The 57,342-nt window shown below is 73.0% G+C and carries 49 protein-coding genes (2 of these 49 only partly in view); 30 read left to right on the forward strand and 19 right to left on the reverse strand.

The features are described 5' to 3' along the window. On the reverse strand, positions 1-547 hold the 5' portion of the coding sequence (locus tag AVL59_RS13925) for an Rv2578c family radical SAM protein (RefSeq protein WP_067303540.1). It extends 518 nt beyond the left edge of the window; the window shows 547 of its 1,065 coding nt (coding positions 1-547); it begins with the start codon at positions 545-547; its stop codon lies off the left edge, out of view. A gap of 133 nt (positions 548-680) precedes the next feature. Between AVL59_RS13925 and AVL59_RS13930 the strand changes: the two genes are divergently transcribed. The 12 genes from AVL59_RS13930 (at position 681) to AVL59_RS13985 (ending at position 17,754) form a co-directional block, all read left to right on the forward strand. Beyond that, a complete protein-coding gene (locus tag AVL59_RS13930; RefSeq protein ID WP_067303543.1) occupies positions 681-1,124 on the forward strand; it encodes an SRPBCC family protein in 444 nt (147 codons plus the stop codon). Between the two features lie 153 nt (positions 1,125-1,277). Next, on the forward strand, positions 1,278-3,674 hold the full coding sequence (locus AVL59_RS13935; RefSeq protein WP_067303545.1) for an MFS transporter: 2,397 nt from the start codon (positions 1,278-1,280) through the stop codon (positions 3,672-3,674). A gap of 154 nt (positions 3,675-3,828) precedes the next feature. Then, positions 3,829-6,297, forward strand: coding sequence for an ATP-binding SpoIIE family protein phosphatase (locus AVL59_RS13940; protein WP_067303548.1), 2,469 nt, complete (start codon positions 3,829-3,831; stop codon positions 6,295-6,297). Between the two features lie 139 nt (positions 6,298-6,436). Then, on the forward strand, positions 6,437-7,156 hold the full coding sequence (locus AVL59_RS13945; RefSeq protein ID WP_067303551.1) for a class I SAM-dependent methyltransferase: 720 nt from the start codon (positions 6,437-6,439) through the stop codon (positions 7,154-7,156). A gap of 96 nt (positions 7,157-7,252) precedes the next feature. Next, entirely contained in the window at positions 7,253-8,086 is an 834-nt protein-coding gene (locus AVL59_RS13950; protein WP_067303554.1) for a M55 family metallopeptidase, read from the forward strand. Next, positions 8,079-9,383 carry a M20/M25/M40 family metallo-hydrolase gene (locus tag AVL59_RS13955; RefSeq protein ID WP_067303557.1) on the forward strand — a complete coding sequence of 435 codons (1,305 nt, stop codon included), beginning with the start codon at positions 8,079-8,081 and terminating at the stop codon, positions 9,381-9,383. Before AVL59_RS13950 ends, AVL59_RS13955 begins: the two co-directional genes overlap by 8 nt. Positions 9,384-9,399: 16 nt before the next feature. Next, positions 9,400-11,355 carry a prolyl oligopeptidase family serine peptidase gene (locus tag AVL59_RS13960; protein ID WP_067303560.1) on the forward strand — a complete coding sequence of 652 codons (1,956 nt, stop codon included), beginning with the start codon at positions 9,400-9,402 and terminating at the stop codon, positions 11,353-11,355. Beyond that, positions 11,352-12,275: a S66 peptidase family protein gene (locus AVL59_RS13965; RefSeq protein WP_067303563.1), complete on the forward strand. Its 924-nt coding sequence runs from the start codon at positions 11,352-11,354 to the stop codon at positions 12,273-12,275. Before AVL59_RS13960 ends, AVL59_RS13965 begins: the two co-directional genes overlap by 4 nt. Positions 12,276-12,405: 130 nt before the next feature. Continuing rightward, positions 12,406-14,181: a CocE/NonD family hydrolase gene (locus AVL59_RS13970; protein WP_067303566.1), complete on the forward strand. Its 1,776-nt coding sequence runs from the start codon at positions 12,406-12,408 to the stop codon at positions 14,179-14,181. Positions 14,182-14,216: 35 nt separating this feature from the next. Then, the gene (locus AVL59_RS13975) at positions 14,217-14,768 is read left to right on the forward strand and encodes a GNAT family N-acetyltransferase (protein ID WP_067303569.1); all 552 of its coding nucleotides are present in this window, start codon (positions 14,217-14,219) and stop codon (positions 14,766-14,768) included. Between the two features lie 51 nt (positions 14,769-14,819). After that, positions 14,820-15,719 carry an arginase family protein gene (locus tag AVL59_RS13980; RefSeq protein WP_067303572.1) on the forward strand — a complete coding sequence of 300 codons (900 nt, stop codon included), beginning with the start codon at positions 14,820-14,822 and terminating at the stop codon, positions 15,717-15,719. A 40-nt stretch (positions 15,720-15,759) separates the two neighbouring features. Then, entirely contained in the window at positions 15,760-17,754 is a 1,995-nt protein-coding gene (locus tag AVL59_RS13985; RefSeq protein ID WP_067303575.1) for a DUF5107 domain-containing protein, read from the forward strand. 9 nt (positions 17,755-17,763) lie between these two features. Here the strand turns inward: AVL59_RS13985 and AVL59_RS13990 are convergent, their stop codons facing one another. Next, the gene (locus AVL59_RS13990; RefSeq protein ID WP_067303578.1) at positions 17,764-18,111 is read right to left on the reverse strand and encodes a VOC family protein; all 348 of its coding nucleotides are present in this window, start codon (positions 18,109-18,111) and stop codon (positions 17,764-17,766) included. 92 nt (positions 18,112-18,203) lie between these two features. On the opposite strand from AVL59_RS13990, the gene AVL59_RS13995 reads away from it, so the two are divergent. The 4 genes from AVL59_RS13995 to AVL59_RS14010 all read left to right on the forward strand — a co-directional run bounded on the left by AVL59_RS13995 (position 18,204) and on the right by AVL59_RS14010 (position 22,804). After that, a complete protein-coding gene (locus AVL59_RS13995) occupies positions 18,204-18,644 on the forward strand; it encodes a phage holin family protein (RefSeq protein WP_067303581.1) in 441 nt (146 codons plus the stop codon). A 121-nt stretch (positions 18,645-18,765) separates the two neighbouring features. Then, positions 18,766-20,124 carry an NAD(P)/FAD-dependent oxidoreductase gene (locus tag AVL59_RS14000; RefSeq protein ID WP_208870372.1) on the forward strand — a complete coding sequence of 453 codons (1,359 nt, stop codon included), beginning with the start codon at positions 18,766-18,768 and terminating at the stop codon, positions 20,122-20,124. Between the two features lie 53 nt (positions 20,125-20,177). Further along, complete coding sequence (locus AVL59_RS14005) at positions 20,178-22,025, forward strand: transketolase (RefSeq protein ID WP_067303586.1); 1,848 nt, start codon at positions 20,178-20,180, stop codon at positions 22,023-22,025. A 107-nt stretch (positions 22,026-22,132) separates the two neighbouring features. Continuing rightward, entirely contained in the window at positions 22,133-22,804 is a 672-nt protein-coding gene (locus tag AVL59_RS14010; RefSeq protein WP_067303588.1) for a GvpL/GvpF family gas vesicle protein, read from the forward strand. A 49-nt stretch (positions 22,805-22,853) separates the two neighbouring features. Here AVL59_RS14010 and AVL59_RS14015 read toward each other — a convergent pair whose 3' ends face one another. Together AVL59_RS14015 and AVL59_RS14020 are read right to left on the reverse strand one after the other, a co-directional pair. Then, positions 22,854-23,675 carry a class I SAM-dependent methyltransferase gene (locus AVL59_RS14015; RefSeq protein ID WP_067303592.1) on the reverse strand — a complete coding sequence of 274 codons (822 nt, stop codon included), beginning with the start codon at positions 23,673-23,675 and terminating at the stop codon, positions 22,854-22,856. Positions 23,676-23,797: 122 nt separating this feature from the next. Beyond that, on the reverse strand, positions 23,798-25,321 hold the full coding sequence (locus tag AVL59_RS14020; RefSeq protein ID WP_067303595.1) for a bifunctional phosphatase PAP2/diacylglycerol kinase family protein: 1,524 nt from the start codon (positions 25,319-25,321) through the stop codon (positions 23,798-23,800). 81 nt (positions 25,322-25,402) lie between these two features. On the opposite strand from AVL59_RS14020, the gene AVL59_RS14025 reads away from it, so the two are divergent. The 3 genes from AVL59_RS14025 (at position 25,403) to AVL59_RS14035 (ending at position 28,222) form a co-directional block, all read left to right on the forward strand. Further along, positions 25,403-26,134 (forward strand): histidine phosphatase family protein, encoded by a 732-nt coding sequence (locus tag AVL59_RS14025; RefSeq protein WP_079146690.1) that lies wholly within the window; start codon positions 25,403-25,405, stop codon positions 26,132-26,134. Positions 26,135-26,187: 53 nt separating this feature from the next. After that, entirely contained in the window at positions 26,188-27,807 is a 1,620-nt protein-coding gene (locus AVL59_RS14030; protein ID WP_067303598.1) for an ABC-F family ATP-binding cassette domain-containing protein, read from the forward strand. Between the two features lie 157 nt (positions 27,808-27,964). After that, positions 27,965-28,222 (forward strand): DUF6158 family protein, encoded by a 258-nt coding sequence (locus AVL59_RS14035; protein ID WP_067303599.1) that lies wholly within the window; start codon positions 27,965-27,967, stop codon positions 28,220-28,222. A gap of 229 nt (positions 28,223-28,451) precedes the next feature. Here the strand turns inward: AVL59_RS14035 and AVL59_RS14040 are convergent, their stop codons facing one another. Then, on the reverse strand, positions 28,452-28,829 hold the full coding sequence (locus AVL59_RS14040) for a DUF2795 domain-containing protein (RefSeq protein ID WP_067317250.1): 378 nt from the start codon (positions 28,827-28,829) through the stop codon (positions 28,452-28,454). A gap of 355 nt (positions 28,830-29,184) precedes the next feature. Between AVL59_RS14040 and AVL59_RS14045 the strand changes: the two genes are divergently transcribed. The 3 genes from AVL59_RS14045 (at position 29,185) to AVL59_RS14055 (ending at position 32,665) form a co-directional block, all read left to right on the forward strand. Continuing rightward, positions 29,185-30,087, forward strand: coding sequence for a hypothetical protein (locus AVL59_RS14045; protein ID WP_067303603.1), 903 nt, complete (start codon positions 29,185-29,187; stop codon positions 30,085-30,087). A gap of 218 nt (positions 30,088-30,305) precedes the next feature. Continuing rightward, positions 30,306-31,562 (forward strand): aminotransferase class I/II-fold pyridoxal phosphate-dependent enzyme, encoded by a 1,257-nt coding sequence (locus AVL59_RS14050; RefSeq protein WP_067303605.1) that lies wholly within the window; start codon positions 30,306-30,308, stop codon positions 31,560-31,562. Beyond that, positions 31,559-32,665: an MBL fold metallo-hydrolase gene (locus AVL59_RS14055; RefSeq protein WP_067303608.1), complete on the forward strand. Its 1,107-nt coding sequence runs from the start codon at positions 31,559-31,561 to the stop codon at positions 32,663-32,665. Before AVL59_RS14050 ends, AVL59_RS14055 begins: the two co-directional genes overlap by 4 nt. 96 nt (positions 32,666-32,761) lie before the next feature. On the opposite strand, the gene AVL59_RS14060 is transcribed toward AVL59_RS14055, so the two are convergent. Both AVL59_RS14060 and AVL59_RS14065 read right to left on the reverse strand, forming a co-directional pair. Then, positions 32,762-33,397, reverse strand: coding sequence for a DedA family protein (locus AVL59_RS14060; protein ID WP_067303611.1), 636 nt, complete (start codon positions 33,395-33,397; stop codon positions 32,762-32,764). Beyond that, positions 33,394-34,167: an MBL fold metallo-hydrolase gene (locus tag AVL59_RS14065; RefSeq protein ID WP_067303613.1), complete on the reverse strand. Its 774-nt coding sequence runs from the start codon at positions 34,165-34,167 to the stop codon at positions 33,394-33,396. The genes AVL59_RS14060 and AVL59_RS14065 overlap by 4 nt, the downstream gene beginning before the upstream one ends. Before the next feature lie 85 nt (positions 34,168-34,252). Here AVL59_RS14065 and AVL59_RS14070 point away from each other — a divergent pair, with 85 nt between their 5' ends. From AVL59_RS14070 to dnaK, 4 genes are all read left to right on the forward strand, one after another. Beyond that, positions 34,253-34,684: a hypothetical protein gene (locus AVL59_RS14070; RefSeq protein ID WP_067317252.1), complete on the forward strand. Its 432-nt coding sequence runs from the start codon at positions 34,253-34,255 to the stop codon at positions 34,682-34,684. Positions 34,685-34,779: 95 nt separating this feature from the next. After that, a complete protein-coding gene (locus tag AVL59_RS14075; protein ID WP_067303616.1) occupies positions 34,780-36,867 on the forward strand; it encodes a phage holin family protein in 2,088 nt (695 codons plus the stop codon). Between the two features lie 134 nt (positions 36,868-37,001). Then, positions 37,002-37,427: an OsmC family protein gene (locus tag AVL59_RS14080; RefSeq protein WP_067303619.1), complete on the forward strand. Its 426-nt coding sequence runs from the start codon at positions 37,002-37,004 to the stop codon at positions 37,425-37,427. Positions 37,428-37,578: 151 nt separating this feature from the next. Beyond that, complete coding sequence (gene dnaK / locus AVL59_RS14085) at positions 37,579-39,444, forward strand: molecular chaperone DnaK (RefSeq protein WP_067303622.1); 1,866 nt, start codon at positions 37,579-37,581, stop codon at positions 39,442-39,444. 8 nt (positions 39,445-39,452) lie between these two features. On the opposite strand, the gene narI is transcribed toward dnaK, so the two are convergent. The 7 genes from narI to AVL59_RS14120 all read right to left on the reverse strand — a co-directional run bounded on the left by narI (position 39,453) and on the right by AVL59_RS14120 (position 48,714). After that, positions 39,453-40,175, reverse strand: coding sequence for a respiratory nitrate reductase subunit gamma (gene narI, locus AVL59_RS14090; RefSeq protein ID WP_067317254.1), 723 nt, complete (start codon positions 40,173-40,175; stop codon positions 39,453-39,455). Continuing rightward, a complete protein-coding gene (narJ, locus tag AVL59_RS14095) occupies positions 40,172-40,666 on the reverse strand; it encodes a nitrate reductase molybdenum cofactor assembly chaperone (RefSeq protein ID WP_067303624.1) in 495 nt (164 codons plus the stop codon). Before narJ ends, narI begins: the two co-directional genes overlap by 4 nt. After that, positions 40,666-42,270 (reverse strand): nitrate reductase subunit beta, encoded by a 1,605-nt coding sequence (narH, locus tag AVL59_RS14100; protein ID WP_067303627.1) that lies wholly within the window; start codon positions 42,268-42,270, stop codon positions 40,666-40,668. Before narH ends, narJ begins: the two co-directional genes overlap by 1 nt. Beyond that, complete coding sequence (locus AVL59_RS14105; protein WP_067303630.1) at positions 42,270-45,965, reverse strand: nitrate reductase subunit alpha; 3,696 nt, start codon at positions 45,963-45,965, stop codon at positions 42,270-42,272. The genes narH and AVL59_RS14105 overlap by 1 nt, the downstream gene beginning before the upstream one ends. 78 nt (positions 45,966-46,043) lie before the next feature. After that, entirely contained in the window at positions 46,044-46,859 is an 816-nt protein-coding gene (locus tag AVL59_RS14110; RefSeq protein WP_067303633.1) for an SAM-dependent methyltransferase, read from the reverse strand. Between the two features lie 32 nt (positions 46,860-46,891). Continuing rightward, positions 46,892-47,755, reverse strand: coding sequence for a helix-turn-helix domain-containing protein (locus AVL59_RS14115; protein ID WP_079146691.1), 864 nt, complete (start codon positions 47,753-47,755; stop codon positions 46,892-46,894). A gap of 98 nt (positions 47,756-47,853) precedes the next feature. Continuing rightward, on the reverse strand, positions 47,854-48,714 hold the full coding sequence (locus AVL59_RS14120; RefSeq protein WP_067303639.1) for a helix-turn-helix domain-containing protein: 861 nt from the start codon (positions 48,712-48,714) through the stop codon (positions 47,854-47,856). A gap of 68 nt (positions 48,715-48,782) precedes the next feature. On the opposite strand from AVL59_RS14120, the gene AVL59_RS14125 reads away from it, so the two are divergent. The 3 genes from AVL59_RS14125 to AVL59_RS14135 are packed head-to-tail and all read left to right on the forward strand — an operon-like array spanning position 48,783 to position 50,977. After that, the gene (locus AVL59_RS14125; RefSeq protein WP_067303641.1) at positions 48,783-49,871 is read left to right on the forward strand and encodes an ADP-ribosylglycohydrolase family protein; all 1,089 of its coding nucleotides are present in this window, start codon (positions 48,783-48,785) and stop codon (positions 49,869-49,871) included. Between the two features lie 48 nt (positions 49,872-49,919). Continuing rightward, positions 49,920-50,225: a 4a-hydroxytetrahydrobiopterin dehydratase gene (locus tag AVL59_RS14130; RefSeq protein ID WP_067303643.1), complete on the forward strand. Its 306-nt coding sequence runs from the start codon at positions 49,920-49,922 to the stop codon at positions 50,223-50,225. A gap of 5 nt (positions 50,226-50,230) precedes the next feature. After that, a complete protein-coding gene (locus tag AVL59_RS14135) occupies positions 50,231-50,977 on the forward strand; it encodes a class I SAM-dependent methyltransferase (RefSeq protein ID WP_067303646.1) in 747 nt (248 codons plus the stop codon). A 20-nt stretch (positions 50,978-50,997) separates the two neighbouring features. Here the strand turns inward: AVL59_RS14135 and AVL59_RS14140 are convergent, their stop codons facing one another. The 3 genes from AVL59_RS14140 to AVL59_RS14150 all read right to left on the reverse strand — a co-directional run bounded on the left by AVL59_RS14140 (position 50,998) and on the right by AVL59_RS14150 (position 54,326). Continuing rightward, entirely contained in the window at positions 50,998-51,699 is a 702-nt protein-coding gene (locus AVL59_RS14140; RefSeq protein ID WP_067317255.1) for a response regulator, read from the reverse strand. Positions 51,700-51,836: 137 nt separating this feature from the next. Beyond that, positions 51,837-52,490 carry a CBS domain-containing protein gene (locus AVL59_RS14145; protein ID WP_067303649.1) on the reverse strand — a complete coding sequence of 218 codons (654 nt, stop codon included), beginning with the start codon at positions 52,488-52,490 and terminating at the stop codon, positions 51,837-51,839. Between the two features lie 126 nt (positions 52,491-52,616). Then, positions 52,617-54,326, reverse strand: coding sequence for a SulP family inorganic anion transporter (locus AVL59_RS14150; protein WP_067303652.1), 1,710 nt, complete (start codon positions 54,324-54,326; stop codon positions 52,617-52,619). A 192-nt stretch (positions 54,327-54,518) separates the two neighbouring features. Between AVL59_RS14150 and AVL59_RS14155 the strand changes: the two genes are divergently transcribed. After that, positions 54,519-55,424, forward strand: a complete 906-nt coding sequence (locus tag AVL59_RS14155) for a universal stress protein (protein ID WP_067303654.1) — start codon at positions 54,519-54,521, stop codon at positions 55,422-55,424. A gap of 69 nt (positions 55,425-55,493) precedes the next feature. On the opposite strand, the gene AVL59_RS14160 is transcribed toward AVL59_RS14155, so the two are convergent. Both AVL59_RS14160 and AVL59_RS14165 read right to left on the reverse strand, forming a co-directional pair. Next, positions 55,494-56,666 carry a putative PEP-binding protein gene (locus AVL59_RS14160; RefSeq protein ID WP_372450382.1) on the reverse strand — a complete coding sequence of 391 codons (1,173 nt, stop codon included), beginning with the start codon at positions 56,664-56,666 and terminating at the stop codon, positions 55,494-55,496. 214 nt (positions 56,667-56,880) lie between these two features. Next, on the reverse strand, positions 56,881-57,342 hold the 3' portion of the coding sequence (locus AVL59_RS14165; protein ID WP_067317257.1) for an FAD/NAD(P)-binding protein. The gene runs 1,422 nt beyond the window's last position; the window shows 462 of its 1,884 coding nt (coding positions 1,423-1,884); its start codon lies off the right edge, out of view; it ends in the stop codon at positions 56,881-56,883.

Consider the following 57,342-nt stretch of genomic DNA (forward strand, 5'->3'; position numbering starts at 1 on the left):
TCACCCTGGCCGCCCGGACCAGCAGGTCCAGGTCGCGCAGGATCAGCGTGCCCTTGGTCAGGATCGAGAACGGGTTCGCGTGCTCGGTGAGGGCCGAGATGATGCCCGGCATCAGCCGGTAGCGGCCCTCGGCGCGCTGGTAGCAGTCGACGTTGGTGCCCATCGCCACGTGGTCGCCCTGCCAGCGGCGGGAGGCCAGCTGACGGCGCAGCACCTCGGGCGCGTTCACCTTGACCACGATCTGGGTGTCGAAGCCGATCCCGGTGTCGAGGTCCAGATAGCCGTGCGTCTTGCGGGCGAAGCAGTACACGCATGCGTGCGTGCAGCCCCGGTAGGGATTCACCGTCCACTCGAACGGCATGCGCGAGGCGCCCGGCACCCGGTTCAGGACCGAGCGGGCCCGCACCTCGTGGAAGGTGATCCCGCGGAACTCGGGCGTGTCGAAGGTGCGGGTGGTGACGGCGTCCGCGCCGAACAGCGCGGCGTCGGCGGCCCGGCCGTGCCCGTCGGGTCCGCCGGATTCCACGGTGAGGTTCTCCCAGCGCATGACGCCTCCTCGGTAGCGCTCGGCACAGAATAGAACATCTGTTCCCATGATCGTGCGACCCCGATTTGGGTGGCCGGGTGCCGGGGTGGTTGGCTTGCCCCAACCCCGAGAAACCAGGTCCTGGAGGAACGCAATGGCGCAGGTCGAGGCCACTACGGAGCGGGTCGTCGCGGCGGACGCGGAGAAGGTGTTCGACGCCCTCGCCGACTACACCGGCACCCGGCAGCGGCTGCTGCCCGAACACTTCAGCGAGTACGAGGTGCGCGAGGGCGGCGACGGCGAGGGCACCCTCGTCCACTGGAAGCTCCAGGCCACCAGCAAGCGCGTGCGCGACTGCCTCCTGGAGGTCAGCGAGCCCACCGACGGCGAGCTGGTCGAGAAGGACCGCAACTCCTCGATGGTCACCACCTGGCGCGTCACCCCCGCCGGCGAGGGCAGCTCCCGGGTCGTCGTCACCACCACCTGGAAGGGCGCGGGCGGCATCGGCGGCTTCTTCGAGAAGACCTTCGCGCCCAAGGGCCTCGGCCGGATCTACGACGCGATCCTCGCCAACCTCGCCGCCGAAGTGGAGAAGTAACGCCGGACACGGGCCGGTGACGGGGCGTTGTGCCCCTCACCGGTTCGAGTGGATCTCCGTCCCCTCCGGGAATGTGCCGTAACTCGCCGCAGGTGTTCGCAGTTGTCGCCTGGCGCGGGAAATGTGCGACAGGAGCGGCGAGGGGAGCGGTACGTGGGCGGGTCGACTGTGGTGCGGCACGAGCCGGTCGTGGCGCCGGATCCGCCTCGAACCGCCGCCGAAGCGTCACCGGCCGCCCCGGCCGCCGGACTCGGCCCGCGCCGGGTGCGGCTGGTCTTCCTCGGGCTGATGCTCGCGCTGCTGCTCGCCGCGCTGGACCAGATGATCGTCGCCACCGCTCTGCCGAAGATCGTCGGCGAGCTGCACGGCCTCGACAGGATGTCCTGGGCGATCACCGCCTATCTGCTCACCTCCACCATCGGCCTGCCCCTGTACGGCAAGGTCGGCGACCTCTTCGGCCGCAAGGGCGTCTTCCAGTTCGCGATCGGGGCCTTCGTCGTCGGCTCCGCGCTCGCCGGGCGGGCGCACAGCATGGACCAGCTGATCGCCTTCCGGGCCGTGCAGGGCGTCGGTGCGGGCGGGCTCATGATCGGCGTGCAGGCGATCATCGCCGACATCGTGCCGCCCCGGCAGCGCGGCCGCTACATGGGCCTGATCGGCGCCGCCTTCGGCCTCGCCTCCGTCGCCGGGCCGCTGCTCGGCGGGTACTTCACCGACCACCTCTCCTGGCGCTGGTGCTTCTACATCAACGTCCCCTTCGGCCTGGTCACCCTCGCCGTCGTCACCGTCGTCCTCAAGCTGCCCCGGCCCAGGGCCCGCGGCCGCCTCGACGTGCCCGGCGGGCTGCTGCTCGCCGCGGCCTCCACCTGCCTGGTGCTGCTGACCAGCTGGGGCGGCACCGAGTACGCCTGGGACTCCCGGGAGATCCTCGGCCTCGGCGCGGGCGCCCTCGTCGCCACCGTGCTCTTCCTGGTCGCCGAGCGCTTCGCGGCCGAACCCCTCATCCCGCTCAGGCTGTTCCGGGACTCCGTCTTCAACGTCACCGCCCTGGTCGGCCTGGTGATCGGCGTCGCCCTGTTCGGCGCCGCCAGCTACCTGCCGACGTTCCTGCAGATGGTCGACGGGGCCAGCGCCACCGAGTCCGGGCTGCTGATGCTGCCCATGATGGCGGGCATCGTCGGCGCCTCGGTCATCGGCGGGCAGCTGATCAGCCACACCGGCCGCTACAAGGTCTTCCCGGTCCTCGGCGCCGCCCTCGCCGCCGTCGGCATGTGGCTGCTGTCCCGGCTGGCGGCCGACACGCCCCGGCTGCACTACAGCATCTGGATGGCGGTCCTCGGCGCGGGCATCGGCCTGGTGATGCCCGTCCTGGTGCTCGCCGTGCAGAACTCCGTGCGCCCCGCCGACCTCGGCACCGCCACCAGTGCCAACAACTACTTCCGGCAGATCGGCGGCAGCGTCGGCGCCGCTGTCTTCGGCACCCTCTTCGCCGACCGGCTCACCGACGCCCTGCACAGGGAACCGCCCCCGGACACGGGCGCCCGGCTGCCCGATCCGCAATCCCTGACCCCGCAGCTCGTCCACGCGCTGCCGGCGGCCCTGCGCGAGGCCTACGTCCGGGCCTACGCCGACGCGATGCCCAGGATCTTCCTCTACCTCGTCCCGGTGCTCGCCCTCGGCCTGCTCATCGCCTTCCTTCTCAAGGAGAGACCGCTGGTGTCCGACCAAGCCGCCGAGACGGCCCCCGCCACCGTCAAGGTCCCCATCCCGCAGGCCCGTTCCCCGCACACCGCCGGAATCCCGGTGTGCGGCACGGTGCGGCATCATGACGGGACCGTGGTGCCCCGCGCGGCGCTCACCCTCGTCGACGCGGCCGGAGCGCAGATCGGGCGGGGCGCGAGCGGCGAGGACGGACGGTACGCGCTCTCCACGCCGGGCTCCGGGTCGTATGTGCTGATCGCCGCCGCGGGCGGCCACCAGCCGCAGGCCGTCACGGTGACCGTCGGCGAACGCCCCGTCGAACTCGATGTGGTCCTCGGCGGCGCCGGACGCCTCGCCGGCAGCGTGCTCACCGCCGACGGCAGCGCCGTCCGGGACGCCACCGTCACCCTCACCAACGTGCACGGCGAAGTCGTCGCCACCACCCGCAGCGGCCGCGAGGGGGGCTACCTCATCACCGAGCTCGTCGCCGGCGAGTACACCCTCGCCGCCGGCGCCCCCGCCTTCCGCCCCGCCGCACTCCCGGTCACCGTGCAGGCCGCCCGTGAGACCCGGCAGGACATCGAACTGGCGGGCGGCGCCGTCCTGAAGGGCACCGTCCGGGTCGGCTCCGGGCGCCCCGTCGAGGACGCGCGCGTCACGCTCCTCGACGCCGCGGGCAACGTCGTCGACACCCTCACCACCGGACCGGACGGAGCGTTCCGTTTCGTGGACCTCTCCTCCGGCGAGTACACCGTCATCGCCGCCGGTTACCCGCCGGTCGCCACTGTGCTCCAGGTCGCGGGCGGCGGCCGGACGGAACGCGACCTCCAACTCGGCCACGAGGACTGAGGGGGGCGCCCGCAGGGCGCTGAGCTGCACGCCGGTGCGATCCGGTGAAACCAATTCCAGGATTGCCACACATCGCTACCGGCCGCCGCCGTACGGTAGTTACGGGGCGGCACAGATCGTTTACGAACAGCCGTGGGGAGAGAGGGCCTGGGCCATGGACCATGGCAGCGAGCGGGACACACCTCCCGGACGCGGCGCCGGTGACTCCGCGGCGGGCCGGATCCCGCTGGCCGTGGTGGTCGTCGACCGTGACGGCCTCGTGTCCCACTGGAGCAGCGGCGCACGCCGGCTGTTCGGCGTGGACAGGGAAGACGCGGTCGGGTACCCCGTCGCCGACCTGCTGCCGGTCTCCGGCGCGCTCTCCGAAGACCCCGACGACGAGGCCCTGTCCGACGGCTACAACACCTACGACGGGCTCGGCCCCGACCTGGAGGCATCCCTCGGCGGCCGCACCGGCTACGCGACGGCGGGCCGTGCCCGTCTCTTCCCGCACCAGGACGAGCAGTCCGGTGCCGAGCCGGCCGACGGGACCCGGATCGACGTGCTGTGGTGGGCGTACCCGCTGGTCGGCCCCGGCCCCTCGCGGCTGCTGGTGCTCGCCGCCGACGCCACCCGGCTGCGCGACGAGCGCGGCTACGACGACGAGGCCGCCGAACGCATCTCGCCCGGCTTCGCCCGCCACACCGAACTGCCCGCCCCCGGCGAACTCGCCCGCCGGCTGCCCGAGATCCTGCCCAACATGGGCCCGGGACTCAGCGGCCGCATCGTCTCCCAGGTCCTCGAACTCGGCTATCCCGTCCTGGAGTTCAGCCAGTTCGACCGGGTGCCGGTCACCCCGTACTGGGGCGTGCCGCGCCGCCCGGGACGCGGCCGCACCGAAGCCGTCGTACCGCAGCAGCGCACCGCTCCCGTGATCTCCGCCGGCGCCGAGCACGACCTCGAGTACGCCGCCGTCCGCGAGCGCCTGGAGTTCCTCAACGAGGTCAGCTCCGGCATCGGCTCCTCGCTCGACCTCGGCGAGACCATCCGCGAGGTCACCACCGCCGCCGTGCCCCGCTTCGCGGACTTCGCCGGCACCCATCTGCGCTCGGCCGTCCTGGCGGGCGAAGGGTTCCCGGACGGCCCGCCGGACGCCAGCACCCTGATGCACCGCGTCTGGGTCGAGCACAACGACGAACCGGGCCGCTGGGACGACACCGTGCCGGTCGGCGAGACCTTCGCCTTCCCCGAGCACACCCCGTTCTACAAGTGCATGGTCACGGGCGAACCGGTCCTCATCCCGAGGGTCACCGAGGAGCTGTCCGACCGTATCTCCGGCGAGTTCGAGAAGCGCGACCTCAGGCCGCTCATCGGCGGCCGCTCCCTGCTGATCGTCCCGCTCAAGGCACGCAACGTCGTCCTCGGGTTCATGGTGCTGATGCGCCGCCCCGACCGCCCGGCCTTCGACGACATGGACCGCACCACCGGCGCCGAACTCGCCGCCCGTGCCGGGCTCGTGCTCGACAACGCCCGCATGTACACCTACCAGGAGAACGTCGCCGACACCCTGCAGGACAGCATGCTGCCGCAGGTGACCCCGCGGATGGCCGGCTGTGACGTGGCGACCCGCTATCTGCCCGGCACCCGGCTCGGCCGGATCGGCGGCGACTGGTTCGACACCATCAAGCTGCCCGGCTCCCGCACCGCCCTCGTGGTCGGCGACGTCATGGGCCACGGCCTCAACTCGGCCGCCATGATGGGCCAGTTGCGTACGGCCGTGCAGACCATGGCCGCCATGGAGACCCCGCCGGCCCAACTGCTGCGCAACCTGGACGACCTGGCCCGTCGGCTCGGCGAGAACTACCTCGCCACCTGCCTGTACTCCGTCTACGATCCGATCCGCGGCGAACTCCACCTCGCCAACGCCGGACACATCCCGCCCGTCCTGGTGCGCGCCGCGGACGGCCGCAGCGAACTGCTCGACCTGCCGACGGGCGCACCCATAGGCGTCGGCGGTGTCCCGTTCGAGTCCACGGTCGTCCGCGTCGAACCCGGCGACCGGCTGGTGCTGTGCACCGACGGACTGGTCGAGGTGCGCGGCTCGGACATCGGCGAGGGCCTCGCCGCGCTCTGCGAGTCCGCCGCCCACCCCGCGGCCTCCATGGACGCCGCCTGCGACACCATCATCCGCGCGCTCAACACCCGCGGCGGCCGCAAGGACGACGTCGCCCTGCTCATGGCCCGGCTCAACGGCATCCCCGACGACCACGTCGCCGAGTGGCGGCTCGGCACCGACCCGCGCGAGGTGGCACGGTCCCGCCGACTGGTCCGCGACCGGCTCCTGGACTGGAACCTGCCGCACGCCGTGGAGACGGCGCAGCTGCTGGTCAGCGAGGTCGTCACCAACGCCGTCCGGCACGGCGGCGGTGACCGGATCGGACTGCGACTGGTGCGCACCGACGCACTGCTGTGCGAGGTCACCGACGAGGAGCCGGGCCTGCCCGCCATGCTCGGCGCCGGGCCCGCCGACGAGACGGGCCGCGGCCTGCGCGTGGTCAGTCGCCTGGCCCGGGAGTGGGGCGCCAGTGCCACCGGGCACCACCAGACCGTGTGGTTCGAACAGGCGCTCACCGGACGGCGATGAACAGGGGCGCGCGACTCGCCTGCGCCCCCCTGGCGAGTGGCCGGGGTCCGTACATCCAGTGAAGGTGACCTCTGGCCCCTTGCCCCGCGCACGGCCGTCGCGATATCCCGATCACGGAACCGACCGTGGGGAGAGCACGATGAACGTCTCGGACAACTACCGCAACGCGTGGGAGAGTTACTGGCGCGAAACCTCCGACGAGACGGGCGAGGCGATCTGGGACTCCGCTCCCTCCCTCACCGCCGAGCCGCACAGTCAGCTGTTCCTGCCGTACGCGGACCGCGACCGCACCATCGTCGACCTCGGCTGCGGCAACGGCACCCAGACCCGCTACCTCGCCACCCGGTTCACCCGCGCCGTCGGCGTCGACCTCTCGCACGCCGCCGTCGAGCACGCCCGCCGCGCCGTCCACGGCGACCCCATCGAGTTCCAGCAGCTCGACCTCACCGACACCGGCGCCGTACGCGCCCTGCACGAGCGGCTCGGCGACAGCCACGTCTATATGCGGGCCGTCATCCACCAGAGCGAACCGGACGCACGCGCCGCGGTGGCCGACGCGGTCGCCGAGATCATCGGCACCGAGGGCCGCGCCTTCGTCGTCGAACTCACCTCCGGCTCGCGAGACGTCCTCAAGCGCGCGGCCGCCGACCCCGCCGGACCGCCGCCCAAGCTGCGCCGCGTCTTCCACCACGGACTCAAGCCGGCCGACGCGGAGGACGAGGAGATCCCGCGCCTGCTCGGCGAGGCCGGTCTGGAGGTGCTCGCGGACGGCGAGACCACCCTGCCGCAGACCGAGTACCTCGCGGACGGCACCCGCATCGACCTTCCGGCGCGCTGGTTCGTGCTGGCCGGGAAGTGAACCGGGCCCGGGGCGGGCGGAGCGCCGGCAGGCATGGACGAAGCGGCACCGCCGGGTCGTAGCCTGTCCGGGCCGGGGCGCGTAACGTGACGCACCATGAAGATCCTCATCAGTGCGGACATGGAGGGCGCGACCGGCGTCACCTGGCCGGGCGATGTGCTGCCGGGGACGCCGCAGTGGGAGCGCTGCCGGTCGATGTTCACCTCGGACGTCAACGCGGCCGCGGAGGGCTTCTTCGACGGCGGCGCCGACCAGGTGCTGGTCAACGAGGCCCACTGGACCATGCGCAACCTGCTGCTGGAGCGGCTCGACGAGCGGGTGGAGATGCTCACCGGGCGGCACAAGGCGCTGTCCATGGTGGAGGGCGTCCAGTACGGCGACGCGGACGGCATCGCGTTCGTCGGCTACCACGCGGGCGCCGGCATGGAGGGCGTCCTCGCGCACACCTACCTCGCCAACCAGATCACCGGGGTGTGGGTGAACGACGTCCGCGCCAGCGAGGGTCTGCTCAACGCGCACGTCGTCGCCGAGTACGGCGTACCCGTCGTGCTCGTCACCGGCGACGACGTGGCCTGCGAGGACGCCCTCGGGTACGCGCCCGGGGCACTGAAGGTCGCGGTCAAGGACCATGTGTCGCGGTACGCGGCGGTGTGCCGCACCCCGGCCCGGACCGCGGCCGACATCCGCTCCGCCGCCAAGGAGGCCGCCCGGCTCGCGGTCCGGCACGAGCCCGTGCACGGCGGCCCGTTCACCGTCGCCGTCGAGGTCGACGCCGAGCACCTGGCGATGGCCGCGACCGTCGTCCCGGGCGTCGCCCGCATCGGCGAGCGGAAGGTGGCGTACACCAGCGACACCATGTACGACGGGATCCGTACCTTCAAGGCGGTCACCACGATCGTCTCGGCCGCGGTGGAGGAGCAGTATGGCTGACGAGCAGGCCCTGGACGAGGTGGTCGAGTTCACCTCCGATCTGATCCGGATCGACACCACCAATCGGGGCGGCGGCGACTGCCGAGAGCGGCCCGCCGCCGAGTACGCGGCCGAACGGCTGGCCGGGGCGGACCTTGAGCCGCTGCTGCTGGAGCGGACGCCGGGGCGGACCAATGTCGTCGCCCGGATCGAGGGCACCGACCCGTCCGCCCCCGCGCTGCTGGTGCACGGTCACCTCGACGTGGTGCCGGCCGAGGCCGCCGACTGGAGCGTGCACCCGTTCTCGGGCGAGGTCCGGGACGGTGTGGTGTGGGGGCGGGGCGCCGTCGACATGAAGAACATGGACGCGATGATCCTGGCGGTCGTCAGGGCCTGGGCCCGGCAGGGCGTGCGGCCCCGCCGCGACCTGGTCATCGCGTTCACCGCCGACGAGGAGGCCAGCGCCGAGGACGGCTCCGGGTTTCTCGCCGACCGCCATCCGGAGCTCTTCGAGGGCTGCACGGAGGGCATCGGCGAGGCCGGTGCGTTCACCTTCCACGACGGCGCCGGGCGGCAGATCTACCCGATCGCCGCGGGGGAGCGAGGCACCGGCTGGCTGAAACTCACCGCACGCGGTCGGGCCGGCCACGGCTCGAAGACGAACAAGGACAACGCGGTGACACGGCTCGCCGCCGCCGTCACGCGCATCGGCGGGTACGAGTGGCCGCTCAGGCTCACCCCGACCGTACGGGCCGCCCTCGCCGAGCTCGCCGCCCTCTACGGCATCGACGCGGACTTCGGGGAGCCGGAGCGGCTGCTGCAGAAGCTCGGTCCGGCCGCACAGCTGGTCGAGGCGACCCTGCGCAACAGCGCCAACCCCACCATGCTGGAGGCCGGTTACAAGGTCAACGTCATCCCTGGCGAGGCGGTCGCCTTCGTGGACGGGCGCTATCTGCCGGGCGGCGAGGAGGAGTTCCGCACCACCCTCGACCGGCTCACCGGTCCGGACGTGCACTGGGAGTTCCACCACCGGGAGGTCGCCCTGGAGGCGCCCGTGGACTCGCGGATCTTCGCCGGGATGCGGGCGGCCGTCGAGGAGTTCGCCCCGGAGGGGCATGTGGTGCCGTACTGCATGCCGGGCGGCACCGACGCCAAGCAGTTCTCGCGGCTCGGGATCACCGGCTACGGCTTCGCGCCGCTGAGGCTCCCCGAGGGCTTCGACTACCAGGCGATGTTCCACGGCGTCGACGAGCGCGTGCCCGTCGAGGCGCTGCACTTCGGCGTCCGTGTCCTCGACCGCTTCCTGCGGACGGCGTAGGCGAAGGGGGGAGGCGATGCTGAGGTCGGCGTACGGCTCCTGGCCCTCGCCCATCGACGCGGCGCTGGCCGCCGCCCACGACGGGCAGCCGGAGTGGGTGGGGTTCGTGGGGGACGAGGTCTGGTGGACCGAGCCCCGGCCCGCCGAAGGCGGGCGCCGGGCGCTGGTGCGCCGCGGCACGGACGGCGGCGAGCGGACGGTGCTGCCCGCGCCGTGGAACGTACGCAGCCGGGTCATCGAGTACGGGGGCCGGCCCTGGACCGGGGTGGTGCGCGACGGTGTCCCCCTGGTCGTGTTCACGCACTTTGCCGACCAGCGGCTGTACCGGTACGAGCCCGGCGGCGAGCCGCGCCCGCTGACGCCCCTGTCCCCGGTGGGCGGCGGGCTGCGCTGGGCGGAACCGCGGGTGGACCTCGCCCGGGGTGAAGTGTGGTGCGTCCTGGAGGAGTTCACCGGGGACGGCCCAGGTGACGTGCGGCGTGTCCTTGCGGCCGTACCGCTGGACGAATCGGCCGCCGACGACCGGGCCGCCGTACGCGAACTCACCGACGACCGGCACCGGTTCGTCACGGGACCCCGGCTCTCGCCCGACGGCCGCCGGGCCGCCTGGCTCGCCTGGGATCATCCGCGGATGCCGTGGGAGGGCACGGAACTGCTCGTCGGTGACATCGGCGACGACGGTCTGCTGCACGCGGTCACGACGGCCGCGGGCGGTCCGCGGGAGGCCGTCGCCCAGGCGGAGTGGTCCGCGGACGGCCGTCTGCTGTACGCGAGCGACCGCAGCGGCTGGTGGAACCTGTACCGGGACGGTATCCCGCTGTGCCCGCGCGAGGAGGAGTTCGCCGGGCCGCTGTGGAAGCTGGGCCTGCGCTGGTTCGCGCCGCTGGCGGGCGGACTGATCGCGGTCGTGCACGGCCGGGGGCCGACCGTACTCGGGATACTGGACCCGGAAACGGGCGAGGTCGTCGACGCCGCGGGACCGTGGACCGAGTTCGCGCCCAGCCTCGCGGCACACGGGTCACGGATCGTCGCGGTCGGCGCCGGCCCGCGCACCGCGTACGAAGTGGTCGAACTGGACATCCGCAGCGGCCGCGCCCGGGCGATCGGTGCCCGGCACCGCGACCCCGTCGACCCGGCGTACTACCCCGAGCCGCAGATCCGCACCTTCACGGGCCCCGCGGGTCGCGAGGTGCACGCCCACGTCTACCCGCCGCACCACCCCGGCCACGCCGCCCCGGGCGAGGAGCTGCCGCCCTTCGTCATCTGGGCGCACGGCGGGCCCACCAGCAGGGTGCCGCTCGTGCTGGACCTCGCGATCGCCTACTTCACCTCGCGCGGCATCGGGGTCGCCGAGGTCAACTACGGCGGGTCCACCGGATACGGCCGCGCCTACCGCGAGCGGCTGCGCGAACAGTGGGGCGTGGTCGACGTCGAGGACTGCGCGGCCGTCGCCCTCGCGCTCGCCGACGAGGGCATCGCCGACCGCGGGCGGCTCGCGATCCGCGGTGGCAGCGCGGGCGGCTGGACCACCGCCGCCTCGCTGACCACCACCGACGTCTACGCCTGCGGCACGATCAGCTATCCGGTCCTCGACCTCACCACCTGGGGCGCGGGGGAGACCCACGACTTCGAGTCGCGCTACCTGGAGTCGCTGATCGGCCCGCTCGCCGAGGTGCCCGCGCGGTACGCCCAGCGCTCGCCCACGGCGCACGCGGACCGGCTCGGCGTGCCCTTCCTGCTGCTCCAGGGCCTGGACGACGTGATCTGCCCGCCCGCGCAGTGCGCACGGTTCCTCGCCCGGATCGACGGCCGGGGCGTGCCGCACGCCTACCTCACCTTCGCGGGGGAGGGGCACGGCTTCCGGCGGGCCGAGACCATGGTCCGGGCCCTGGAGGCCGAGCTGTCCCTGTACGCTCAGGTGTTCGGGCTGAACCCGGTGCCCCCCGTCCCGAAGCTGGAGCTGGATCCGTGAAGGAACTCGTGCGGCCGGCCCGCCTGGCCCCCGGCGCCCGGGTGGCCGTCGTCGCCCCCAGCGGGCCGGTGCCCGAGGCGCGGCTGCAGGCGGGGCTCGACGTGCTGCGCGGCTGGGACCTCGACCCGGTGGTCGCACCCCATGTGCTGGACCGGCACGGCGAGTTCGACTACCTGGCGGGCGCGGACGCCGGCCGCGCCGCCGACCTCCAGAACGCCTGGTGCGACCCGGCGGTGGACGCGGTCCTGTGCGCCCGCGGCGGCTACGGCGTGCAACGGATGATCGACCTGCTCGACTGGGAGGCGATGCGGGCGGCCGGGCCGAAGGTGTTCGTCGGCTTCAGCGACATCACCGTCCTGCACGAGGCCTTCGCCACCCGCCTGGGGCTCGCCACCCTGTACGGGCCGATGGCGGCCGGCATCGACCTCATCAAGAGCGAGCGGGCGCAGGAGCACCTGAGGGCCACGCTCTTCGCCCCGGAGACCGTCCGCACCCTCGCCTCCGGCGCCACCGCCCTCGTCCCCGGCCGGGCCCGCGGCGTGACCCTGGGCGGCTGTCTGTGCCTGCTGGCCGCGGAGCGCGGCGCCCCGTACGCCCGTCCCTCGGCGCGCGGCGGCCTGCTGTGCCTGGAGGACGTGGGCGAGGAGGCGTACCGACTGGACCGCTACCTCACCCAGCTGCTCCGCGCGGGCTGGCTGGAGGGGGTGCGCGGGGTGCTGCTCGGCTCCTGGGAGAGCTGCGATCCCTACGACCGGGTGCGGCCCGTGCTGGCCGACCGCCTCGGTGCGCTCGGCGTGCCGGTCGTCGAGGAGTTCGGATTCGGGCACTGCGAGGGAGCGTTGACCGTGCCCTTCGGTGTCGCGGCCGAACTCGACGCGGACGCGGGTACGTTGACCCTGGACGAGCCCGCCCTGCGCTGACCCCTCCCGCTGAATCTCCGTCAAGGAGCCACACCGAGCCGCATCGGCCGTGACCCGACACGAGTCACAACATGATGACCGCCCGCTACCTACTGGCCGCTCTTCGCGTTGCCTCAGTGTGGAGGTCTCCGTGTTCCGACGCGTGCCCGGATCCCGAGCCGCGCTCGCTCTCGCCCTGGGCGCCGCGCTCACCGTACCCCTCGCGCCGACCGCTCGCGCGGCCGCGACCGATCGATACACCGTCACCGCACTGAAGTTCACCGTCCAGGCCGGCGGTCGCAGCTGCGCGGTGGACGCCGACCTGTACCGCCCCGCGGGCGTGGACGGCTCCCACCCCGCACCCGCCGTGCTCGTCACGAACGGATTCGGCGGGAGCAAGTCCGACGCCGAGACCGGCGCCGTCGGCAAGGTCCTCGCCCAGCGCGGCTACGTCGCCCTGCTCTACTCCGGACTCGGCTTCGGCGGGTCCGGCTGCCTCATCTCGCTCGACGACCCGGACATCGACGGCAGGGCCGCCTCGCGGCTCATCGACTTCCTGGGCGGAAGGACGACCGCCGACGACGGGACCCGGGCCGACTTCGTCACCCTCGACTCCGCCGGCGACCCGCGCGTCGGCATGATCGGCGGTTCCTACGGAGGCGCGATCCAGCTGGCCACGGCCTCCGTCGACCACCGGGTCGACGCGCTCGTGCCCATGCTCACGTGGCACGACCTGGCCTACTCGCTGGACCCGAACAACGCCACCGGGACCGTCCCGGGCGCGTTCAAGTGGCAGTGGACCAACGGCTTCTACCTCAGCGGCGAGAGCCAGCCGCTGACCGTGCCGAACCTCGACCCGTCCCGGATCAACTCCCTCACCTGCCTCCACTTCGCCACCAGGGCCTGTGCCATGGTGCACAGGCTCGACTCCGGCAGTTACCCGGCCGCCGAAACGGCCGAGTCGCTCGCCTACGCCCACAGCGTCTCCCCGGTCTCGTATCTCGACCGGGTCAAGGCGCCGACCCTGCTGGTCCAGGGGCAGGCCGACAGTCTCTTCAACCTCAACGAGGCGACGGCGACGTACGAGACGCTCAAGGCCCAGGGCACGACCACCAAGATGATCTGGCAGTCCTGGGGCCACAGCGGCGGCAAGACCGATCCGGCGGCCGGTGAACTCGACATCGCCCGGGGCAACCTGGAGACGAGCTATGTGGGCCGGCGGATCCTCGCCTGGTTCGACCGCTACCTCCGGGGGCACGAGGGCGTCGACACCGGACCCGCCTTCGCCTACTACCGCGACTGGATCACCGACCCCGACAGCACCTACGCCACGGCGGACCGCCTTCCCGCCCTCACCGAGACGCTCTACCTCTCCGGTGACGGCAAACTCGTGGACAACCGCAAGAAGGTCGCCCTGGGCAGTCGTACCTACCGCAACTGGCCGGTCTCCACGAGTCATTCGGAGAACTCCGTCACGGGGATCCTCGGAGTGCCGGACCCCGCCCCGTACGACACCAGGGGCACCTACGCGGCCTGGACCAGCGAACCCCTCACCCGCACCACGGACGTCGTCGGCGCGCCCCGGGCCACGCTCGAGGTCGTCTCGCCGGTGGCCGAGCGGACGCAGGACTCCGGCGACGCGGCCGACAAGCTCGTGCTGTTCGTCAAGCTGTACGACATCGCGCCCGACGGCACCAGCACGCTGGTGCACCGGCTCGTCGCGCCGGTCCGCGTGCCCGACGTGACCCGGAGCTTCACCGTGACCCTACCGGGCATCGTGCACCGGTACCCGAAGGGGCACCGGCTGCGGTTCGTGATCGCGGCGAGCGACGACGCGTACTTCGGCAACCGGGGGATCAAGCCGGTCACCGTGGTCAGCGCGCCGGGGGACACGGGGGTGCTGGAGCTGCCGGTGTCCGGCGGCTGAGTCGGCCGAAGGACTGTGCCACGTAGGCTGACCGGATGCCGACCACCGTATCCCGCTACCTGGCCGAAGGCCCCCGCGTGGGGATCCGTCACTTCACCCCGGAGGACGGACCGGAGTTCACCGCCCGGGCCAGGGAGAGCAAGGACCTGCACCGGCCGTGGCTGTTCCCGCCGGACACCGACGAGGGCTACGCCGCCTATGCCCGGCCGCTCATCGAGGACCCGACCCGGGCCGGGTTCCTCGTGTGCGAGAGGGACACCGGGGACATCGCCGGGTTCATCAACATCAACAACATCGTCCGGGGCGGCTTCCAGTGCGGTGCGCTCGGCTACGGCGCCTTCGCGCACGCGGCAGGGCGGGGGCTGATGCGCGAGGGGCTCGAGCTGGTGATCGGGTACGCGTTCGGGCCGTTGGGGCTGCACCGGCTGGAGATCAACGCCCAGCCCGCCAACGCCGCCTCCGTCGCGCTGGCACGGGGCGCCGGTTTCCGGCTGGAGGGCTTCTCGCCCGACATGATCTTCATCGACGGGGCCTGGCGGGACCACGAACGCTGGGCGCTGACCGTGGAGATGCGTTCCGGAGGCTGATCGTTTCCCCCGGCCTTCCGATTGATCGTTTCATCGGTGAGGATGGACGGCATGCGGACTCTCGTGGTGCTCGACGCCCCCTCCAACCTCGGCCTGCGCCCGCCCGCTCCGGGCACCGTACCCGGCTGCTACAAGCTGGCCGGCGCCCTGCGCGAGCAGCGCGTCCCGCAGAGACTGCGGGCACGGGAGGGCGGGGTGGTCGTACCCCCGCGCTACGACCTGGGCGACTGGCAGGAGGGCGACGGCGTCTTCAACGCCGCCGCGCTCGCCGCCTACACCGTCAAGCTCGCCGACCGCCTCGAACACCACGTCCGTGCCGGTGACTTCCCCGTCGTCCTCGGCGGCGACTGCTCCATCCAGCTCGGCGCCTCGCTCGCCCTGCGCCGCCTCGGCCGGTACGGGCTGGCCGCGATCGACGCCTCGCACGACTTCCGCCACACGGGCAACTCCGACCGGATCGGCGCGGCGGGCGGCGAGGAGGTCGCGCTGGCCACCGGGCGCGGGCAGCGGGACCTCACCGACCTGGAGGGGCTCGGGCCCTATCTGCGGGACGAGGACGTGCGGTTCTTCGGCATCCGCGACTGCTTCGAGGAGGACCGGGCCGAACTTGCCGCGCTGAAGATCCCCGTGGTCACCGTCGGGGACATCCGCGAGTGGGGCGCCGACGCCCTCGCCTGCGCCACCGCACAGACCTTCGAGGTGCCGGGCATCGACGGCTTCTGGGTGCACCTGGACGCCGACGTCCTCGACCCGTCCGTCATGCCCGCGGTCGACAGCCCCGACCCGGACGGCCTCCAGCCCGCCGAACTGGTCGAACTGCTGCGCCCGTTGCTCGCCTCCGAGCGCTGCGCGGGCTTCAACGTCACGATCTACGACCCCGACCTCGACCCGGACGGCACTGCCGGAGCCCTGCTCGCCGACGTCATCGTGGACGCCTTTGCGCAATCCTGACCGGCAGCGCCCCTGGCCGACTCACCGCGCGCCGGGTTCCATGGTCATCGTGACGAGGATCCGACGTGAGGTACTGACCCTGTCCGCCGCGCGGTTGGGACCCGACAACCCCCTGCCCGCGCTGCGCCCGCTCGACGAGGCCCACCGCGTCGACGACCGGGAACGCGACGACATGCCCCGGGACATGGCCCGGCAGCTCGGGTACGAGCCGCTGCGCGGCCTGCTCCCGGTGCGGGTGCGGGACGGGTACGGCAGAGACCGCGAGCCGGCCGCCCTCGACGCCCTGGTGATCGAGAACGACCGGTTGCGCGCCACCGTCCTGCCTGGCCTCGGCGGACGCATCGCCTCCCTGGTCCACCTGCCCACCGGACGCGAACTCCTCTACCGCAACCCGGTGTTCCAGCCCGCCAACTTCGCCCTCAACGGGGCCTGGTACTCGGGCGGCATCGAATGGAACATCGGCGCGACCGGCCACACCACCCTTTCCTGCGCGCCCCTGCACGCCGCCCGCGTCCCTGCCCCGGACGGCGGAGAGATGCTGCGCCTGTGGGAGTGGGAGCGGCTGCGCGACCTGCCCTTCCAGGTCGACCTGTGGCTCCCGGAGGGCTCCGACTTCCTCCATGTCGGTGTCCGGATCCGCAACCCGCACGAGCGCCCGGTGCCCACCTACTGGTGGTCCAACACCGCCGTGCCCGAGGACCGCAGGATCCTCGCCCCCGCCGAGGAGGCCTGGCTCCCCCACTGCCCTGAGGGCGTGGGAGGTACCCCCATCGGCTACGAGCGCCGCCTGCGCCGCGTGCCCGTCCCGTCGTACGACGGCATCGACCGCACCCACCCGCTCAACAGCCCCTACGCCGCCGACTACTTCTACGAGGTCCCGGACGGGCGGCGCCGCTGGATCGCCGCGCTGGACGCCGACGGGCACGGCCTGGTGCAGACCTCCACCGACGTGCTGCGCGGCCGCAAGCTGTTCGTGTGGGGGAGCGGCCCCGGCGGCCGGCGCTGGCAGCAGTGGCTCACCGAACCCGGCACCGGCGGCTACTGCGAGATCCAGGCGGGGCTCGCCCGCACCCAGCTGGAGCACGTCCGGCTGGAACCGGGGAGCGAGGTGTCCTGGCTGGAGGCGTACGGGCCCCTCGACGCACCCCGCGACGGCGCGTGGACGCAGGTCGTCCAGGGCGCGGAGGAGCGGCTCGCGGCCGTCCTGCCGCGCGCCCGCGTCGAGGAGGCCTACGCGGCCTGGAAGCCGTACGCCGACACCGAACCCGGCGAGATTCTCGCCGCAGGCTCCGGCTGGGGCGCGCTCGAAGTGCTGCGGGCCGACTGGGAGCTGCCCGGTACGCCGTTCGCCGAGTCCACCCTCGGCGAGGCCCAGGCGCCCTGGCTGGAGCTGCTGCGCACCGGCTGTCTGCCCGAGCCGCGCCGGGTCCGCCCGCCCGGCCAGACCCTGGTCGCCCCGCACTGGCGGGACATGCTGGAGACCGCGCCCGCCACCCCGCACACCGAGTACCACCTCGGCGTCGCCCAGTGGCACGCGGGCGACCGCGCCCAGGCGGTGCGCAGCTGGGAGCGGGCGCTGCAGCTCGCGCCGTCCCTGTGGGCGCTGCTGCGCTGTCTGGCCGTGGCCGACCAGGAGACCGGCCACCACGAGCGGGCCGCCGAACGGTACGCGGAGGCCTTCGACGACCTGTGCCGCGAGCGGCGCGACGACGGCGAGACCTGGACGGCCGCCGTGGCCGCGCTCGGCGGCGAGACGCTGCACGCGCTGCTCAGGGTCCGGCGGACGGCCGACGCCCGCGCGGTGTGGGAGCGGCTGCGGCCCGCCGTCCGGCGCCGCGGCCGGTTCCGGTTGCTGGAGGCCGAACTGCTCCTTGCGGAGGGACGGCGAGCCGAGGCCCGGGCCGTGTTCGACGAGGGGTTCGAGGTGGCCGACCTGCGCGAGGGCGCGGACGCGATCGGCCGGCTGTGGGCCCGCCTCGCCGACGAGCCCCTGCCCGAGCGCTACGACTTCCGGATGCGGCCGGACACCCCCTGAGCGGCCGGCTCAGCCGCCCTGGTCGACGTACTCGAAGACCGAACCGTCCGGATGCACCGCGATCAGATTCCGGCCCACCGGCGTCGGCACCGGTCCCGCGAGGATCCGGGCGCCCAGCTCCGAGAGCAGCCGGTGGGTCGCGTCCACGTCCTTCACGGCGATGGTGGCCGCCACCTTGCGCAGCAGCTCCAGCTCGGACTCGGGCCCGCTCATCAGCAGAAAGCAGCCGATCGCGGCGACCTGCACACCCCCGCGTCCGAACCGGAGCGCTCTGCCGCCCGCGAGACGCTCGTAGAAGGGGATCGCGGCTTCGAGGTCGTCGACACAGATGCGCAGCGAGGCGCCGAGAATCTCCATACCGGCGAGCCTAGTTGGGGCGACCGGGCGCGCACAGCCCGCGGCCGGGGCCGACGCCGTTACACCCCGTGTCCAGCGGGTACCCGCAGCTCATGGACGGTATGGATCACCTGGAACATCTGGACAGGCATCTTGTCGAGGAGCTGGCACAGGTGGCACGCGAGACGGTGCGCGACGAGCTGCGCGAGCAGAGCCGCAAGCAGCGCCGCACGGCCATGCTGTACGCCGCCTCCGGCGCCGTCGCCCTGTACGCGGGCGGCGCGCTCGCCCTCGCCCTGGGCCTCGGCCTGGCGGCCGGTCTGCCCGGCTGGGCAGCCGCGCTGATCACCGCGGCGATCCTGGGCGCCGTCGCCTACGTGCTGCGCGGCGCCGCCCACCCGAATCACCCACACCCGCACACCCCGGGCCGCGTGATCGGCGGCACCCCGCCGGCCGGCCCGCCCGGAGGACTCGGCGTGCCCTACCCGCCGATGCCCACCGAGCCGCCGCCCGGCCCGCCCACCGACCCCGAGGGGCCGCACCACCGCGCCTGACCTCGGCGGACGCCGGACGGGACCGGCCGAGGCGGCGTCCGGGTGAGTCCGACGGCGTTTGGGTGACCCGTGCCCGGTTACGCGGAAGGCCTCGGACGAGCCACACCGCCGGAGGCGCACCGTGAGTCGACCGCACGTCGTGATCGTCGGCGCGGGCTTCGCCGGGTACCGGGCCGCCCGCACCCTCGCCCGGCTGACCCGGAGCCGTGCCCGCGTCACCCTGCTCAACCCGACCGACTACTTCCTGTACCTGCCTCTGCTGCCCCAGGTCGCCGCCGGGATCCTGGAGGCCCGCAGGGTCACCGTCTCGCTGCCCGGCACCCTGCGCGGGGTGCGGCTGGTGCTCGGCGAGGCGGACCGCGTCGACCTGGACCGGCGCGCCGTCTCCTACACGGACCCCGAGGGCGGCACCGGCACCCTCGGCTACGACCGGCTGGTCCTCGCGGTCGGCAGCGTCAACAAACTGTTGCCGATCCCCGGAGTCGCCGAGCACGCACACGGGTTCCGCGGGCTGCCCGAGGCGCTGTACCTGCGCGACCACGTCACCCGCCAGGTGGAGCTCGCCGCCACCGCCGACGACCCGGACAACCGCGCCGCCCGGTGCACGTTCGTCGTGGCCGGCGCCGGCTACACCGGCACCGAGGTGGCCGCCCACATGCAGCTGCTCACCGACAGCCTCGTACGCCGTCAGCTGCCCGGCCTCCGGCGGCCGCGGTGGATCCTGCTCGACGTCGCGCCCCGGGTGCTGCCCGGGATGGACGAACGGCTCTCCCGCACGGCCGACCAGGTGCTGCGGGCGAGGGGCGTCGACGTACGGATGGGGACCTCGGTGAAGGAGGCCACCCCGCAGGGGGTGCTGCTGACCGACGGCGAGTTCGTGGCGACGCGGACCCTGGTGTGGTGCGTCGGGGTCCGCCCGGATCCCCTGGTCGAGGCCGTCGGGCAGCCCCTGGAACGGGGCCGGCTGATCGTGGACCCCTACCTCCAGGTGCCCGGCCGCGACCAGGTGTTCGCCTGCGGTGACGCGGCCGCCGTGCCGGATCTGGAACAGCCCGGCACCTTCACCCCCATGACCGCCCAGCACGCCTGGCGGCAGGGCAAGGTGGCCGGCGAGAACGTGGCCGCCTCGCTCGGCCTCGGCCGGCGCCGGCGCGCCTACCGCCACCACGACCTCGGCTTCGCCGTCGACCTCGGCGGCGTCCAGGCCGCCGCCGACCCGCTCGGCATCCCGCTGTCCGGGCCGCCGGCCGGCCTGATCACCCGCGCCTACCACCTGGCCGCGCTGCCCGGCAACCGTGTCCGCGTCGCCGCCGACTGGCTCCTGGACACCGTACTCCCGCGCCAGGGCGTCCAGTTGGGCCTGGTCCGCTCCTGGGCGGTCCCGCTGGACACCGCGTCACCGGAACTGCCGCGCGGACCGCACCGGGCGGGCGAACCCGCCGCGAACCGGTCCGGTGCCGAGCGGCCCCCTCACCCCTGATCCCCAGCCCATGCGGAACGCCCGGCCTCCCCGGGCGCAGCGGAAGGAGACTCATGAAGACCGCCGAACTCGCCGAACTGGGACAGCAGTTGCGCGTGGACAGCGTGCGGGCCGCCGCCGCTGCCGGGTCCGGGCATCCGACCTCCTCGATGTCCGCCGCCGATCTGATGGCCGTCCTGCTCGCCCACCATCTGCGCTACGACTTCGAGCGCCCCGAACACCCCGCCAACGACCGCTTCGTCCTCTCCAAGGGGCACGCCTCGCCCCTGCTGTACTCCGCGTACAAGGCGGCCGGTGTCATCGACGACGGCGAACTGCTCACCTTCCGCAAGCTCGGCAGCCGCCTCGAAGGGCACCCCACCCCCCGCCGGGTGCCCTGGGTGGAGACGGCCACCGGCTCGCTGGGCCAGGGCCTGCCGGTCGGTGTCGGCATCGCCCTCGCCGGGAAACGCCTGGACCGCTCCGGCTACCGCGTGTGGGTGCTGTGCGGGGACAGCGAGCTGGCCGAGGGTTCCGTCTGGGAGGCCGCCGAACACGCCGGATACGAGCACCTGGACAACCTCGTCACGATCGTGGACGTCAACCGGCTCGGCCAGCGCGGACCCACCCGGCACGGCCACGACCTGGATGCCTACGCCCGCCGCTTCCAGGCCTTCGACTGGCACACCATCGAGATCGACGGGCATGACGTCGACGCGATCGACCAGGCCTACGGCGAGGCGCTGTCGACGACCGGACAGCCCACGGTGATCCTCGCCCGCACCCTCAAGGGCAAGGGCGTCGCCGCTGTTCAGGACCGCGAGGGCCTGCACGGAAAGCCGCTGCCGGAACCCGAGGAGGCCGTCGCCGAACTGGGCGGCCCGCGCGGTGCGCACGTCACGGTCGGCGAACCGCCCGCCGCCGCGGTGCTCCGCTCCGTCACCACCGAGGTGCTCCGACTGCCGCGCTACGGACCGGGGGACGAGGTCGCCACCCGGGACGCCTTCGGCAAGGCCCTCGCGGCACTCGGCACCGCCCGCGGCGACATCGTCGCCCTGGACGGCGAGGTCGGCGACTCCACCCGTACCGAGCTGTTCGCCAAGGAACACCCCGACCGCTTCTTCGAGTGCTACATCGCCGAACAGCAACTCGTCGCCGCGGCCGTCGGCATGGCGGTACGCGGCTGGGTGCCGTACGCCTCCACGTTCGCCGCCTTCTTCACCCGCGCCCACGATTTCGTGCGCATGGCGTCGATCAGCGGTTCCGGGATCAACCTGGTCGGCTCGCACGCGGGTGTCGCGATCGGGCAGGACGGGCCCTCGCAGATGGGTCTGGAGGACCTGGCGATGTTCCGGTCCGTGTACGGCTCGACCGTGCTCTACCCGTGCGACGCCAACCAGACCGCCCGGCTGGTCGCGGAGATGGCCGCACTCGACGGCATCCGCTATCTGCGCACCTCGCGCGGGGCGAGCCCGGTGATCTACGGCCCGGACGAGGAGTTCCCGGTCGGCGGCAGCAAGGTACTGCGCTCCAGCGAGGAGGACCGGCTGACCGTCGTCGCGGCCGGGGTCACCGTGCACGAGGCGCTGGCCGCCGCCGAGCGGCTCGCCGAGGACGGCATCGCCGTGCGGGTGATCGATCTGTACTCGGTCAAACCGGTCGACGAGCAGACCCTGAGCCGGGCCGCCGAGGAGACCGGCTGCCTGGTGACCGTCGAGGACCACCACGAGCAGGGCGGCCTCGGCGACGCCGTCGCGGAGGCGTTCGGCGACGGCCGGCCCGTGCCCCGTCTGGTCCGGCTGGCGGTGCGCATCATGCCGGGCTCGGCCGCGCCCGACCAGCAGCTGCACGCGGCCGGCATCGACGCCGTGAGCATCGAGGCCGCGGCGAAAACGCTGGTCGAGGAGGCGGTCGTGCCCTGAGCCCGGCGCACGCCACGAGCATCGTCCTCCGGCTCACCGGTGTCTCGGTCGACAAGGCCCGGCGGATGGGATCGACTGGAAGCCGGCCGTGCGTCGAAGGAGGCCCCATGCCCGGACTTCGCTACGTCTACGCCGTCTGCCGCCCCCTCGGAGCGCCTCTGCAGGCCCAGCTGACGGGCGTCGCCGGCGCACCGCCGGCGCTGCTGCACCACCACGGGCTGGTCGCGGTCGTCAGTACGGTCCCGGAGGACGACTTCTGCGAGGAGGCCCTGCGGGCCCGCCGGACGGACCGCGACTGGCTGGCCGCCACGACCCGGGCCCACCAGGGCGTGATCGACGCGCTCACCACCGTCACCACCCCGCTGCCGCTGCGGCCCCACACGGTCTTCCGGGACGACAGCGGGGTCCGGACGATGATCGAGGCCCGCGAGGACCACTTCCGGTACACCCTCGACCGGCTGGAGGGCCGGGTGGAGTGGGGCGTCAAGGTCTACGCCCGGACCGGGACGGCCGACGAGAGCTTCGCCCGGGCCCTGCACGAGCGGCTCTCCCGCCATGCCGAGGACGTCCGGCTGTACCCGTCCCAGGACGCCGCGCGTTCCACGGCGCCGGGCCGGAAGGTGCTCGACGCCGCCTATCTGGTGCCGCGGGCGGATTCCGAGGCGTTCGTGGAACTGGTGGACCGCGCGAAGGGCGAGTCGCCCGGAATCCGGGTGGAACTCGCCGGCCCCTGGGCGGCCTATTCGTTCACCGGTGAGTTCACCCCGCAGGAAGTGTGACCCAGGGGCGGCCCGCCACCGGCGGCGGCGCGTTCGCGAATGCCGCGGTTCAGGCTTCTTTGCGGCACAGGATCTCGCCGTGCAGGACCGCGAACCAGCCGTCCTCCCGCCGGCCCCACTCCCGCCAGGCCTCGGACACCGCCCGCAGCCGCTCCGGCGTCGCGTGACCACCCCGCACGGCGCGCTCGGCGTAGGTCGAGGCGAGGGTGCGGTCCGCCCACAGCCCGCTCCACCAGGCGCGCTCCTCGGGCGTGGCGAACGTCCAGGTGCCGGAGGTGGCCGTGATGTCCCGCAGGCCCGCGGCCAGCGCCCAGGCCCTCAGCCGGCGCCCTGCGTCGGGCTCCCCGCCGTTGGCCCGGGCTACCCGCTCGTACAGGTCCAGCCAGTCGTCCAGGCCCGGCACCGCCGGGTACCAGGTCATCGCGGCGTAGTCCGCGTCGCGTACGGCGATGAACCCGCCCGGCCTGGTCACCCGGTGCATCTCGCGCAGCGCCCGCACCGGGTCGCCCACGTGCTGGAGCACCTGATGGGCGTGGACCACGCAGAAGGTGTCGTCGGGGTATTCCAGGGCGTGCACGTCGGCGACCGCGAAGTCCACGTTGGCCAGGCCGCGCCCGGCCGCGGTCTCGCGGGCCCGGTCCAGGATCCCCGGTGCGTGGTCGACGCCGGTGACGTGGCCCTCGGGGACCCGTTCCGCCAGGTCGGCGGTGATGGTCCCCGGGCCGCAGCCGATGTCCAGGATCTTCATGTGGGGCTTGAGCACATCGAGCAGGTAGGCCGCGGAGTTGGCGGCGGTCCGCCAGGTGTGCGATCTCAGCACCGACTCGTGGTGCCCGTGCGTGTAGACGGCGGTCTCCCGCGCTTCCGGCATGGCTGTGCCCCTCCTCGTCGTACCCGTTCCGGGGCCGGCGACCCCGTCCTGCGGTACAGCTCACGCTACGCGTCCTGCCGAATATTGAGACTCCCGTTTCGCTATATGGACTTGAGGGGGATTCAGGGCAGGGGCCGGTAGACCGTCAGGGCCTGGGGCAGCTTGTCCACCAGTACCTCCCCCCGCACCTCGGTGACCTCCCCGTCGTACGCCAGCGGTGTGCCCGGCCCGACGCCGGTCAGCCGCAGCCGCTTCAGTCGCACCGCCGCATGGGCCGGATGGAGGTACCTCCCGCTCGAGCCAAGCCGAGAGCGGGGGAGGCTGAGCGGGCCCGCCGCCGCGGCCGCCAGCAGCCGCAACGCGGGCCTGCGGCCGCCGTGCACGACCCGCACGTCCAGCAGCCCGTCCGCCAGGTCGGTCCGGCGGCCGGGCACGAGCCCCATCCGCCGGTAGACGCCGTTGCCCACGAACAGCAGCCACAACGGGCGTCGCCGGCCGCCGAGTTCGACCTCCAGTGGATGCCGGTCCGCGTGCAGCACCCGGTACGCGCCGAGCACCCCGGCCGGCCAGCCGCCGATCCGGGACGACCAGCGTTCCCGGACGCGCACCAGCTCCGGATAGACGCCCAGGCCGAGCGTGTTGAGGAAGATGCCCTCGTGGTCCCCGGCGACGAACCGGCCGACGTCCACCCGGACCGCCTCGCCCCGGCGCACGGCACCGGCCGTCGTGCGCTCGTCCTCCACCCCCAGATCGCAGGCGAAGTGGTTGAGCGTGCCGCCGGGCAGCACCGCGAGGGGCAGACCGTGCCGCAGCGCGACCGCGGCCGCCGCGTTCACCGTCCCGTCGCCCCCGCACACCCCGAGCGCCCGCGCCCGCGCGGCCGCCTTCTCCAACTCGGCCGGCATGTCCTGGGGCTCGCACTCCAGGAGCTCCGCCCCGGGCAGCGCCTGCCGCAGCACGCGCACCCGCTCGGAGGTGCCCGAGGCACGGTTGGCGACGACGACCAGACCGTCGCCCTCGGGCAGCGCCGGTGCCGCTGTCCGCGGCCGCGCGGGCGGCGCGGCCTGGGCGCGGGTCGGCACCAGCGCCCGCACGGCGAACGCGGCGCCCGCGCCGAGCGCCGCCCCCGCGAGCACATCGCTCGGGAAGTGCACGCCTGTGTAGACACGGGACATGGCCACGGAGAACGCCACCGGCGCCACCACCGCCCCCCACGCCGGGGACTCCAGGCCGACACCGGTCGCGAAAGCGGCCGCCGACGCCGCGTGTCCCGACGGGAACGACGTGGTGATCGGCTGCCGCTTCAGCTGCCGTACCAGCGGCACCGGGTCCAGGACCGGCCGCGCGCGGCGCACCGACCGCTTGCCGAGGGTGTTGATGGTCAGGGAGGCCAGACTCAGGGAGGCGACCCCGCGTGCGGCGGCCCGCCGGGCCCTCGGCGTACGGCTCGCCGCGATCGCGGCGGCCGCCGCGAACCACAGCACCCCGTGGTTCGCGCTGCGGCTCAGCCTCGGCAGCACCCGCTCGGCGCCTGGCCAGTGCCATGCGGCGGCCGCGTGGAACAGCCGGGCGTCGAGGGCGAGCGGCCCGCGCAGGGCGTGCCGGCCGGTCGTCGGGACGGCGGTCAGGTCGACGTCTGCGCTCATGGGGTGCGGTTACCCTGAAGCAGCCGATTCCTGTGTCCGCGTACGCCCGACGGCCTGACCCGACGCGAGAGGATCCCCCGGATGCGCCTGCTCCTCGTCCGCCACGGCCAGACCCCCTCCAACGTCGCCAACCTGCTGGACACCGTCGTACCCGGCGCCGGCCTGACACCGCTCGGCGAGCGGCAGGCCGCCGCCATGCCCGAGGCGCTCGCGGACGAGGACATCGAGGCGGTCTACGCCTCCACCCTGACCCGCGCCCGGCTCACGGCCGCCCCGCTGGCCGCCGCCCGCGGCCTCGACGTGATCGTCCGCGCCGGCATCCGTGAGCTGTCCGCGGGCGACCTGGAGATGCGGCCCGGCGACTCCCCGGAGGGCGGGCTGTACCTGCGTACGGTGTTCGCCTGGGCGGCCGGGGACACCACGCTCAGGATCCCCGGCGGGGAGAGCGGCGAGGAGGCGCTGGCCCGGTACGACGCGGTGATCGCCGAGGCCGCGGCCTCGGGCGCCGGCACCGTCGCCATGGTCAGCCACGGTGCCGCCATCCGCGTGTGGACGGCCGCCCGCGCGGTCAACGTCGACGTGGCCTTCGCCGCCGCCCGCCCGCTGGCGAACACCGGCGCGGTCATCCTGGAGGGCTCCCCCTCCGACGGCTTCAAGGCACTGTCCTGGGCGGGCGCGACCGTCGTACCGGCGGGCGAGGGCGGCCCGGCCGGAGAGCCCGTGGACGCGGCCGGCCGAGCGGACGGTCCCCGCACCGATGAAGCGACCAGCGGTTGCTGCGAGGCCGGGCTGCGTTCAATTCAGGACCGATAAGCGACCGATAAGCGTTTGCCCCGGATCGGGGGCGCCCCACAGAATGCCTCCTTATGGGACATCTGGAAGCCGCGCACCTCGAGTACCACCTCCCCGACGGGAGGACGCTGCTCGGCGATGTCTCCTTCCGGGTCGGCGAGGGCGCCGCCGTCGCCCTGGTCGGTCCCAACGGCGCGGGCAAGACGACCCTGCTCCGGCTGATCTCCGGCGAGCTGAAACCGCACGGCGGCACGGTCACCGTCAGCGGCGGCCTCGGTGTGATGCGCCAGTTCGTGGGCTCCGTACGCGACGAGACGACCGTACGCGACCTGCTGGTCTCCGTCGCCCCGCCGCGCATCCGCGAGGCGGCGAAGGCGGTCGACACGGCCGAGCACGCCATCATGACCGTCGACGACGAAGCGGCCCAGCTGCGCTATGCCCAGGCCCTCGCCGACTGGGCGGAGGCGCGCGGCTACGAGGCCGAGACCCTGTGGGACATGTGCACCACCGCCGCCCTCGGCGTGCCGTACGAGCGGGCCCAGTGGCGCCAGGTGCGCACCCTCTCCGGCGGCGAGCAGAAGCGCCTCGTCCTGGAGGCCCTGCTGCGCGGCACCGACGAGGTACTGCTGCTGGACGAGCCGGACAACTACCTGGACGTGCCCGGCAAACGCTGGCTGGAACAGCAGCTGAAGGAGACCCGCAAGACGGTCCTGTTCGTCTCCCACGACCGTGAGCTCCTCGCCCGCGCCGCCGAGAAGATCGTCTCCGTGGAGCCCGGCCCGGCCGGCGCCGACGCCTGGGTGCACGGCGGCGGCTTCGCCACCTACCACGACGCCCGCCGCGAACGCTTCGCCCGCTTCGAGGAGCTGCGCCGCCGCTGGGACGAGAAGCACGCGCAGCTGAAGAAGCTGGTCCTGAACCTCCGTCAGGCGGCGGAGAACAGCGCCGACCTCGCCTCCCGCTACCGGGCCGCGCAGACCCGCCTGCGCAAGTTCGAGGAGGTGGGGCCCCCGCCCGAGCCGCCCCGCGAGCAGGACATCACCATGCGCCTGAAGGGCGGCCGCACCGGCATCCGCGCCGTCACCTGCAAGAGCCTCGAACTGACCGGCCTGATGAACCCCTTCGATCTGGAGGTCTTCTACGGCGAGCGGGTCGCCGTGCTCGGCTCCAACGGCTCGGGCAAGTCGCACTTCCTCAGGCTGCTCGCCGGGGAGGAGGTGACGCACACGGGGGCGTGGAAGCTCGGCGCGCGGGTCGTTCCCGGTCACTTCGCACAGACCCACGCCCACCCCGAGCTGCAGGGCCGTACCCTCCTCGACATTCTGTGGAAGGAACATTCCCAGGACCGGGGGGCGGCCATGTCCCGACTGCGCCGCTACGAACTGACGGGCCAGGCCGAACAGTCATTCGACCGGCTCTCCGGCGGTCAGCAGGCCCGCTTCCAGATCCTCCTGCTGGAACTGCAGGGCGTCACCGCCCTGCTGCTGGACGAGCCGACCGACAACCTCGACCTGGAGTCCGCCGAGGCCCTCCAGGAGGGCCTGGAGGCCTTCGAGGGCACGGTGCTCGCGGTCACCCACGACCGCTGGTTCGCCCGCTCCTTCGACCGCTTCCTGGTCTTCGGCAGCGACGGCCGTGTCCGCGAGACCTCGGAGCCGGTCTGGGACGAACGCCGCGTGGAACGGGCCCGCTAGCCCCCTCGCTCCGCCGGAGGGCCCGGGGAGCCGGATGTTCGTACAGTGGACTGAAGGAACGCGAGCTTCACGGCTCCCTCCCGGAAACGCTCGGGGGCAGCGCATTCCGGGCGGGCACCCGAACCGGACGAACGACCACGACGAGCGGGGCACCACCATGACCGGAGTCGACCCCAGCCGACTGGACGACCAGCAGCTCATGAAAGAGCTGGAGACGATCCACCGCACACGGCACGACACCCTGCTGTACGGCTCGAACGACGCGCTGCGGGTCCACAACGAGCGCATGGCTCAGCTGGAGGGCGAGTACCTGCGGCGCAACCCGCGCCGCCTGGTCAGCGCGGGCCGCACCCGCGAGGGCGCCCGCGAGCGCTGCTGCGGCGAGGCGGCGACTCCGGGCACGTCCGGCACCTGAGGCGGCCGTCACGCGCCGGGACCACCCCTTTCGGGGCGGGCCTTCTCACGCGGGGCCGCACCCCTTTCGGGGCGTCCGGCTCACGGCCGGTCACCAGATCGTTCGGGCCGCCGTCGCGGATCCTCACCTTCCCTTCCGGGCTCGCGGTACGGGTTTCGGGGCCGAGTGCGGCGCTCCGTCCCGGTCGGCCCCGGCCAGGACGCGTACGCCTCCTGGAAGCGGCCCCGGCTCACCGGCCGCCCGCCACCGCCTCGGCCAGCTGCTGCACATGGGCGTACCGCGCCGAGCGCGGGAGCCTGGCCACCGCGTCGATCAGCGCGCCCGGTGCGTTGCTCCGGCGCAGGGACCGCGTCAGCTCGCCCGCGTGCGCGGGGAACGCGTGCCGGCTCAGGTGCCGGGCCAGCTCCAGCCGCACCCGCTCCAGTGACGCCGCGGATCCGATACCGCCCACCGGCCCGCTCCAGACCTCCGGGTCGTCGTCGGCGGCCGGCTCCGGGTCGTGCCACTCGTCGACGCGCGTCGGGTGCCCGGACTGGAGCAGGCCCTTCAACTCGTGCTTCATCTCGTCGTCCCGATGGACGCTCAACCGGTCACTGCCTCGCTGCATGTCTTCCTCCAGACGAGAGAGGGTCCGCACCGCGTACCCGGCCACCGGCCGCCGGACGGCGGCTTCGCGCACGATGAGCGGACGGTCCGGTCCGCACCTACCGAGTCACCTGCGCGGGAGAGGGAAAACCTCGCCCGGTTCCCGACACCGGGGCGCGATCGCGACAAGCGGCCGGCCGCCGGCTCCGGGTCACCCGCCCGGCCGTTCGCGTCCCGCGAATGGGGCCCGGCCGCGCGCGGCGCGGCGGCAGGCGGGCTGTGATGGCACCGAGGGCACGACAGCCGTGTCCCGCAGCCGTACCGCCGTCCCGGTGGCCGCCGCCCGGCGTCCGCCGCCGTGCCGAGGAGCCCACCCCATGCGCCGCACCGCCCGTGCCCTGTCCGTCGCCGTCCTGGCCGGTGCCGGGCTCTTCACGGCCGGGCCCGCCGCCCTCGCCGACCCCAGCCCCGGCACCGCCTCGCCCAGCGTCGCCGCCACCGCCTCCGCGCCCTGCGACGCGGACGCCGGGCTGCTCCCCGACGCCCTCGCCCCCGCCTCCGGGGGGCGCGAACAGGGCGCACCGTGCGAGGGCGGTGGGAACGACGACGACGGCACCCAGTGCCAGGAGGGCGAATCGTGCCCGGACGGCGCACAGTGCCGTGACAGCGAGGTGTGCCCCGAGGGGGCCGCCCCCCACGAGACCGCACCCCGCGACGGGACCGCGTCCGACGAGCAGACCGCGCCCCGTGACGGGACCGCGTCCGACGAGCAGACCGCACCCCGTGACGGGACCGCCTCCGACGAACAGACCGCACCCCGTGACGGGACCGCCTCCGACGAACAGACCGCACCCCGTGACGGGACCGCCTCCGACGAACAGACCGCACCCCGTGAGGGGACCGCGTCCGACGAGCAGACCGCGCCGCACGACGGGACCGCGTCCCACGAGGAGAGCACACCCCGCGACGGGACCGCCCCGTGCCGTGACGGCGACACCTGTGCCGAAGGGACCGGTGAGTGCCGGGAAGGCGCGCAGTGCCCCGGCACCGGACAGGAGTGCGCCGGGGCGCGGTCCTGCACCGGCGGGCACACCTGTCTGGAGTCCGGCGAGGGCACCGACTGCGACCCGGCGACCGTGGAGCACGGCGCCGACGCCGGGCGGGGAGGCACCTTCAGCGACTCGGTCCCGGCCCTGGTCGCCGGCGGGGTGCTGATCGCCGCGGCCTGCGGGGGTGCCCTCTACCGGCTGCACGGCCGCAGGAGGTCCGCGGGCGGCTGAAGCGCGCCGTCCCGGGGGACCGTGAGCGGACGGCTCCGGGCCACCGCCCATGGAAGGCCGTCGGGGCGGGTACACACCATCCCGTGGGCACCACCAGCGGGCACCACACCCACGAGCCTCGCGGCCGGCACCACAGGAGCGGCCACAGCACCAGCCGACGAGAGAACACGGACCGTACGGGATCACCACACGGCACCACGGACTGCGCGGAGGCGGACATGCGGCGGACGGACCCGGAGGGCCACGGCCCCGTCCGTTACGGGCCGCCCCTGCCCGGCGACGGCCTGCCCGTCCTCCCGGAGCTGGCCGCCGTTCTCGCCGCCGCAGCGGGCCGGGCCGAGGCCCAGCCCGTCGGCGGCTCCCCCGCCCTGCTGGAGGCGGCCTGCGGCTACTGGACCCGGCGCGGGCTGTCCTGCGTCCCCGACCGGGTGGCCGCCGGCCCCGGCGCCCCCGCCCTGCTGCTCGCCCTGACCGCCGCCGTCGCCGGCGACGACGGCGACGTACTCGTGCCCCGCCCCTGCGCCGCCTGGTGGGCGCCCTACGCCCGCCTGCTCGGCAGGCCCGTCTTCCACGTGCCGACCCCGGCCGAGAGCGGTGGCGTCCCCGACCCGTACGCCCTGCTGGAGACCGTGCGCCGGGTCCGCGCCGAGGGCGGCGAGCCCCGGCTGCTGGTGCTGTCCGTCGCCGACGACCCCACCGCCACCGTCGCCCCGCCCGAACTGCTGCACGAGACCGTCGAGGCCGCGGCCGCCGAGGGTCTGCACCTGGTCAGCGACGAGACCTGGCGCGACACCCTGCACGACCCGCACGAAACCGTCCTGCTCAGTCCCGCCGAGATGCTGCCCGACGGGGTCACCGTCGTCACCGACCTGGCCGGCGCCCTGCTGCCGCCCGGCTGGCCCGCGGCCGTCGCCCGCTTCCCCTCCACGGCGGCGGGGGAACACCTCCACGCGCGCGTGCTCGACATCCTCACCGCGCTCGGCGCCCGGGTCGCCCAGCCGGTCGCCGCCGCGGCCGGGTACGCCCTCGACGAACCCGAGCCCGTCGCCGAGCGCCGCGAGGCCTCCGTACGCCTGCACGCGCGCGTGGCCGCCGCCGCGCACGCCGCGGTCGTCGCGGGCGGCGCGCTCGCCCGGCCGCCGCAGGCCGGCCGCCATCTGTACGCCGACCTCGGCCCGCTGCGCGATGCGCTCACCGATCAGGGCGTCGGCGACGCCCAGGAACTGGAGGACTTCCTCACCGCCCGGCTCGGCATGCCCGCGCCCGGCGGCCACCGCTTCGGCGACGACCTCGGGGCACTGCGCGTGCGGCTGACCACGGGTCCCCTGCTGGGCGGCACGGACGAAGAACGCATGGAATGCCTCATGTCACCCTCACCGTTGGAACTGCCACACGTGCAACGTGCGTTGATCTCCTTGAGGTCGGCCTTCGACGATCTCCGTGACGACGCTCAGCGATGGGAGCCTCCTCGATGACGCAGCAGACGCATGAGCCCGAGTCCGCCGCCACGAAGACCACCGCGACCACGAAGACCGCCACGACCGCCACGACCGCGCCGAGCGGCGCGGCCGGCGCCCCCGCGGCACCCGCCCCCCTCGCGCCCGCCTTCCCGCCGCTCGCCGAACCCCGCCCGCTCGGCGAACACCGGGTGTGGCCACGGACCTTCCACGACCGGCTCACCGCACCGCTGCCCGGCCTCAAGGCCCTCGCCCGCTTCGCCCGCGAAGGCGCCGTACGCCCCGGCCCCGAGGGCCTCGCCGACATCCGCCGGCTTCCCTGCGAACCGGGCCCGCTGCCCCGCGTGGACACCCGCACACTCGCCGTCTCCTGGGCGGGACACGCCAGTTGGATCGTCCGCGCCGGCGGCCTGACCGTGCTCACCGACCCCGTCTGGTCCCGGCGCATCCTCGGCACCCCGGCCCGCATCACCCCTGTCGGCGTGGACTGGGACACCCTGCCGCGCATCGACGCGGTCGTCATCAGCCACAACCACTACGACCACCTGGACGCCCCGACCGTGCGCCGGCTCCCGCGCACGACCCCCGTGTTCGTGCCCGCCGGGCTGGGCGCCTGGTTCCGCAGGCGCCGGTTCACCTGCGTCACCGAGCTGGACTGGTGGGAGGGCGCCGAACTGTCCGGCGTCCGCTTCGACTTCGTGCCCGCCCACCACTGGTCCAAGCGCACCCTCACCGACACCTGCCACAGTCTGTGGGGCGGCTGGATCCTGACGGCACCAGGGGGGCCACGCGTCTACTTCGCGGGGGACACGGGTTACGGCCACTGGTTCTCCCGCATCGGCCGCCGCTACCCCGGCATCGACCTCGCCCTCATGCCCATCGGCGCCTACGACCCCCGCTGGTGGCTCAGCGACGTCCACTGCGACCCGGAGGACGCGGTTCAGGCGACCCTCGACGTGGGCGCGAGGCGCATGGCCCCCATGCACTGGGGGACCTTCATCCTGTCGGCGGAGCCGGTACTGGAACCGCTGACGCGGGTGCGGACCGCTTGGGAGAGAGCCGGCCTGGACCGGGAAGACCTGTGGGATCTCCCGGTAGGAGCCTCAAGAGTGCTCGACTGAACTCCCCCGGGGGCGCGGGGCGAACCGGTCCGCGGCTCGGCCGCGTGGGCGCGACCAGCCGCAACGCACCCGCACGCGACCGGACTTCCAACGGCGCTACCGCGAAGCGCGCCGCACCAGACCCGGCACCGCACCGATCACCACGGTCACCCCCACCGCGGCCACCACACCCTCCCAAGGCTCCCGGAACAGCGACCCGCCCAGAATCCCGATCACCTGATAGGTCAACGCCCACGCCAGACATGCCGGCAGATTCCCCCGGCCGAACCGCCGCAACGGCCACTCCGCCACCAGACAGGCCAGCATCACCGGCAGCCGTCCGGCGGGCACCAGCCGGGACAGCACCAGCACAGCCACCCCGTGCTCGGCCAACTTCTCCCGGGACCGGGCCAACCGCTCCTCCGGCGCCCGAGCCCGTATCGCCTCCAACCAGCGCGACCCGCCCCGTGACCGCATCCCCCGCTGCCCCAGCCAGTACAACGTCGCATCCCCGAGGAAGGCCGCCAGCGAGGCCGTGACGAACACCAGCGCCAACGAGAACGGCGCCGTCTGATGGAACGCCACCACCGCGGCCGAACTCACCAGCGCGCCGGTGGGCACCACCGGCACCAGCGCCCCGATCAGCACCAGCAGGAACAGCGAGGGGTAGCCGAGCGCCTGCTGTGTGGACTCCGGGGGCGCCGTCGACGTCGTGGCGGCGGCGAGCGTCGCGGCCGAGGCCAGCCATCTCACCGCGCGACCTCCAGGCGCACACTCTCCCCGTGCCCCAGCTTGTGCACCGCCACCTGCGGCGCGGCCTCGGCAGCCAGGCGTACGAACTCGTCACCCGGCGCATGGAATTCGTGCGGACGCACGGCGTCCATGCCGATCGGCCAGTACGTTCCGTAGTGCACCGGCACCGCCACGCGCGGCCTCAGCCGGGCCAGCGCCTGCGCCGCCCGCCCCGGGTCCAGATGCCCCTCACCGAGGTACGGGCCCCAGCCGCCCACCGGCAGCAGTGCCACGTCCACCGGTCCGACCCACTCCACCATGGCGTCGAACAGGCCCGTGTCCCCGGCGAAGTAGGTACGCGCCTCGCCCTCGACGACGTACCCGAGCGCGGGGGAGCGGTGCGGGCCGACGGGCAGCCGCCGCCCGTCGTGCCGGGCGGGTACCGCCCGCACCAGCAGCTCACCGACCCGGACCCGGTCACCCGGGGCCACTTCGGTGAGCCGCAGGTGCCGTAGTCGACGCAGACCGGGGACCGCCCGTGGTGCGTCCCGGGGGACGAGCAGGCGCGTGCCCGCGGTGAGGGCCGCCAGCGAGGGCAGATGCAGATGGTCGGCGTGCAGATGGGAGACGAGCGCGAGGTCAGCGCGATGGGCCTCGGCCGGGGGCACGGCGCCCCGGCGGCGCCGCAGATGCGCGAGCCGGCGGGCGAACAGCGGGTCGGTCAGCACGCGTACGTTCGAGTCTTCGAGCGTGCAGGTGGCGTGCCCCCACCAGGTGATCTCCACCGGCACCTTCTTCGCCCCCTTCGTGCGACTCCCCGAAGCCTACGGGCAGGAGTAGGGTCGGCGGCGAAACCCGGAGGTGAGGGGGGACTCCATGGGACAGCTGCGGGGTGCCTGCGGCGGGCTCGCGCCGGTGCGGGTCACCGCCATCGCGAGCCTGACGCCTCTGGAGGAGCTGGAGGCCGATCCCTTCCTGGTGGATTCCCGCAGCCAGCACGCCATGTGCGCCTGGTGGGCGGCGGAGCGCGGCTACGTGGTCGCGCGGGAACTTCTCGTCGGCGGGCTGCGTTTCGACCATTGCGCCCTGTGGGACGGGGTCCGGTCCGGTGTGGACGTGTTCGTCGCCCCGAGCCGGCGGGTGTTGGAGCGTGCCCTGTCCACGGTGGAGGAGTTCACCGCGGAATGCGCGCGGCGCGGGGTGCGCGTGGAGACGGTGGGGCGCGCCGAGCCGTCGTACGACGCGCAGATGAAGGCACGGGTGCACCGCCGTCTCTCGATGCCGACGGCGGGGTACGACGGGCGATGACGGCTCGGTGACCCGACCTGGCCGGCGACGCCCCCTGTGACAAGGTGGAGCCGGGCCCGGTGATCGGGCGGGCCGCGACGTGAGGGGTGCGGGGCGTGCGGGGCGTTACGTGGCGGCGGGTCGCCAGTCAGCTCGGACGGAGCGTCACGGTGTGGGCGGTCTCCACCGTCACCATGCTCCTCCTCGCCGGTCTCCTGCCCGACTTCCGGCTCCAGTCCGCCGACGGCGACAGCGCCACCCGGATCGCGGTCACCGCCGCGTGCGGCGCCGGCGCCTTCGGCGTGCTCTCGGCCGTGGTGTGGCCGCTCCTGGTACGCCTGCTGCTGCTCGTGCCCGCCCTCGTCCTCGGCCTGCTGGTCTTCTTCCTCAACGGCTCCCTGCTGCTGCTCGCCCTGCGCATCAACCCCTCCGGGCGGGGCGCGGCCGCCCCGGAGACCGCCGTCATCGTGGCGGCCGTGATGTCCGCCGTGGCCTCGGCCACCGGCGCCGCCCTCGCCGTGCGCGACGACGACGCCTACCGCCGCCGTCTCCTGCGCCTCGCCGGCCGCCGGCACAGACGCGATCCGCCCTGCCCGGCCGCACCCGGCCTGGTCTGCGTCCAGCTCGACGGCGTCGGCCACGACGTCCTCACCGCCGCTGTCCAACGGGGCCTCATGCCGACCGTGGCCCGCTGGCTGGCGGCGGGCGACGGCGGGGAGACCGCGGCCCCGACCCACCGGCTCACCCCCTGGCGCACCGACTGGTCCAGCCAGACCGGCGCCAGCCAGCTCGGCATCCTGCATGGCAGCACCTTCGACGTGCCGGCCTTCCGCTGGTACGAGAAGGACCGGGGCGAGGTGATGGTGTGCAATCGGCCGACCAGCGCCGCCGAACTGCAGCGCCGCGCCGTGCTGCACACGGGCGAGGGCGGACTGCTCACCGTCGACGGCGCGAGCCGGGGCAATCTGTTCAGCGGCGGCGCCGGTGAACAGGCCCTCGTGCTGTCCATAGCCGCCCGCCGCCGTGGCCGGGAGAACCGTTCCCGCGCCGGCTACTTCGCGTACTTCTCCGACCCGGCCAACGCGGTGCGCACCGCCCTGTCCTTCGTGGCCGAGGTGGTGCGCGAGATCGGCCAGTCCACCCGCGCCAGGATCCGGGGGCAGCGGCCCCGCGTGGGCCGCGGCGGCCTCTACCCCTTCGTGCGTGCCTTCGCCACCGTCGTCGAACGGGACGTCGTGGTCGCCGCCGTGATGGGCGACCTGCTGGCCGGCCGCACCGCCGTCTACGCCGACCTCGTCGCCTACGACGAGGTCGCCCACCACTCCGGGCCGCACAGCCGGGACGCCGAGATGGTCCTGCAGCGCCTCGACCGGTCCCTCGCCCTCATCGAGAAGGCCGCCGAACACGCCCCGCGCCCCTACCGGATCGTCGTCCTGTCCGACCACGGCCAGAGCCCCGGCGAGACCTTCCGCGCCCGTTACGGACTCACCCTCACCGACCTCGTCCGCGCCGGCTGCGGGCTGCCCGTGCCCCGCGGGGCCGAGCGGACACACAGCGGCGCCGAGGCCCGCGCCGCCGTCCGCGCGGCCCTGGGCCGGCCCGTGGAGGAGAAGGGCGAACGGCACCGCCCCACCCGGGGCTCGGAACCGATCGTGCTCGCCTCCGGCAACCTCGGCCTGATCTCCTTCCCGGACGTGCCGCACCGCATGACCAAGGAGGAGATCGAGACCCGTCACCCCGCCCTGCTCACCACCCTCGCCAACCACCCCGGCATCGGCTTCCTGCTGGTGCGCAGCGAAGAACACGGCGGCGTGCTGCTCGGCGCGTACGGCACCGAGACACCGCTGTCCGAGCTGGACGGGCAGCCCGGGCCGCTGGCCCCCTTCGGCCCCGGCGCCGCCGAGGCCGTCCGCCGCACGCACTCCTTCCCGCACACCGCCGACATCATGGTCAACTCCTTCCACGATCCCGCCGACGGCGAAGTCCTCGCCTTCGAGGAGCAGATCGGCTCCCACGGCGGCCTCGGCGGCGCCCAGTCCCGCCCCTTCCTGCTCTCCCCGCTCGCCCTGTCCGAGCCCCTGGCCGAGGGGGAGAGGCTGACCGGCGCCGAGCAGGTGCACGGCGTCCTGCGCCGCTGGCTGCGCGAGGCGAACGGGCCGCGGACACCGCTCACCGCGGCGGCCGAGGAGGAGCGCGCCGCCTGAATCCGCGGCGGCGCGCACGCACCGCCCGCTGCCGTTCACCCCGCGTGGCCCGGTCTTCACCGTGCGGTGGGCCCGGATGTGATCGGATGGGATCCGGCACTCGAAGACTCGGATCCCATGCGAAAGGAACCACCGTGGCCACCACGCGCACCGCACACACCGTCTGGGAAGGCAATCTGCTCGAGGGCAGCGGCGTCGTCAGCTTCGACTCCTCCGGCATCGACCGGCAGCCGGTCACGTGGGCCTCGCGCGCCCAGGAGGCGAACGGCAAGACCAGCCCCGAGGAGCTGATCGCGGCCGCCCACTCCAGCTGCTTCTCCATGGCGCTCTCGCACGCCCTCGCCGGTGCCGGCACCCCGCCCACCCGTCTGGAGACCAAGGCCGACGTCACTTTCCAGCCGGGCGAGGGCATCACCGGCATCCACCTCACCGTCCGCGGCGAGGTGCCCGGACTGGACGAGGACGGCTTCCGCTCGGCGGCCGAGGACGCCAAGAAGAACTGCCCGGTCAGCCAGGCCCTGACCGGTACGACCATCACCCTGACCGCCGAGCTGGCCTGACGCCCGCCGTCCCCCCGGTGCCGCGCTCCCGCCGAGGGGCGCGGCACCACCGTTTCCGGACACCCCTCCATTGACAAGGGCGTATTCGCGTTCTGTCCTGGGAGGGCGACAGACGTTCTGGCGGATGCGCCCTGGTGGAAGGGGACGAACCATGGCACGTGCGGTCGGGATCGATCTCGGGACGACGAACTCGGTGGTGGCCGTCCTGGAGGGTGGTGAGCCCACCGTCGTCGCCAACGCGGAGGGCGCGCGCACCACCCCCTCCGTGGTGGCGTTCGCGAAGAACGGCGAGGTGCTGGTCGGCGAGGTCGCCAAACGGCAGGCCGTGACGAACGTGGAGCGCACCGCGCGCTCGGTGAAGCGGCACATGGGCGACGCGGACTGGCGCTTCCCCGAGCAGGGCTCCGTCGACGGCACCCGCCTGCGCGCGCAGGAGCTGTCGGCGCGGGTGCTGCAGAAGCTGAAGCGGGACGCGGAGGCCTACCTCGGCGAGGACGTCACGGACGCGGTGATCACCGTACCGGCGTACTTCGACGACTCGCAGCGGCAGGCGACCAAGGAGGCCGGGGAGATCGCCGGCCTGAAGGTGCTCCGGATCATCAACGAGCCGACGGCCGCCGCCCTCGCCTACGGCCTGGACCGCGGCGAGGAGCAGACCGTCCTCGTCTTCGACCTGGGCGGTGGCACCTTCGACGTGTCCCTGCTGGAGATCGGCGACGGCGTCATCGAGGTGAAGGCCACCAACGGCGACACCCGCCTCGGCGGCGACGACTGGGACCAGCGGATCGTCGAGTACCTGGTCAAGCGGTTCAAGGGGCAGTACGGCATCGATCTCGGCGCCGACAAGATGGCGGTGCAGCGGCTGCGCGAGGCCGGCGAGAAGGCCAAGATCGAGCTGTCCTCGTCCTCGGAGACCACGATCAACCTGCCCTACATCACCGCCTCCGCCGAGGGCCCGCTGCACCTGGAGGAGAAGCTGACCCGCGCCCAGTTCCAGGAACTGACCTCCGACCTGCTGGACCGCTGCAAGACGCCCTTCCACCAGGCCGTCCGGGACGCCGGGATCGAGCTGTCCGCGGTCGACCACGTCATCCTGGTCGGCGGCTCCACCCGGATGCCCGCCGTCACCGACCTGGTCAAGGAACTCACCGGCAAGGACCCGCACAAGGGCGTCAACCCGGACGAGGTGGTCGCGGTCGGCGCGGCCCTCCAGGCCGGTGTCATCCGCGGCGACGTCAAGGACGTCCTGCTGCTGGACGTCACCCCGCTGTCCCTGGGCATCGAGACCAAGGGCGGCATCATGACCAAGCTGATCGAACGCAACACCACGATCCCGACCCGCCGTTCGGAGATCTTCACCACCGCCACGGACAACCAGCCCTCGGTCGGCATCCAGGTCTACCAGGGCGAACGCGAGATCGCCGCCTACAACAAGAAGCTCGGAGTCTTCGACCTCACCGGTCTGCCGCCCGCCCCGCGTGGCGTCCCCCAGATCGAGGTCGCCTTCGACATCGACGCCAACGGGATCATGCACGTCTCCGCGAAGGACCTCGGCACCGGACGCGAACAGAAGATGACCGTCACCGGCGGCTCCGCGCTCCCCAAGGACGACATCGACCGCATGATGCGGGACGCGGAGCAGTACGCGGAGGAGGACCGCAGGCGCCGGGAGGCCGCCGAGACCCGCAACCAGGCCGAGCAGCTCGTCTACCAGACCGAGAAGTTCATCCGCGACAACGAGGACCGGATCCAGGCCGACACCAAGTCCGAGGTGCAGGCCGCGGCCGCCGAACTGAAGACCCTGCTGGAGCAGAACGCCGACACGGGCGCCCTGCGCACCGGCGCCGACAAACTGGCCTCCGTCAGCCAGAAGATGGGCCAGGCCATGTACGCCCAGGCACAGCAGCAGGCACCCGAGGGCACCCCCCGGGAGCAGGCCGCACCGCAGGACGAGGAGAGCGTGGTGGACGCCGAGATCGTGGACGACGAACGCGAGCAGAGGGGCGGCGCGGCCTGAGGCCCGCCCTAACCGCCGATCCGCTCCCAGCCCCGCCGGTCCGGGCGTGGCCCCAGCTGTCCGGGGTCGCGCCTGCGGTAGACGATGTAGGGCCGGAACAGGTACGGCACCGGCGCGCTGAACATATGGACCAGGCGGGTGTAGGGGACCATCGCGATCAGCACCATGCCGATCACCGCGTGGATCTGGAACAGCACCGGCACGTGCGCCATCAGCTCCGTTCCGGGGCGGAGGGTGAACAGGCTGCGGGCCCAGGGGGCGATGGTCTCCCGGTAGTCGTAGCCGTCGCCGGAGGCGTGGCTCAGCTTGGCGGCCATGCCTATGGTGATCGCGGCGAGCAGGACGACGTACATGGTCTTGTCGTTGACCGTCGTCGCCCTGAAGACCGGGGCCCTGGTGCGGCGGCGGTGGACGAGCAGCAGGATCCCGGCGACGGCGAGCAGCCCGGCCGCCGTGCCGCCGTACAGCGAGAACAGGTGGTACGTGTGCTCGCCGATGCCCAGGGACCGGGTCCAGGACACCGGCACGAACAGGCCGGTCAGATGGCCGACGAGCACGAACAGGATGCCGTAGTGGAACACCGGCGAGGCGATGTTCAGCAGCCTCGACTCGTACACCTGCGACGAGCGCGTGGTCCAGCCGAACCTGTCGTAGCGGTAGCGCCAGAGCAGTCCGCCGGCGAGGCTGACGAAGGCGATGTAGGGCAGGGCGCCCCACAGAAGTGTGGTCATGAGCGCACCCCGGTGTATGCGGCCGGCACCGTCGCGCACACCGCGTCCAGGATGGACGCGTACGGCGTACCGGCGTCGGTCAGCCGGGAACGCAGCTGCTCCAGGCCGTCGTGGTACTCCGTCAGCGGATCCGTGTTGCCGGTGCGGGCCGTGAACTCCAGCACCGCCGGCAGGTAGTCCGGCAGCTCCTCGTCGGTGAACTCCAGACCGTGCGCGCGGTACAGGTCCTTGAACCGCACCAGCGACATCCCGCGCCGGCGTGTGTCACCGTCGCGCCACCAGCTCAGATAGAGGCTGTGCCGGTTCTTGAAGTCGAAGACCCGCACATAGTGCTCCGCCAGGTCCGGCAGCGGGGTGACGGCCGCGTGGTCCACGAACTCCCGCAGCTGCGGGGCGGCTTCGCGCACCAGCGGCAGCCTGTCCATCAGGTCCTCGTCCGGGTACGTCAGGCACAGCGCCGACGCCTGGTACAGCACGGCATCCGAAGGCATCAGGCCTCCTTCGTGTCGTCCGTCGTCTGCCGCCTGCGCAGCGCGTGGAAGGTCTCCACGGACACCAGCGGCAGCACCTTGCGCCCCGAGTCCTGGCCGAACGGCCCGTCCCCGCCCATCCCCGGCCCGCCGTCGTAGTCGAGGCTGCACCCCTCGGGGAGCCCCGGAACAGCCGTCTCCTCCAGCCGGCGGGCATCGCCCGCGGCGGCGGTCGGGATGACGTAGCGGTCCTCGTACTTGGCGATCGCCAGCAGCCGGTACATCTTCTCGATCTCGTCCCGGTCCATGCCGACGGCCGAGGCGTCGCGCGGGTCCGGCTCCTCGCCCAGGTTGATCGCCCGCATGTGGGAGCGCATCGCGGCGAGCTTCTCCAGCGAAGCCCGCACCGGTCCGGTGTCACCCGCCGTGAACAGTTCCGCCAGATACTCCAGCGGGATGCGCAGGGTGTCGATCGCGCCGAACAGGTTCCGCGCGTCCTCGCCGTCGTGCCCGGTCTCGGCGAGCGCGTCCACCACCGGCGACAGCGGCGGGATGTACCAGACCATCGGCATCGTCCGGTACTCCGGATGCAGCGGCAGTGCGACCCGGTACCTGCTGATCAGCGCGTACACGGGGGAGCGGCGGGCCGCCTCCAGCCAGTCGTACGGGATCCCCGCCTGCGCGCAGGCCCGGCGCACGCCGGGGTCCTCCGGGTCGAGGAAGACGTCCAGCTGGGCCTCGTACAGCGCCTTGTCGTCGGGCACGCGGGCGGCCGCGGTCACCTTGTCGGCGTCGTAGAGGAGCACCCCGAGATAGCGCAGCCGGCCCACGCAGGTCTCCGAGCAGACCGTCGGCAGACCGGCCTCGATGCGCGGATGGCACAGGGTGCACTTCTCGGCCTTGCCGGTGCGGTGGTTGAAGTACACCTTCTTGTACGGGCATCCCGTCACGCACATCCGCCAGCCCCGGCAGCGGTCCTGGTCGACGAGGACGATGCCGTCCTCCTCGCGCTTGTACATCGCGCCGGACGGACAGGACGCCACGCACGACGGGTTCAGGCAGTGCTCGCAGATGCGCGGCAGAGAGAACATGAACGTCTGCTCGTAGGCGAACCGCACCTTGTCCGCGGCCTGTTGACGGATGCGCTCCACCATCGGGTCGAGGTCGCCGAGGGCGGGCGCCCCGGCGAGATCGTCGTCCCAGTTCGACGACCACTCGATCTTCATCGGCTTGCCGTCGAGCTGCGACAGCGGGCGGGCGACCGGGAAGTCGTCGCCGAGCGGGGCGTCGGTGAGGTTCTTGTGGTCGTAGGTCCAGGGCTCGTAGTAGTCCTTGATCTCCGGGAGCCTCGGGTCGGAGAAGATCCCGGCGAGCTTGTGCAGCCGGCCGCCCGCCCTGAGCTTGAGCGCACCCCGGCGGTTGAGCTCCCAGCCGCCCCGCCATCTGTCCTGGTCCTCGTAGCGGCGCGGATAGCCCTGGCCGGGCCGGGTCTCGACGTTGTTGAACCAGACGTACTCCATGCCGCGCCGGTTGGTCCACGCCTGTTTGCAGGTCACCGAACAGGTGTGGCAGCCGATGCACTTGTCGAGGTTCATGACCATCGCGATCTGAGCCATGGGGCGCATCAGTACTCGACCTCCTGGCCGCGGCGGCGGACCACCGTCACCTCGTCGCGCTGGTTGCCCGTCGGGCCGAGGTAGTTGAACGCCCAGGACAACTGGGCGTAGCCGCCGATGAGATGGGACGGTTTGAGGAGCAGGCGGGTGAGCGTGTTGTGGATGCCGCCGCGCATGCCGGTCGTCTCCGTCTTCGGGACGTTCACGGTGCGCTCCTGCGCGTGGTGCATGTAGACCGTGCCGGCCGGCATGCGGTGCGAGAGGGCCGCGCGGGCGACGACCACGCCGTTGCGGTCGACCGCCTCCACCCAGTCGTCGTCCGTCACCCCGATCGCGTCCGCGTCCTCGGGGGACATCCAGATGTTCTGCCCGCCGTGGGACAGGGCCAGCATGAACAGGTTGTCCTGGTACTCGGAGTGGATGGACCACTTGTCGTGGGGGGTGAGGTGGCGGACCGTCACCTCCCGCTGTCCGTCGGGGCCGAGGCGGGGCTCGCCGAACAGCTTGTTCATGTCCAGCGGCGGCCGGTACACCGGCAGCGCCTCGCCCAGCTCGTGCATCCAGTCGTGGTCGAGGAAGAAGTGCTGGCGCCCGGTGAGCGTGTGCCACGGCTTGAGGTGCTCGGTGTTCAGCGTGAAGGCCGTGTACCGCCGGCCGCCGTACCCGCTGCCCGACCACTCCGGCGACGTGATCACCGGCACCGGCGCCGCCTGTGTGTCCGCGTACGTGATCCGCTTGCCCTCGTGCTCGGCGGCCAGATGCGCCATCTCCTGGCCGGTGCGCGCCTGAAGGGTGCGAAAGCCCTGCACGGCGAGCCGGCCGTTGGTCGTCCCGGACAGCGCGAGGACGGTGTTGGCGGCCTTCACCGCCGTGTCCATCGCCGGCCGCCCCTCGGCCGGACCGGCGCGCACCGTCCCGTTCAGCTCCCGCAGCCGGCCGACCTCCTCGTCGGGCCGCAGGGTGATGCCCTGGGCGGGCAGGCCCAGGCCCTCCGCCAGCGGTCCCAGCGCCGCGAACTTCGCGCCGATCGCCGTGTAGTCGCGCTCCACGACCGTCAGATTCGGCAGCGTCCTGCCGGGCACCGGGTCGCACTGACCGCGCTTCCAGTCCAGGACGACCCCGCCCGGCTGCGCCGTCTCGTCCGGCGTGTCGTGCTGGAGGGGAGTGGCGACCAGGTCCTTGCGCACGCCCAGATGGTCCACGGCCAGCTCGCTCAGCCGCTCGGCCAGCGCCTTGAACGCCTCGAAGTCGGTGCGCGCCTGCCACGGCGGATCCACGGCCGGGGTGAAGGAGTGCACATGGGGATGCATGTCCGTGCTGGACAGGTCGTGCTTCTCGTACCAGGTCGCGGCGGGCAGCACCACGTCCGAGAGCAGGGTGGAGGAGGTCTGGCGGAAGTCCAGGGACAGCAGCAGGTCGAGCTTGCCCTCGGGCGCCTTCGCCCGCCATGTCACGTCCCGGGGCCGTACGTCCTCGGGCGCCTCCTCGGCCCGCAGCGACGCGTGGGTGCCCAGCAGGTGCCGGGCGAAGTACTCGGTGCCCTTCGTGAACGAGCCGAGCAGATCGGCCCGCCACAGCGTCAGCACACGCGGCCAGTTCTCCGGCGCGTCGGGGTCCTCGCAGGCGAACTTCAGCGTGCCCGCACGCAGTTCGGCCACCGCCTTCGCGACCGGGTCGCCGAACACCTCGCCCAGCTCCAGCGGGTTGCGGTCGAAGGTCGGATACGACGGCATCCACCCCGAACGCGCCGACAGCGCGAGGCAGTCCGCGCTCGTCATGCCCGTGAACCCGCCCTCACCCAGCGGCGAGGCGAGCACCTCGGCGCCGAACCGGTCGTAGCGCCACTGGTCGGTGTGGAGGAACCAGTACGCGGTGCCGATCATCTGCCGTGGCGGGCGCGACCAGTCCAGGGCGTCCGCAAGGGTCGCCCAGCCGGTCACCGGCCGGCACTTCTCCTGCCCCACGTAGTGCGCCCAGCCGCCGCCGTTGCGGCCCTGGCAGCCGGTCAGCTGGAGCAGGGCGAAGAAGGCACGGTAGATCGTCTCGGAGTGGAACCAGTGGTTGGTGCCCGCGCCCATGAGGATCATGCAGCGGCCCTTGGACCGTTCGGCGGTCCGGGCGAACTCGCGGGCGATCTTCACACAGGTGGCCGCCGGAACGGAGGTGTGCGCCTCCTGCCAGGCGGGTGTGCCGGGGGCGCCCGCGTCGTCGTAGGAGGCGGGCCAGCTGCCCGGCAGTCCATGCCGCCATACACCGTATTGCGCCAGCAGCAGATCGTAGACGGTCGTCACCAGGGGGCCGTTCGCCCCGCCCAGCCGTGTCGCCGGCACCGACCGGCGCAGGACCTCCCCACGGCCCTGCCCGTGCGCACCCCCCTCCGTGTCGAAGCGGGGCAGCAGCACTTCCACCGGCACCGCGACCTTACTGCCGTACAGGCTCAACTGCGGTTCGACGGCGCCCAGGTCCAGGTTCCATCTGCCCCGGCCGGACTCGGTCCAGCGGAAACCCAGCGAACCGTTCGGAGCGACCGCACGGCCGGACCTCGCGTCCAGCACGACCGTCTTCCAGTCCGCCCCCTCGCCTCCCTGGCCCAGGTCCGAGGCCCGCAGGAACTTCGACGGCACATGGGCCCCGTCCCGTTCGGCGAGGGTCACCAGGAACGGCAGGTCGGTGTACGTGCGCACGTAGTCCGTGAAGAACGGCGTCTGGCGGTCGACGAAGAACTCCCTGAGGATCACATGCCCCATCGCGAGCGCCAGCGCGCCGTCCGTGCCCGGGCGCGGGTGCAGCCACTCGTCGGCGAACTTGGCGTTGTCCGCGTAGTCCGGCGCCACCACCACGACCTTCTGGCCCCGGTAGCGTGCCTCCGCCATCCAGTGGGCGTCGGGCGTACGGGTCACCGGGACATCGGAGCCCCACATCATCAGATAGGCGGCGTCCCACCAGTCACCGGACTCCGGCACGTCCGTCCGGTCGCCGAAGACCTGCGGGGAGGCCACCGGAAGGTCGGCGTACCAGTCGTAGAAGGACAGCATCGGCGCGCCGATCAACGAGTGGAAACGCGCGCCGGCGGCGTGCGACACCATGGACATCGCCGGAATCGGTGAGAAACCCGCGATCCGATCCGGGCCGTACGTCTTGATCGTGTGCACGTGCGCCGCCGCGACGAGTTCCACCGCCTCGTCCCAGCTCGCCCGCACCAGACCGCCCTTGCCCCGTGCCCGCTGATAGCGGCGACGGCGCTCCGGGTCCCGCTGGATGTCCGCCCACGCCAGAACGGGATCCGACAGACGCCGCTTCGCCTCCCGGTACATCTCCAGCAGGACACCCCGCACATACGGGTGGCGCACCCGCGCCGGCGAGTACGTGTACCAGGAGAACGCCGCGCCGCGCGGGCAGCCCCGCGGCTCGTACTCGGGGCGGTCCGGACCCACCGACGGATGGTCCGTCTCCTGGGTCTCCCACGTGATGATCCCGTCCTTGACGTACACCTTCCAGCGGCACGAACCCGTGCAGTTCACCCCGTGCGTGGAACGCACGACCTTGTCGTGGCTCCAGCGGTCCCGGTAGAAGGAGTCCGCCTTCCGCCCGCCCGTGAGCCGGACGCTGTGCAGATCGGGGGAGGGCGTGCCGGGCCGGAAGAACCTCCCGACGCCGAGCAGCGCGGCACCCGGCTCCGCGGGCGGTATGTGGGTGTCGGTCACATGCGGCTCCCTTGCTGGCCCCTGTTTCGAACCTAGGGGCGAGCCGTGCGACGCACCTGTTCAGACCACCCGTCCGGGTCAGGGCTTGCGCGCCACCCCGGCGTACACGGGGACGACACCCTCCGCCTGCGCCGCCACGTCCTCGGGCTCCGGACGCCACCCGTGCACGGGGATCACCCCCGGACCGAGGAGCTCCAGACCGTCGAAGAACCGCCGGAACTCGGGCAGCGTCCGGGGGTGGAAGGGCGTGCCGCTGCGGCGGAACAGCTCCGTGGCCCGCGCCACACCGTCCGGGCTCAGGTCCTGCGTGACCTGGGACAGGATCAGGAAGCTGCCCGGGGCGAGCCGCTCGACGTAGCGCGCGAGGAGGCCGTACACGTCGTCGGCGTCGGCCGCGTCGTTCAGGTAGTGGGTCAGTGCCACCAGGGACAGTGCGACGGGCCGCTCGAAGTCGAGGGTCTGCGCGGCCCGCTCCAGGATGGTGCCGGGGTCACGGACGTCGGCGTGGACGTACCGCGAGCCGCCCTCCGCCGAGCCGTGCAGCAGCGCCTCGGCGTGCCGCAGCACGACCGGGTCGTTGTCCGCGTACACCACCCGGGACTCCGCCGCCGCGGCCTGCGCCACCTGGTGCAGATTGGGCTCGGTGGGGATGCCCGTGCCGATGTCCAGGAACTGGCGCACCCCGGCCTCGGCGGCCGTACGCACGGCCCGGTGCATGAACCGTCGGTTGGCGCGCGCCCCGCGCACCGCCGTGCCGTCGGCGGCCAGGATCTTCCGGGCCAGTTCCTCGTCCACCGGGTAGTTGTCCTTGCCGCCCAGCCACCAGTCGTACACCCGCGCGGGATGCGGCCTGCCGGTGTCGACCGTGGTGGGCGCGGACTCGGATCCGGTCATGCGGGGTGCTCCTTGGCTGGTCACCAGTGGGGTCAGAGGGACTCGCGGTACTCCCGCAGCAGCTTCTCGGTGCGCTGGGCGGAGGCGGCCCGTGCCGTCATGTGGTCGAGCACCTCCAGATGCGCGGCGACCTCACGGCGGGAGTCCAGGTAGAGCGCGCCGGTCAGATACTCGGTGAACACCATGTCCGGCAGCTCCGGCTCGGCGAACCGGAACAGCGTGAACGGCGCGTACGTCCCCGGGTGCGGGCCGGCCGCGAACTCGGCGAGCTGCAGGGTGACCCGGTCCCGGGCGGCGTACTCCAGCAGCCGGTCCAGCTGGTCGCGCATCACCTCGGGCCGGATGCTCACCGGGCGCCTCAGCACCGTCTCGTCCATGATCACCCACAGGTGGGGCGGTTCGTCCCCCTCCAGCAGCCGCTGCCGCTCCATGCGCAGCGACACATGCCGCTCGACCGTCTCCGGACCGGTCTGCCCTATCGTCCCGGCCTCCATCACCGCGCGGGCGTACGCCTCGGTCTGCAGCAGACCGGGCACGAAGTGCGGCTCGTAGGAGCGGATGATCCGGGCGGCGCCCTCCAGGCTCACGTACAGGCTGAACCAGTCGGGCAGCACATCGTGGAACCGCTGCCACCAGCCGGGCTGGTTCGCCTCCTCGGCCAGCCGCACGAACGCGGCCGACTCCTCCTCGGCCACCCCGTAGGTGGACAGCAGCACCTGGACGTACGGGATCTTCAGCGCGACCTCGGCCATCTCCATCCGCCGTACGGTCGCGGGCGCCACCCTCAGTACCCGGGCGGCCTCCTCACGGCTGAGCCCGGCCGCCTCCCGCAGCTCCTGCAATCGCTTGCCGAGCACCACCTGGCCCACGGTGGGCGCAGCCCGCCGCTCACTCACGCCACGCCCTCCCCTACGCGCCGAAAGTACCCGGGCAGTCTGCCATGCGACGCCCGCTCGCACACGCTCGCGACCGGATCGGGGCCGGGCGGGGCGCGTCAACCGGCCAGTGTGTGCAGGTACTTGGTCGTCGCCGGGTCCGCGGGCAGGAACGTCTCGATGGCGAGTTCGGCGACCGTGACGTCCATGGGCGTGTTGAACGTGGAGATCGACGACACGAACGACAAGGTCCGGCCGTCGTGTTCGATCACCATGGGCAGCGCGAAGTACGGCACCGGCTGCGCCGGTTCCTCGCCCGGCGCGTCCGCGGGCACCGGGTAGGCCGCCACCTCCTCGTACAGGGCGCGCAGCGGCTCCGAGCGGTGCAGGGCGAGCTGCCGCTCCATCTGCGCCAGTAGATGCCCGCGCCACTCGCGCAGATTGCGGATGCGCGGCGCGAGACCCTCCGGGTGCAGGGTGAGCCGCATCGCGTTCGGCGCCGGCGTCATCAGCTTCTCCGGTACGCCCTCCAGCAGCATGGCGATGCCGCGGTTGGCGGCGACGACCGTGTACCCGGCGTCGACCACCAGCGCCGGGTAGGGCTCGTACGCCTGGATGAGGCGCTCCATGCCCTCGCGCAGGATGTCCAGCGCCGGGTCGTCCAGCGGGGTCTCCGGATAGCGCGGGGCGTAACCGGCCGCCACCAGCAGGGGGTTGCGCTCGCGCACGGGCACGTCCAGGTGCTCGGCCAGCCGCAGCACCATCTCCTCGCTGGGCCGGGAACGGCCGGTCTCGATGAAGCTGATGTGCCGCGCGGAGGAGTCGGCGCGCAGCGCCAGTTCCAGCTGCGAGATCCTGCGCCGCTCCCGCCAGGCGCGCAACAGCGGGCCTGCGCCGCCCTTGTCGTTCCTGTCCGTCCTGCCGGTCTTGTCCGCGGGGGCGGTGGCGGTTGCTGTGGGGCCGGTCGCGACAATGGTCATACGGACGACCGTAGTCGAGAAGACCGCTCGACGACCGCTGCCGGAGACCGGAGTCGAGGAGCGCGCGCATGAACCAGCCGTGGAAGCCGTCCTGGGAGGCCGCGGCCGTGTACCGGGCCAGGGTCCGCGGCTGTCTGCTCGGCGGGGCCCTCGGCGACGCCCTCGGGTACCCCGTCGAGTTCTCCTCCCTCGACCGGATCCGCGCCTCGCACGGCGAGCGCGGGGTGACCGGCCTCGTGCCCGGCGGGCACGGGGTGGTGGGCCGGATCAGCGACGACACCCAGATGACCCTGTTCACCGTCGAGGCTCTCGTCCAGGCCCACGCACGGGAGCGGGAGAAGGGGATCGGCGGCGGCTGGGCGCTGCTGCTGCGCCGGGCCTACGAACGCTGGCTCCAGACCCAGTCCCGGTCCGGCCCCGAGGAGGCCGCACCGCCGCCGAGCGGCGCACCCGAGGGCGGCCTGATCACCGAGGCCTGGCTCTACGCCCGCCGCGCTCCCGGCAACGCCTGCCTCTCCGGAGTCGCCCAGATGTACGCCCCTGACCCCCTGCTCCCGCTCGTCGGCGAGCCGGGGCAGGTCAACCCCGACTCCAAGGGCTGCGGCGCGGTGATGCGCTCGGCGCCCTTCGGCCTCGTGTGCCCCGCCGAGGCGGCCTTCGCCATGGCCGCCCGCGGTGCCCAGATCACCCACGGCCACCCCACCGGCTACTACGCGGCGGGCGCGCTGGCCGCGATCGTGGCACACCTCGTCGCCGGGGAGTCCCTGGAGGGTGCGGTGCTGCGCACGCTGCGGCTGCTGGAGCTCCACCCCGGGCACGAGGAGACCACGACCGCGCTGCGCGGAGCCCTCGACCTGGCCGCCCGGGGAGCGCCGACCGCCGAGAAGGCGGAATCCCTCGGCGCGGGCTGGGTCGCCGAGGAGGCCCTCGCCCTCGGCGTCTACTGCGCCCTGGCCGAGTCCCGGGTCAAGGACGCCCTGCTGCTGTCCGTCAACCACTCGGGTGACAGCGACTCCACGGGCTCGATCTGCGGCAACCTGCTCGGCGCCCGGCACGGTGACGTCGGTCTGCCGCACGCCTGGGTGGAGCGGGTGGAGGGCCGCGCCCGGATCGCCGCGCTGGCCGACGACCTCGCGGCGGAGCGCGTACGCGGCTGAGCGTGGCAGGCTGAACGCGTACCCGTCCCGCCCGAAGGGAGACCGGCCATGGCCGTCGAACCGCTGTCGCAGAAGGAGATCGAGGACCGGCTGGCCGAGCTGCCGGGCTGGCAGCTGGAGGGGGACCGCCTCACCCGCACCTTCCGCCTCGACTCGCACTTCGCAGCGGCGGCGCTCGTCGTGCACATCGCGCGGATCCAGGACGAGCTGGACCACCACTCCGACCTCACCCTCGGCTACCACACCGTCTTCCTCAGCGTGAACACACACAGCGCGGGCGGCGCGGTCACCGAGAAGGACTTCGCGCTCGCCCGCAGGGTGGAGGACATCGCCCCAGGTCACCGCCCACACTGAGGGATGTGCTCGATTACGACGAGGAAGCCGACGGCTACGACGTCTCCCGCGGCGGCGAGGCCCGCGCCGAAGCAGCCGCCCGGGCCGTCCTGGGACTGATCCCCGACCGGCCGGGCCGGCTCCTCGACGCGGCCTGCGGCACCGGGATCGTCACCCGGCGCCTCGCCGCGGCCCGGCCCGCACTGCGCGTGACCGGCGCGGACCTCGCCGTCGGCATGGCACGCCGGGCCGCGGCCCGCCTGCCCGGAGCGATCCTGCGGGCCGACGGCCGCCGACTGCCCTTCGCCGACGCCACCTTCGACGCGGTCACCAGCATCTGGCTGCTGCACCTGCTCTCCGACGCCGCCGAGGTGCGGGCCGTGATCGCCGAGTGCGCCCGCGTCCTGCGGCCCGGCGGGGTCTACGTCACCACCGTCGACAAGGCCGCGGCGCACGACGTCGGCAGCGACATCGACGCCGTCCTCGCCCCGCGCCCGCGCCGCCCCGCCCAGGACACCGCGGACGACGTCACCGCACACGCCGCCCGGCAGGGGCTGACCCCGTGCGGGCAGGCCACGTTCCCGGGCGTGGGCCAAGGCCGCAGCCCCCGCGTCACCATCGCCGACCTGGGACGTGGCTGGTTCACCCTGCTGCAGCCGGGCGATCCGCGCACCGGGGAGTTCACCGAAGGCCTCGCCCGCCTGCCGGACCAGGACCGACGGCGCCCCGACCCGGTCTTCCGGGTACGTGCCTTCAGGAAGCCGGATGCCTGAGAGAGGGCGCCACCCGGCGGTCAGTGTGCGAAGTGGTCCCCGGCCCCCCGCTGGTCGAGGTGGGAGGCGAGGACCGCCGCCTGGACCCGGCGCTGCACCCCCAGCTTGGCCAGCAGCCGCGAGATGTGGTTCTTGACGGTCTTCTCCGACAGGTACAGCTTCTTGCCGATCTCGCGGTTGGTCAGCCCGTCGCCGATCAGGGCGAGGATGTCCCGCTCCCGGGGCGACAGACTCGCCAGCTCGGGCGGCAGCGACGGTGTCCCGTCCGGGTCCGCCCGCAGCGACCGCATGAGCCGGGCCGTCGTCGCGGGGTCCAGCATCGACTGGCCCGAGGCGATGGTCCGCACCGCCGACACCAGGTCGGAGCCCTTGATCTGCTTCAGGACGTATCCCGAGGCTCCGGCCATGATCGCGTCGAGCAGGGCGTCCTCGTCGTCGAACGACGTCAGCATCAGACACGCGAGCTCCGGCATCCGGTCGCGCAGTTCCCGGCAGACCGAGATGCCGTCGCCGTCGGGCAGGCGCACGTCGAGCACGGCCACGTGCGGGCGCAGGGCGGGGCCGCGGACGAGGGCGTGTTCGGCGGTGTCGGCGTCGCCCACCACGGTGATGTCCGGTTCGGCGTCGAGCAGGTCGGTGAGGCCGCGTCGTACGACCTCGTGGTCGTCCAGCAGGAACACACGGATCGGATGCTCCGCCGTGAAGGTGCGTGTCTCGGTCATCGTGACCCCTTGGTCCCCGGAGAAGGACACTGTGAGCTGTCCACGAAGCCGATCATCACTCCCGGGCGCCGGACGCACTAGGGCCGACCGGGCCCCACTCACCCGGTGACGGGCCTTCCACGCCCGGTGCGCGCCGCCTAGCGCACCACCGCCCGGGTGAGGTCGAACTCCACGTCCACCACGCCCTCGACGGCCCGCACCAGTCGCGCGGCCACGGGAACCAGGGCGGTGTCGCGGACCCTGCCGGTCAGGGTGGCGACCCCGTCGTGCACCTCCACGCGGATGGCCGAGGACGGCAGCGGGAACAGGTACGGCACGATCTCACGCCGGATCTCCTCGGCGATGTCATCGTCGCCGCGCAGGAAGACCTTGAGCAGGTCGGCGCGGCTGATGATGCCTTCCAGCAGCCCCGCTTCGTCGACCACGGGCAGCCGCTTGACCTTCTCGCGGGCCATGATCCGCGCGGCCTCCGCCAGGGTGGCGTTCGCCCGGACGGTGATCGCGGGAGAGGACATCAGGTCGCCCGCGGTGACCGCGCCCGCCTTCGCCACGTCGGCGGGCCGGCGCAGCAGCGCGCAGCCCTCCTCAGGGCTGTCCCGGAACTCCTCCGTGGGCAGCAGGTCGGCCTCGGAGACCACGCCGACGACCCGCCCCTCGCCTTCGAGCACGGGCAGGGCGCTGACCTCCCGGTCCTGCATCATCTGCACGATCACCTTGAAGGAGGCCCGCCGGCCCACGAAGGCGACCGTTCGGGTCATGACATCGCTGACGATGTGCGCGGTGGCGTACATGCTGCCCCCTGGCGTCCTCGGCGGGCGGGTCCTGCTCTCCCAGCGTGTGCCGCTTCGGAGGAGCGGGGAAGGGGCCCCTCGGCCCCCGGGCGGGCCGTTCGGCCTTCGGCGGCCCGGCGCGAGCGGTCACCGGCCCCGACACCAGGCCCGGTACGCGGCCACCGTGGTGGGCAGCGTCGGGAAAATGTGGTCGGCGCCCACGGAGTCCGCGAGGCCGTAGGCCTCGAGATCGTCCAGCAGGTCCTGCTTCACCCGCGCGAGGGCGAACACGATGCCGCGGCCCGTGAGCTCCCGGCGCAGGTCGTCCACGGCGTCCAGGGCGGTGATGTCGACCTCCACGTTGGCCTCGGTGTTCAGCACGAACCAGCGGACCGGCTCCGGCTGTTCGTCGACCGCGGCCAGTGCCCGGCGCCTGAAGTCCTCCGCGTTGGCGAAGAACAGGGGCGAGTCGTAGCGGTACACGAGCAGTCCCGGGACCGTGTGTGCCTGCGGATAGTCGTCGACGTCGTGCATGCCCGCCAGCCCGGGCACCAGTCCCTCGACAGCGTCGTGCGGCCGTGCCACCCGGGTCAGCAGCTCGGCCACCGACAGCCCGACGGCCACGAGCACCCCGTACAGGATGTCCAGCGCGAGTACGCCCGCCAGACATCCCAGCGCCAGGAACAGCTCACGGCGCCGGAACGACGCGAGCCGGCGAAAGCCCGGAACATCGACCATGCGGACGGCGGCGTAGACCACGAGGGCGCCGAGCACGGCCGCGGGCGTGCGGGTCAGCAGCGGGCTGAGGAACAGCAGAACGGCCAGCACGACCGCGCCCGCGACCAGTGAGTACGCCTGGCTGCGGGCGCCCGCGGAGGCCGCGAGCGCCGTGCGGCTGGCGCTGCTGCTGACGGGGAAGCCGTGGACCACTCCGGCGCCCAGGTTGGCGGCGCCCAGGGCGAGGAACTCCCGGTCGGGGTCGAGCGGTGTCGTCGTGCCGGTGCGGTCGGCGAAGGCCCGCGCGGTGAGGATGAAGTCGGTGTAGGCGACGAGCAGCACACCGAGCGCGGGCAGCACCAGGCGCGGCGACGCGCCCAGGTCGGGCAGCGCCAGGTCCGGAAGGCCGGAGGGCACCGGGCCGATCACCGCGATGCCGTACCGGCCGTCGAGGTCGAAGGCCACCACGGCCGCCGTGGACAGGACCACGGCGAGCAGCGGCCCGGGAAGGGCCGGGAACAAGCGTGCGACGGCGAACAGGAACAGCAGTACGGCGGCGGAGAGGATCACCGTCGCCGGGTCGGCGTGCGGCAGATCCCGGACGAAGGACCACAGCTGGGGGAAGAACTCCGTGCCGTTCGTCCGCACACCGGTGAGCCGGGGCAGCTGGTCCACCGCCATGATCAGCGCCACGCCCGCGAGATAGCCGACCAGGACCGGCCGGGAGAGCAGATCCGCGAGAAAGCCCAGCCGGACCGCCCGGGCCACCAGGCACAGCAGCCCGACCGTGACGGCCAGGGCGGCGGCGAGCGACGCGTAGCGCCCGGGGTCGCCGGCGGCCAGCGGGCCGACCACCGTGGCCGTCATCAGGGCCGTCGTGGACTCAGGGCCGACCGAGAGCAGCGGCGAGGAACCGAACAGCGCGTACAGGGCAAGGGCCGGAAGGATCGCCCAGAGCCCGGCGACGGGCGGCAGACCGGCCACGCCCGCGTACGCCATGACCTGCGGCACGAGGTACGCGGCCACCGTCACACCGGCGATCAGGTCGACCCGGAGGCCGCGTCGGCGGACGGAGAAGGCGCCGAGCCCGGGCGCCGGGAACGGCCTCCCCCGGATCCGTCTGCCCGAGCCTTCGGCCATGAGCCAGTCCTTTGCCGTCCGCTCTCAGGATGCGACGTCGTGCCCGCCCCGCAACCCGCTCACACCCTCCCGCCCCCGGCCACCGTCGCGGCATGGGGCCGGTCGGCCCTCCTCGGGGACGTATGGCCCCTGACCGCCGCGGCGACGATGTCACCACGCTGGAATCGGACACCCACCGGGGAGGTGCACGCCATGGCTCCCAACGTCATCGCAGGCCTCGACGGATCGCCCGAGAGCCGGGCCGCCGCCGAGTGGGCGGCGCGTGAAGCCCTGCTGCGCGGCCTGGCGCTCAAGATCGTCCATGTCTGGGAGCCGGTGCCCGATCACACGGCTCGGGTACCGCAGCTCGGCCCCGAGGCCCACCAGCGCTGGGTCGAGCGGATGCTGTGCGAGTCCGCCGAGGGCCTGCGCCTGCGCCACCTCGGTCTGGAGGTGACCGGCGAGCAGCTCCCCGGCACCGCCGCCGACACCCTGTGCGAGGCGGCGCGCTCGGCCGAGCTGCTGGTGCTGGGCTCGCGGGGCTTCGGCGCGATGGGCGGGTTCGTCTTCGGCTCGGTGAGCCTGTCCGTCGTGGCCCACGTCCGACGACCGGTCGTGCTCGTGCGGGCCGAGGAGCAGGCCGCCGACGAGCACAGGACGGACCCGGCGGGCGTGCCCAGCGCCGCGGCACCCTTCCGGCCCGTGGTGCTCGGCCTGGACATCGATGATCCGGACCACACCCTCCTGGAGTTCGCCTTCGACGCCGCCGAGCGGCGGGAAACGCCCCTGCGCGTCGTGCACAGCTGGCCCGAGCCGCCCACCTCCCTCTACCGCTTCTCCGGAGACGCGGAACTCTACGACTCTCTCGCGCGCCGGCGGGCCGCCGACTTCACCGATGTCCTGCGTCCCTGGCGGCAGAAGTTCCCCGGTGTCGACGTGATCGAGGCGAGCCGGTGCGGCAGCGCCGCGCAGGTCCTCGGCAGCGCCTCGCGCGACGCGTCACTGGTCGTCGTCGGCCGGCGCATCCGCACCGGCCCCTTCGGCGCGCACATCGGCCATGTCACCCACGCCGCACTGCACCACATCACCGTCCCCGTGGCCGTCGTCGCGCACGGCTGACCGTGGCCGCCGGAGCCCGGAGAACCCTTCGGGGTACGAACCGCCGCTTCCCGTCGTCCTGGCCCGGTGTCAGGGCCGCCCCTGGAGGAGCACCTGCCGGAGTTCGGCGGTGCACATCATGTAGCCGTCCGGCGTCGGCAGGCGGTGCAGGTAGTGGGCGAGATCCGCACCCAACGCGAACACCCTCACCGGGGTACCCGCGGCACGCGCGGACTCCACCACCCTGCGCACTCCGTCCAGGACGGCGGGGTGCCGGGGCTGGTAGGAATCGGCCACCAGGTGATTGGTCCGGTCCGCGGCCAGGTAGAACTGCACCAGGTCCTTCGTGCCGACGAACAGTTCGCTCGCGCCCGCGGCGCAGATCGCCGCGGTGGCGTGCACCGCCGCGGGCGTCTCGACGAACGCGGACAAGGGAATGTCCGACGGCACCTCGAGGTGCGTCCTGAGCCGGGTGAACTCCCTCTCGTCGTTGAGAAACGGAACCGAGAGGTGCACGCGGCGCGCATCCTCACCGAGCCGCTTGCGCAGGGAGGCGAGCATGGCCCGCAGCGCGTCCCGGTAGGCGGCCGAACCCAGCAGCCAGCGAGCGCCGTGCAGGCCGAGCTCGGGGTTCGGTTCGACCGCCACCGGGGCCAGCTCGGTGACGCCGGCCGCGTGGTCGGAGCGGAGGTCGAGCAGCCTCAGCACCAGTCGCTGGCCGGGCAGGAGCGCGTCGGCGAACGCGCACAGCCGGTCCGCGACGGCCTGCCCGTAGACCTCGATGCCGGCCGGGCCGCCGTGCAGGGAGTCCAGCGGACGCAGGGCCGCGGCCAGGCAGAGGAACTCCTCCCGGATGAAGAAGCAGTCGACCCGCTGAGCGTCGGGCCCGCACGCGTTGATCGTGTGGATGTCCCGCAGGTCCGCGATGACCGCACACGCCGAGCCGAGAGCGTCCAGCGACGGGGCCGCGGCCCACGGCCCCGAAGCCCCGGTCCTCGCATGGGCCCCGATGACGACCGACTGGCTCTCCAGGTCCAGCGTCACCTCGCCGACCACGTCGGCGAGATCGGCCTGGTCGACGCGGAGCACGGGAATTCCCCTCCCGCGGCAGAGGGACTGCATATGGCCGGTCAGTCCGCCCGAACTGCAGACGACCGCCCGCGCCGTCACGATCGCGTCGTAAAGACCCGCGTCAAGACCAGGGGCGACGAGGATGGATCCCTCAAGTGGACTTCTGGTGCGATTGCAGATGCCTCGTAGCACATTCTGTACACCACCGCTCAAAAGGAATCCCTGAATCCGTCGCCCGTTCAACTAGTACTCCAGTGCGGTCTCGTGATCCATACAGCCGAGTTTGACAGCTGCTATGGCGGGTGTAATGAAGACAGCGGCGAGCAAATGGCGGATCTCCGGGACAGGGCATGGTGACCCATTCCCGCCGGGGCCCGAGCCGAGATCGCAAAACCGGACCGGAGCGCTAGTCTCCCGGTTCTTCGGCGTTCGCCATCCCCAGTTGTCGACGCAGTTGCCGTGGTGTCACGGAGACATCGGTGAGCCGTTCCACGGCGGCCCGGTTGGCGACGATCCTCATCAGGCGGTCGCGCCGGGAAGCGTCCTTCGGAAGGGCCGGAATTCCCTCCATGGACCGGATGCGGTCGCCCAATCTGGAATCGAGCATTTCCCGCTCCCTTCGAGAACGTGTGGCCAGCCTCCTCACTTCCAGAACCACAGCCTCCTCGAATCCACCCCGGGCCGCTTCCTCCATATTGCCGACACCGCCAAGGAATTGAGCCACGTCACGGGCCAATCCGTCCCCACGCAATTCCAGTCGCCCGACGACGTGTGCGGCGACCGCGATCGACTGGTTCTTGATGGAGGCGAGATTGAAGGCGAACGCACCGGTCCGGCCGTTCCGCACGAGTTCGTCGCCCTCTCTCGG

This window comes from Streptomyces griseochromogenes, assembly GCF_001542625.1.
Lineage (GTDB): Bacteria > Actinomycetota > Actinomycetes > Streptomycetales > Streptomycetaceae > Streptomyces > Streptomyces griseochromogenes.

Bases quoted from the DNA above. Each gene is read 5' to 3' on its own strand.
- AVL59_RS13930 (WP_067303543.1), top strand. From the start codon at position 681: ATGGCGCAGGTCGAGGCCACTACGGAGCGGGTCGTCGCGGCGGACGCG.
- AVL59_RS13940 (WP_067303548.1), top strand. From the start codon at position 3,829: ATGGACCATGGCAGCGAGCGGGACACACCTCCCGGACGCGGCGCCGGT.
- AVL59_RS13945 (WP_067303551.1), top strand. From the start codon at position 6,437: ATGAACGTCTCGGACAACTACCGCAACGCGTGGGAGAGTTACTGGCGC.
- AVL59_RS13950 (WP_067303554.1), top strand. From the start codon at position 7,253: ATGAAGATCCTCATCAGTGCGGACATGGAGGGCGCGACCGGCGTCACC.
- AVL59_RS13955 (WP_067303557.1), top strand. From the start codon at position 8,079: ATGGCTGACGAGCAGGCCCTGGACGAGGTGGTCGAGTTCACCTCCGAT.
- AVL59_RS13960 (WP_067303560.1), top strand. From the start codon at position 9,400: ATGCTGAGGTCGGCGTACGGCTCCTGGCCCTCGCCCATCGACGCGGCG.
- AVL59_RS13975 (WP_067303569.1), top strand. From the start codon at position 14,217: ATGCCGACCACCGTATCCCGCTACCTGGCCGAAGGCCCCCGCGTGGGG.
- AVL59_RS13980 (WP_067303572.1), top strand. From the start codon at position 14,820: ATGCGGACTCTCGTGGTGCTCGACGCCCCCTCCAACCTCGGCCTGCGC.
- AVL59_RS13985 (WP_067303575.1), top strand. From the start codon at position 15,760: ATGGTCATCGTGACGAGGATCCGACGTGAGGTACTGACCCTGTCCGCC.
- AVL59_RS13990 (WP_067303578.1), bottom strand. From the start codon at position 18,111: ATGGAGATTCTCGGCGCCTCGCTGCGCATCTGTGTCGACGACCTCGAA.
- AVL59_RS13995 (WP_067303581.1), top strand. From the start codon at position 18,204: ATGGACGGTATGGATCACCTGGAACATCTGGACAGGCATCTTGTCGAG.
- AVL59_RS14005 (WP_067303586.1), top strand. From the start codon at position 20,178: ATGAAGACCGCCGAACTCGCCGAACTGGGACAGCAGTTGCGCGTGGAC.
- AVL59_RS14010 (WP_067303588.1), top strand. From the start codon at position 22,133: ATGCCCGGACTTCGCTACGTCTACGCCGTCTGCCGCCCCCTCGGAGCG.
- AVL59_RS14015 (WP_067303592.1), bottom strand. From the start codon at position 23,675: ATGCCGGAAGCGCGGGAGACCGCCGTCTACACGCACGGGCACCACGAG.
- AVL59_RS14020 (WP_067303595.1), bottom strand. From the start codon at position 25,321: ATGAGCGCAGACGTCGACCTGACCGCCGTCCCGACGACCGGCCGGCAC.
- AVL59_RS14025 (WP_079146690.1), top strand. From the start codon at position 25,403: ATGCGCCTGCTCCTCGTCCGCCACGGCCAGACCCCCTCCAACGTCGCC.
- AVL59_RS14030 (WP_067303598.1), top strand. From the start codon at position 26,188: ATGGGACATCTGGAAGCCGCGCACCTCGAGTACCACCTCCCCGACGGG.
- AVL59_RS14035 (WP_067303599.1), top strand. From the start codon at position 27,965: ATGACCGGAGTCGACCCCAGCCGACTGGACGACCAGCAGCTCATGAAA.
- AVL59_RS14040 (WP_067317250.1), bottom strand. From the start codon at position 28,829: ATGCAGCGAGGCAGTGACCGGTTGAGCGTCCATCGGGACGACGAGATG.
- AVL59_RS14045 (WP_067303603.1), top strand. From the start codon at position 29,185: ATGCGCCGCACCGCCCGTGCCCTGTCCGTCGCCGTCCTGGCCGGTGCC.
- AVL59_RS14050 (WP_067303605.1), top strand. From the start codon at position 30,306: ATGCGGCGGACGGACCCGGAGGGCCACGGCCCCGTCCGTTACGGGCCG.
- AVL59_RS14055 (WP_067303608.1), top strand. From the start codon at position 31,559: ATGACGCAGCAGACGCATGAGCCCGAGTCCGCCGCCACGAAGACCACC.
- AVL59_RS14070 (WP_067317252.1), top strand. From the start codon at position 34,253: ATGGGACAGCTGCGGGGTGCCTGCGGCGGGCTCGCGCCGGTGCGGGTC.
- dnaK (WP_067303622.1), top strand. From the start codon at position 37,579: ATGGCACGTGCGGTCGGGATCGATCTCGGGACGACGAACTCGGTGGTG.
- narI (WP_067317254.1), bottom strand. From the start codon at position 40,175: ATGACCACACTTCTGTGGGGCGCCCTGCCCTACATCGCCTTCGTCAGC.
- narJ (WP_067303624.1), bottom strand. From the start codon at position 40,666: ATGCCTTCGGATGCCGTGCTGTACCAGGCGTCGGCGCTGTGCCTGACG.
- narH (WP_067303627.1), bottom strand. From the start codon at position 42,270: ATGCGCCCCATGGCTCAGATCGCGATGGTCATGAACCTCGACAAGTGC.
- AVL59_RS14110 (WP_067303633.1), bottom strand. From the start codon at position 46,859: ATGACCGGATCCGAGTCCGCGCCCACCACGGTCGACACCGGCAGGCCG.
- AVL59_RS14120 (WP_067303639.1), bottom strand. From the start codon at position 48,714: ATGACCATTGTCGCGACCGGCCCCACAGCAACCGCCACCGCCCCCGCG.
- AVL59_RS14125 (WP_067303641.1), top strand. From the start codon at position 48,783: ATGAACCAGCCGTGGAAGCCGTCCTGGGAGGCCGCGGCCGTGTACCGG.
- AVL59_RS14130 (WP_067303643.1), top strand. From the start codon at position 49,920: ATGGCCGTCGAACCGCTGTCGCAGAAGGAGATCGAGGACCGGCTGGCC.
- AVL59_RS14140 (WP_067317255.1), bottom strand. From the start codon at position 51,699: ATGACCGAGACACGCACCTTCACGGCGGAGCATCCGATCCGTGTGTTC.
- AVL59_RS14145 (WP_067303649.1), bottom strand. From the start codon at position 52,490: ATGTACGCCACCGCGCACATCGTCAGCGATGTCATGACCCGAACGGTC.
- AVL59_RS14150 (WP_067303652.1), bottom strand. From the start codon at position 54,326: ATGGCCGAAGGCTCGGGCAGACGGATCCGGGGGAGGCCGTTCCCGGCG.
- AVL59_RS14155 (WP_067303654.1), top strand. From the start codon at position 54,519: ATGGCTCCCAACGTCATCGCAGGCCTCGACGGATCGCCCGAGAGCCGG.